Annotated in this window: 55 protein-coding genes (2 of these 55 running past the window's edge); 51 read left to right on the top strand and 4 right to left on the bottom strand. The window is 41.8% G+C overall.

Annotation, left to right across the window (positions count from 1 at the left end; all coding sequences use genetic code 11):
• From serC to lapB, 7 genes are all read left to right on the top strand, one after another.
• A protein-coding gene (gene serC, locus ACFSJY_RS09625) for a 3-phosphoserine/phosphohydroxythreonine transaminase (RefSeq protein ID WP_386033669.1) crosses the window boundary here: on the top strand, positions 1 to 435 show its end. It extends 654 nt beyond the left edge of the window; the window shows 435 of its 1089 coding nt (coding positions 655–1089); its start codon lies off the left edge, out of view; it ends in the stop codon at positions 433 to 435.
• A gap of 61 nt (positions 436 to 496) precedes the next feature.
• Positions 497 to 1777, top strand: coding sequence for a 3-phosphoshikimate 1-carboxyvinyltransferase (gene aroA, locus ACFSJY_RS09630; protein WP_386033671.1), 1281 nt, complete (start codon positions 497 to 499; stop codon positions 1775 to 1777).
• Positions 1778 to 2007: 230 nt separating this feature from the next.
• Complete coding sequence (gene cmk / locus ACFSJY_RS09635) at positions 2008 to 2703, top strand: (d)CMP kinase (RefSeq protein ID WP_386033673.1); 696 nt, start codon at positions 2008 to 2010, stop codon at positions 2701 to 2703.
• Between the two features lie 87 nt (positions 2704 to 2790).
• On the top strand, positions 2791 to 4455 hold the full coding sequence (gene rpsA, locus ACFSJY_RS09640; RefSeq protein WP_386033675.1) for a 30S ribosomal protein S1: 1665 nt from the start codon (positions 2791 to 2793) through the stop codon (positions 4453 to 4455).
• Positions 4456 to 4540: 85 nt separating this feature from the next.
• Positions 4541 to 4828: an integration host factor subunit beta gene (gene ihfB / locus ACFSJY_RS09645; RefSeq protein WP_386033677.1), complete on the top strand. Its 288-nt coding sequence runs from the start codon at positions 4541 to 4543 to the stop codon at positions 4826 to 4828.
• 72 nt (positions 4829 to 4900) lie between these two features.
• The gene (locus ACFSJY_RS09650; protein ID WP_386033679.1) at positions 4901 to 5131 is read left to right on the top strand and encodes a lipopolysaccharide assembly protein LapA domain-containing protein; all 231 of its coding nucleotides are present in this window, start codon (positions 4901 to 4903) and stop codon (positions 5129 to 5131) included.
• Between the two features lie 8 nt (positions 5132 to 5139).
• Entirely contained in the window at positions 5140 to 6309 is a 1170-nt protein-coding gene (gene lapB, locus ACFSJY_RS09655) for a lipopolysaccharide assembly protein LapB (protein ID WP_386033681.1), read from the top strand.
• Positions 6310 to 6331: 22 nt separating this feature from the next.
• On the opposite strand, the gene ACFSJY_RS09660 is transcribed toward lapB, so the two are convergent.
• Both ACFSJY_RS09660 and ACFSJY_RS09665 read right to left on the bottom strand, forming a co-directional pair.
• Entirely contained in the window at positions 6332 to 7435 is a 1104-nt protein-coding gene (locus ACFSJY_RS09660) for a serine hydrolase domain-containing protein (RefSeq protein WP_386033683.1), read from the bottom strand.
• Between the two features lie 271 nt (positions 7436 to 7706).
• Positions 7707 to 8753 carry an AraC family transcriptional regulator gene (locus ACFSJY_RS09665; protein WP_386033685.1) on the bottom strand — a complete coding sequence of 349 codons (1047 nt, stop codon included), beginning with the start codon at positions 8751 to 8753 and terminating at the stop codon, positions 7707 to 7709.
• 162 nt (positions 8754 to 8915) lie between these two features.
• On the opposite strand from ACFSJY_RS09665, the gene pyrF reads away from it, so the two are divergent.
• Positions 8916 to 9611 carry an orotidine-5'-phosphate decarboxylase gene (pyrF, locus tag ACFSJY_RS09670; RefSeq protein ID WP_386033687.1) on the top strand — a complete coding sequence of 232 codons (696 nt, stop codon included), beginning with the start codon at positions 8916 to 8918 and terminating at the stop codon, positions 9609 to 9611.
• An 89-nt stretch (positions 9612 to 9700) separates the two neighbouring features.
• Entirely contained in the window at positions 9701 to 10000 is a 300-nt protein-coding gene (locus tag ACFSJY_RS09675; protein WP_386033689.1) for a ComEA family DNA-binding protein, read from the top strand.
• Between the two features lie 101 nt (positions 10001 to 10101).
• Here the strand turns inward: ACFSJY_RS09675 and rne are convergent, their stop codons facing one another.
• Complete coding sequence (gene rne, locus ACFSJY_RS09680) at positions 10102 to 13065, bottom strand: ribonuclease E (protein ID WP_386033691.1); 2964 nt, start codon at positions 13063 to 13065, stop codon at positions 10102 to 10104.
• Between the two features lie 560 nt (positions 13066 to 13625).
• Between rne and rluC the strand changes: the two genes are divergently transcribed.
• Together rluC and ACFSJY_RS09690 are read left to right on the top strand one after the other, a co-directional pair.
• Positions 13626 to 14588 carry a 23S rRNA pseudouridine(955/2504/2580) synthase RluC gene (gene rluC / locus ACFSJY_RS09685; RefSeq protein WP_386033693.1) on the top strand — a complete coding sequence of 321 codons (963 nt, stop codon included), beginning with the start codon at positions 13626 to 13628 and terminating at the stop codon, positions 14586 to 14588.
• Positions 14581 to 15258: an HAD family hydrolase gene (locus ACFSJY_RS09690; protein ID WP_386033695.1), complete on the top strand. Its 678-nt coding sequence runs from the start codon at positions 14581 to 14583 to the stop codon at positions 15256 to 15258. The genes rluC and ACFSJY_RS09690 overlap by 8 nt, the downstream gene beginning before the upstream one ends.
• Here ACFSJY_RS09690 and ACFSJY_RS09695 read toward each other — a convergent pair.
• Positions 15209 to 15808, bottom strand: coding sequence for a Maf family protein (locus ACFSJY_RS09695; RefSeq protein ID WP_386033697.1), 600 nt, complete (start codon positions 15806 to 15808; stop codon positions 15209 to 15211). The two genes, ACFSJY_RS09690 and ACFSJY_RS09695, sit on opposite strands and share 50 nt — an antisense overlap.
• Positions 15809 to 15935: 127 nt before the next feature.
• Here ACFSJY_RS09695 and yceD point away from each other — a divergent pair, with 127 nt between their 5' ends.
• From yceD to ACFSJY_RS09895, 40 genes are all read left to right on the top strand, one after another.
• A complete protein-coding gene (yceD, locus tag ACFSJY_RS09700) occupies positions 15936 to 16448 on the top strand; it encodes a 23S rRNA accumulation protein YceD (protein WP_386033699.1) in 513 nt (170 codons plus the stop codon).
• Positions 16449 to 16486: 38 nt separating this feature from the next.
• The gene (gene rpmF / locus ACFSJY_RS09705; RefSeq protein ID WP_386033701.1) at positions 16487 to 16657 is read left to right on the top strand and encodes a 50S ribosomal protein L32; all 171 of its coding nucleotides are present in this window, start codon (positions 16487 to 16489) and stop codon (positions 16655 to 16657) included.
• An 11-nt stretch (positions 16658 to 16668) separates the two neighbouring features.
• On the top strand, positions 16669 to 17697 hold the full coding sequence (plsX, locus tag ACFSJY_RS09710; protein ID WP_386033703.1) for a phosphate acyltransferase PlsX: 1029 nt from the start codon (positions 16669 to 16671) through the stop codon (positions 17695 to 17697).
• A gap of 7 nt (positions 17698 to 17704) precedes the next feature.
• Positions 17705 to 18664 carry a beta-ketoacyl-ACP synthase III gene (locus ACFSJY_RS09715; RefSeq protein ID WP_386033705.1) on the top strand — a complete coding sequence of 320 codons (960 nt, stop codon included), beginning with the start codon at positions 17705 to 17707 and terminating at the stop codon, positions 18662 to 18664.
• Positions 18665 to 18698: 34 nt separating this feature from the next.
• The gene (fabD, locus tag ACFSJY_RS09720; RefSeq protein ID WP_386033707.1) at positions 18699 to 19640 is read left to right on the top strand and encodes an ACP S-malonyltransferase; all 942 of its coding nucleotides are present in this window, start codon (positions 18699 to 18701) and stop codon (positions 19638 to 19640) included.
• A 29-nt stretch (positions 19641 to 19669) separates the two neighbouring features.
• Positions 19670 to 20404, top strand: coding sequence for a 3-oxoacyl-ACP reductase FabG (gene fabG, locus ACFSJY_RS09725; RefSeq protein ID WP_386033709.1), 735 nt, complete (start codon positions 19670 to 19672; stop codon positions 20402 to 20404).
• Positions 20405 to 20570: 166 nt separating this feature from the next.
• Entirely contained in the window at positions 20571 to 20804 is a 234-nt protein-coding gene (gene acpP / locus ACFSJY_RS09730; protein ID WP_386033711.1) for an acyl carrier protein, read from the top strand.
• Between the two features lie 122 nt (positions 20805 to 20926).
• Positions 20927 to 22165, top strand: coding sequence for a beta-ketoacyl-ACP synthase II (gene fabF, locus ACFSJY_RS09735; RefSeq protein ID WP_386033713.1), 1239 nt, complete (start codon positions 20927 to 20929; stop codon positions 22163 to 22165).
• A gap of 96 nt (positions 22166 to 22261) precedes the next feature.
• Entirely contained in the window at positions 22262 to 23065 is an 804-nt protein-coding gene (pabC, locus tag ACFSJY_RS09740; protein WP_386033715.1) for an aminodeoxychorismate lyase, read from the top strand.
• Positions 23062 to 24054 (top strand): endolytic transglycosylase MltG, encoded by a 993-nt coding sequence (gene mltG, locus ACFSJY_RS09745; protein WP_386033717.1) that lies wholly within the window; start codon positions 23062 to 23064, stop codon positions 24052 to 24054. Before pabC ends, mltG begins: the two co-directional genes overlap by 4 nt.
• Positions 24054 to 24683 carry a dTMP kinase gene (gene tmk / locus ACFSJY_RS09750; RefSeq protein WP_386033719.1) on the top strand — a complete coding sequence of 210 codons (630 nt, stop codon included), beginning with the start codon at positions 24054 to 24056 and terminating at the stop codon, positions 24681 to 24683. Before mltG ends, tmk begins: the two co-directional genes overlap by 1 nt.
• Positions 24684 to 24687: 4 nt before the next feature.
• Complete coding sequence (locus ACFSJY_RS09755) at positions 24688 to 25617, top strand: AAA family ATPase (RefSeq protein WP_386033721.1); 930 nt, start codon at positions 24688 to 24690, stop codon at positions 25615 to 25617.
• 13 nt (positions 25618 to 25630) lie between these two features.
• On the top strand, positions 25631 to 25957 hold the full coding sequence (locus ACFSJY_RS09760; protein WP_386033723.1) for a PilZ domain-containing protein: 327 nt from the start codon (positions 25631 to 25633) through the stop codon (positions 25955 to 25957).
• A 14-nt stretch (positions 25958 to 25971) separates the two neighbouring features.
• Positions 25972 to 26736: a TatD family hydrolase gene (locus tag ACFSJY_RS09765; RefSeq protein ID WP_386033725.1), complete on the top strand. Its 765-nt coding sequence runs from the start codon at positions 25972 to 25974 to the stop codon at positions 26734 to 26736.
• Between the two features lie 369 nt (positions 26737 to 27105).
• The gene (locus tag ACFSJY_RS09770) at positions 27106 to 28335 is read left to right on the top strand and encodes a nucleoside recognition domain-containing protein (RefSeq protein ID WP_386033727.1); all 1230 of its coding nucleotides are present in this window, start codon (positions 27106 to 27108) and stop codon (positions 28333 to 28335) included.
• Positions 28336 to 28466: 131 nt separating this feature from the next.
• The gene (locus ACFSJY_RS09775) at positions 28467 to 29177 is read left to right on the top strand and encodes a GntR family transcriptional regulator (protein WP_386033729.1); all 711 of its coding nucleotides are present in this window, start codon (positions 28467 to 28469) and stop codon (positions 29175 to 29177) included.
• A gap of 13 nt (positions 29178 to 29190) precedes the next feature.
• Positions 29191 to 30081, top strand: coding sequence for a methylisocitrate lyase (gene prpB / locus ACFSJY_RS09780; protein ID WP_386033731.1), 891 nt, complete (start codon positions 29191 to 29193; stop codon positions 30079 to 30081).
• Between the two features lie 76 nt (positions 30082 to 30157).
• Positions 30158 to 31288, top strand: a complete 1131-nt coding sequence (prpC, locus tag ACFSJY_RS09785) for a bifunctional 2-methylcitrate synthase/citrate synthase (RefSeq protein WP_386033733.1) — start codon at positions 30158 to 30160, stop codon at positions 31286 to 31288.
• A 215-nt stretch (positions 31289 to 31503) separates the two neighbouring features.
• On the top strand, positions 31504 to 34107 hold the full coding sequence (gene acnD, locus ACFSJY_RS09790; protein ID WP_386033735.1) for a Fe/S-dependent 2-methylisocitrate dehydratase AcnD: 2604 nt from the start codon (positions 31504 to 31506) through the stop codon (positions 34105 to 34107).
• A gap of 281 nt (positions 34108 to 34388) precedes the next feature.
• Positions 34389 to 35567, top strand: a complete 1179-nt coding sequence (prpF, locus tag ACFSJY_RS09795) for a 2-methylaconitate cis-trans isomerase PrpF (RefSeq protein ID WP_386033737.1) — start codon at positions 34389 to 34391, stop codon at positions 35565 to 35567.
• A gap of 366 nt (positions 35568 to 35933) precedes the next feature.
• Positions 35934 to 37019, top strand: coding sequence for a porin (locus tag ACFSJY_RS09800; RefSeq protein WP_386033739.1), 1086 nt, complete (start codon positions 35934 to 35936; stop codon positions 37017 to 37019).
• 8 nt (positions 37020 to 37027) lie between these two features.
• The gene (locus tag ACFSJY_RS09805) at positions 37028 to 37447 is read left to right on the top strand and encodes a substrate-binding domain-containing protein (RefSeq protein ID WP_386033741.1); all 420 of its coding nucleotides are present in this window, start codon (positions 37028 to 37030) and stop codon (positions 37445 to 37447) included.
• Between the two features lie 372 nt (positions 37448 to 37819).
• Positions 37820 to 38905: a porin gene (locus tag ACFSJY_RS09810; RefSeq protein ID WP_386033743.1), complete on the top strand. Its 1086-nt coding sequence runs from the start codon at positions 37820 to 37822 to the stop codon at positions 38903 to 38905.
• Between the two features lie 9 nt (positions 38906 to 38914).
• Positions 38915 to 39334, top strand: a complete 420-nt coding sequence (locus tag ACFSJY_RS09815) for a type 2 periplasmic-binding domain-containing protein (RefSeq protein ID WP_386033745.1) — start codon at positions 38915 to 38917, stop codon at positions 39332 to 39334.
• 259 nt (positions 39335 to 39593) lie between these two features.
• Complete coding sequence (locus ACFSJY_RS09820; protein WP_386033747.1) at positions 39594 to 40772, top strand: hypothetical protein; 1179 nt, start codon at positions 39594 to 39596, stop codon at positions 40770 to 40772.
• 137 nt (positions 40773 to 40909) lie between these two features.
• Positions 40910 to 41326: a type 2 periplasmic-binding domain-containing protein gene (locus tag ACFSJY_RS09825; protein WP_386035003.1), complete on the top strand. Its 417-nt coding sequence runs from the start codon at positions 40910 to 40912 to the stop codon at positions 41324 to 41326.
• Positions 41327 to 41466: 140 nt separating this feature from the next.
• On the top strand, positions 41467 to 43083 hold the full coding sequence (locus tag ACFSJY_RS09830; protein WP_386033749.1) for a methyl-accepting chemotaxis protein: 1617 nt from the start codon (positions 41467 to 41469) through the stop codon (positions 43081 to 43083).
• A 77-nt stretch (positions 43084 to 43160) separates the two neighbouring features.
• Positions 43161 to 43808 carry a YccT family protein gene (locus tag ACFSJY_RS09835; protein WP_386033751.1) on the top strand — a complete coding sequence of 216 codons (648 nt, stop codon included), beginning with the start codon at positions 43161 to 43163 and terminating at the stop codon, positions 43806 to 43808.
• A 3-nt stretch (positions 43809 to 43811) separates the two neighbouring features.
• The gene (locus tag ACFSJY_RS09840) at positions 43812 to 44582 is read left to right on the top strand and encodes an SIMPL domain-containing protein (protein ID WP_386033753.1); all 771 of its coding nucleotides are present in this window, start codon (positions 43812 to 43814) and stop codon (positions 44580 to 44582) included.
• A gap of 88 nt (positions 44583 to 44670) precedes the next feature.
• Complete coding sequence (locus ACFSJY_RS09845) at positions 44671 to 45132, top strand: GAF domain-containing protein (protein ID WP_386033755.1); 462 nt, start codon at positions 44671 to 44673, stop codon at positions 45130 to 45132.
• On the top strand, positions 45132 to 45413 hold the full coding sequence (locus ACFSJY_RS09850) for a hypothetical protein (RefSeq protein WP_386033757.1): 282 nt from the start codon (positions 45132 to 45134) through the stop codon (positions 45411 to 45413). The genes ACFSJY_RS09845 and ACFSJY_RS09850 overlap by 1 nt, the downstream gene beginning before the upstream one ends.
• 18 nt (positions 45414 to 45431) lie before the next feature.
• Positions 45432 to 46073, top strand: a complete 642-nt coding sequence (gene proQ, locus ACFSJY_RS09855; RefSeq protein ID WP_386033759.1) for an RNA chaperone ProQ — start codon at positions 45432 to 45434, stop codon at positions 46071 to 46073.
• Between the two features lie 15 nt (positions 46074 to 46088).
• Complete coding sequence (gene prc, locus ACFSJY_RS09860; RefSeq protein WP_386033761.1) at positions 46089 to 48116, top strand: carboxy terminal-processing peptidase; 2028 nt, start codon at positions 46089 to 46091, stop codon at positions 48114 to 48116.
• Positions 48117 to 48345: 229 nt separating this feature from the next.
• On the top strand, positions 48346 to 49806 hold the full coding sequence (gene nhaC / locus ACFSJY_RS09865) for a Na+/H+ antiporter NhaC (protein WP_386033763.1): 1461 nt from the start codon (positions 48346 to 48348) through the stop codon (positions 49804 to 49806).
• An 86-nt stretch (positions 49807 to 49892) separates the two neighbouring features.
• Positions 49893 to 52460: an aminopeptidase N gene (gene pepN / locus ACFSJY_RS09870; protein WP_386033765.1), complete on the top strand. Its 2568-nt coding sequence runs from the start codon at positions 49893 to 49895 to the stop codon at positions 52458 to 52460.
• A gap of 2 nt (positions 52461 to 52462) precedes the next feature.
• Positions 52463 to 52678, top strand: a complete 216-nt coding sequence (locus ACFSJY_RS09875) for a DUF2835 domain-containing protein (RefSeq protein WP_386033767.1) — start codon at positions 52463 to 52465, stop codon at positions 52676 to 52678.
• A gap of 316 nt (positions 52679 to 52994) precedes the next feature.
• Positions 52995 to 55046 carry a DUF1302 domain-containing protein gene (locus ACFSJY_RS09880; RefSeq protein WP_386033769.1) on the top strand — a complete coding sequence of 684 codons (2052 nt, stop codon included), beginning with the start codon at positions 52995 to 52997 and terminating at the stop codon, positions 55044 to 55046.
• A 10-nt stretch (positions 55047 to 55056) separates the two neighbouring features.
• On the top strand, positions 55057 to 56424 hold the full coding sequence (locus ACFSJY_RS09885) for a DUF1329 domain-containing protein (protein WP_386035005.1): 1368 nt from the start codon (positions 55057 to 55059) through the stop codon (positions 56422 to 56424).
• Positions 56425 to 56502: 78 nt separating this feature from the next.
• Entirely contained in the window at positions 56503 to 57513 is a 1011-nt protein-coding gene (locus ACFSJY_RS09890) for a WD40/YVTN/BNR-like repeat-containing protein (protein WP_386033771.1), read from the top strand.
• A 4-nt stretch (positions 57514 to 57517) separates the two neighbouring features.
• On the top strand, positions 57518 to 57671 hold the 5' end (the start) of the coding sequence (locus tag ACFSJY_RS09895; protein WP_386033773.1) for an efflux RND transporter permease subunit. It continues 2180 nt past the right edge of the window; the window shows 154 of its 2334 coding nt (coding positions 1–154); the start codon lies at positions 57518 to 57520; the stop codon falls past the right edge of the window.

Genomic DNA, 57671 nt, shown 5'->3' on the forward strand with positions numbered 1-57671 from the left:
AAAGAGACACCTTCTGTCTTTAACTATGAATATGCTGCCGTTAATGGCTCAATGTATAATACGCCTCCTACATTTGCTTGGTATTTAGCGGGCCTAGTTTTTGATTGGTTAAGCGAATTGGGTGGGGTCGCTACTATTAGTGAAATTAATCAAACTAAGGCGCAACTGCTCTATAACTGTATCGATAATAACAGTTTTTATAAGAATAATATTTCGTCAGCAAATCGCTCATTGATGAATGTACCCTTTTGGTTAGCTGACGAATCACTCAATGATGCCTTTTTAACAGAGGCCGAAAACGCTGGTCTTGTCGCATTGAAAGGTCACCGCAGTGTCGGTGGCATGCGAGCTAGCATATACAACGCAATGCCATTAGCTGGTGTTCAAGCGTTGGTTAACTTTATGAACGCGTTCGCTGAGCGTCATAAAGGATAGAAGTAGAAAAAGAAGGAAGAGTTTATGTCAATCAAAAAGCAAGTAGAAGAGGTTGGTTAAAGTGGAACAGTTAACTTTACAACCGATCAATAGAATTAATGGTGAGGTTTTTTTACCTGGCTCGAAAAGTTTATCGAATCGCGCGTTACTCATAGCAGCGCTAGCGAATGGTACGACAAAAATTACCAACTTATTAGTGAGTGACGATATCAAGCACATGCTAAATGCGTTGACTAGCCTTGGTATTCAATACCAATTAAGTGATTGTGGTACTGAATGTGTGGTCACAGGTAATAATGGTTTTTTCACCACAACAGAACCATTAGAGCTTTATCTTGGTAATGCAGGTACTGCAATGCGTCCTCTTTGTGCAGCGCTTGCTGCCAGTGAAGGTGAGTTTGTGTTAACTGGCGAGCCAAGAATGAAAGAGCGTCCAATAGGACACCTAGTTGATGCGCTCAATCAATTGAATGCCAATATTGAGTACCTTGAAAATACTGATTACCCACCAGTGAAAATCATCGGTAGCCCTCTTAGTGGAGACAAGGTGTCAATAGACGGTTCTATCTCTAGTCAGTTCTTAACGGCTATTTTGATGGTTGCACCTTTGCTAAGGTCAGATACTGAAATAGTGATTGAAGGTGAATTAGTTTCTAAACCTTATATCGATATTACCTTGGATATTATGGCCCGATTTGGCGTAAATGTTGAAAACAATAACTATCAATCTTTTTACGTAAAAGCTAATCAGTCTTACATGGCTGTTGAACGTTACATGGTAGAAGGTGACGCGTCATCAGCATCTTATTTTCTAGCGGCAGGCGCGATAAAAGGCGGCGATATTACCGTACATGGTGTTGGTAAACTTAGTGTTCAAGGTGATAAACACTTCGCTGATGTACTCGAAAAAATGGGGGCTGAAGTGATATGGCATGATGAGTCTATTACCGTTAAGGGCAAGCCTTTAACTGCGGTTGATATGGATATGAATCATATTCCTGATGCCGCAATGACTATTGCGACCACGGCTCTTTTTGCGAAAGGCACAACCAGTATTAGGAATATATATAATTGGCGTGTAAAAGAAACTGATCGCTTAGCGGCGATGGCAACAGAACTCCGCAAAGTTGGGGCAGAAGTTGAAGAGGGCGAAGATTACATTTCTGTCACGCCTCCGGACACATTAATGCATGCTGAAATTGATACATACAATGATCACCGAGTTGCGATGTGCTTTTCTTTGGTTGCGTTAAGCGATACGCCTGTGACAATTAATGACCCGAAATGCACGGCAAAAACATTCCCAGACTATTTCGATAAACTAAAACAAGTCTCGAGCTAAGTAACAAGAAGAAAATCATTTTTACTTCTATAGTGTAATAGTTAATAGGCAAGCGCCCCTGGTAAACAAAGAAAATACCAGAGTCGCTTGCCTTTTCTATTGCAAAATAAACTTTGTTGAGCGGCAACAAACTTTGTGTTTAAAAATTGTTAAAAAATAATTTTTTAAACGATTTTAAAGATCTTTTCCCGTATAATGCCGCCGATTTGCGACATTAGGAGAATAAATGTATGCAAGAAAGCATTCCAGTAATCACCATTGATGGCCCTAGTGGGGCGGGTAAAGGAACAGTTTCGCGCCTTGTTGCAGACCAACTAGGTTGGCAACTTCTTGATAGCGGCGCAATTTATCGTGTACTGGCAGTTGCTCTTATTCACCACAATATTGAAGTTGAAGAGGAAGAGCCACTCATACCAATTGCAGCACACTTGGATGTGCAATTTGAGATTACTGATGACGGCAACAGCAAAGTCATCCTTGAAGGTGAAGATGTATCTGACAGTATTCGTACCGAAGAAGTTGGTGCATTAGCGTCAAAAGTTGCAGCTTTCCCTAGAATTCGTGAAGCCCTGCTTAGGCGTCAACGAGCGTTTAGAGTTTCACCAGGCTTAGTCGCCGATGGTCGTGATATGGGGACAGTCGTGTTTACCGACGCCCCGGTAAAAGTTTTTCTAACAGCAAGTGCTGAAGAACGTGCCGAACGCAGATATAAACAGTTGAAAGAAAAAGGCTTCGATGTTAAAATCGGGCGCCTTTTGGAAGACATACGTCTACGTGATGAGCGTGATCAAAACCGTAAGGTTGCTCCGCTTGTACCGGCAGAAGGAGCGTTAAGTATTGATTCTACTGATCTTTCTATACAAGAAGTGGTCAATAAAATCCTATCGTTCACGAACGAAAAGCTTACGCAAACTGAAAATATTTAACCTGAAGTAAGGATACAACAGGTCGTTTTAACAACCCCATGACACATTGACGTTGATTGGATTATTTAAAAGAGTTTATACACAGGTATGACTGAAAATTTTGCACAACTTTTTGAAGAAAGTTTAAAAGAGATCGAAACGCGCCCTGGTTCAATTATCAAGGGTACTGTTGTAAAAATTGAAAAAGACAACGTAATCGTTGATGCAGGCCTAAAATCAGAGTCTGTAATTTCAATTGACCAATTCAAGAACTCTGCTGGTGAAGTAGAAATCGAAGTTGGTTCAGAAGTAGATGTAGCATTAGACGCAACAGATGACGGTTTCGGTGAAACTGTACTTTCTCGCGAAAAAGCAAAACGCCACGAAGCATGGCAAGTGCTTGAAAAAGCTTACGAAGAAAAAGAAACTGTTATCGGTGTTATCAACGGTAAAGTTAAAGGTGGTTTCACTGTTGAAGTAAGCAACATTCGTGCATTCTTACCAGGTTCTCTAGTTGACGTTCGTCCAGTACGTGACACTGCTCACCTAGAAGGCAAAGATTTAGAATTCAAAGTTATTAAGCTTGACCAGAAGCGTAATAACGTTGTTGTTTCTCGCCGTGCTGTTATCGAATCAGAAAGCAGCGTAGAACGTGACGAGTTACTTGAGTCTCTACAAGAAGGTCAAGAAGTTAAAGGTATCGTTAAGAACCTTACTGACTACGGTGCATTCGTAGACCTTGGCGGTATTGACGGCCTATTACACATCACTGATATGGCTTGGAAGCGTGTTAAGCACCCAAGTGAAATCGTTAACGTTGGTGATGAAATCCAAGTTAAAGTTCTTAAGTTCGACCGTGAGCGTACACGTGTATCTCTAGGTATGAAGCAGTTAGGCGAAGATCCATGGGTAGCAATTGCTAACCGTTACCCAGAAGGTTCTAAGCTTTCTGGCCGCGTAACAAACTTAACTGACTACGGTTGTTTCGTTGAAATCCAAGAAGGCGTTGAAGGTCTAGTTCACGTTTCTGAAATGGATTGGACTAACAAGAACATCCACCCATCTAAAGTTGTTAACTTAGGTGACACAGTTGAAGTACTTGTATTAGAAATTGACGAAGAACGTCGTCGTATTTCTCTAGGTCTTAAGCAGTGTGTTCCTAATCCTTGGGAAGAGTTCGCTAAGAACTTCAACAAAGGTGACAAAGTATCAGGTAAGATCAAGTCAATTACTGACTTCGGTATCTTCATTGGTCTTGACGGTGGCATCGATGGTCTTGTTCACTTATCTGACATTTCTTGGAACGGCGGTGAAGAAGCTGTTCGTGAATACAAGAAAGGTGATGAGATTTCAGCTGTTGTTCTTCAAGTTGACCCAGAGCGTGAGCGTATCTCTCTAGGCGTTAAGCAAGCAGAAGACGATCCGTTCAATATGTATCTGACAGATAACAAAAAAGGTGCTATTGTTACTGGTAAAGTAGTTGAAGTAGACGCTAAAGGTGCTAAAGTTGAATTAGCAGAAGGTGTTGAAGGCTACTTACGTGCTTCTGATATCTCTCGTGAGCGTATCGAAGATGCGACTACTGAACTATCTGTAGGCGACGAAGTTGAAACTAAGTTCATGGGTGTTGATCGTAAGAACCGCACTATCAGCTTATCTATTAAAGCGAAAGATCAAGCAGAAGAGCGTCAAGCGATGGACAACTTGAACCAGCAAGAAGATGCAGGTTTCACTAACGCAATGGCAGAAGCGTTCAAGAACGCTAAAGGTTAATTTCCTTTAGGGCTTAAGGAGAGGAGGCTATGAGCCTCCTCATAATACTCAACAGCGTGATGCTGAATGAACACTGGGAGGTCTAATGACCAAGTCAGAACTCATTGAAAAGTTAGCAGAGAAACTAACACATATCCCTGCTAAAGATGTTGAGACTGCAATTAAAGAAATTCTCGAAATGATGGCTCAATCTCTCTCAAGAGGAGAGCGCATTGAAATTAGAGGTTTTGGTAGCTTCTCGCTTCATTATCGTGCGCCTCGTACGGGTCGTAACCCAAAAACGGGTGAAGCGGTTGAGTTAACCGGTAAATATGTACCGCACTTTAAGCCTGGTAAAGAGTTAAGAGAACGCGTAAACGCGTCCTTAGCTTAAGTTGCGAAATTAAATCAAAAACGGCATGCTTTGGCATGCCGTTTTTTTTCATCACAATATTTTGGATTTAGTTTGAAACTTTACCTCACAATTATTGCTATGTTCTTCTTGCTGATTCTCGCTTTTGTATTTGGTAGTCAGAATGAGCAAGTTATTACGTTGAACTATTTAATTGCAAAAACCTCTATGCCTATTGCAATGGCTGTAAGCCTATTCATGACTTTAGGTTTCTTCTTGGGTTTACTATTCGTGTTGATGTTGAAGCTGTTGAAGCCATTTAAACGTCAATCGAATAAGAGTTAATTTCTTTTATGTTAGAGCTGTTATTTTTGTTATTGCCGGTTGCCATGGGTTATGGCTGGTTTATGGGCCGTAATAGCATTAAGCAAAAGGATCAAACAGCCAAACAAGACCTTTCAATAAAATACTCTACGGGTTTAAATTACTTGCTGTCTAATCAGCAAGATAAGGCTATTGATTACTTAATCGAAGCGTTAAAAGTTGAAGATGATACAGTTGAAGCACATTTCGCGTTAGCAAACTTATTCCGTAAACGTGGCGAACTTGATAGAGCGCTTAAAGTACACGAGCATTTAGTAAGACACGGAAATTTGCCATCAAAACCGCAGCAACAGGCAGTATTTGAATTAGCGAAAGACTTTCTAACAGCTGGCCTTTATGACCGTGCTGAGCATATGTTCCATAAGTTGCTCAAGTCAAAAATATACAAAGAAAAATCCTTGACGTACTTGATGCAAATATACCAATCGACTAAGGATTGGGAGCAAGGGGTTTTACTTCGAAAAGCAATTTTTAAATTAAACAACAAGCAATTGCTTCATAACCTTGGTAACTTTTATTGTGAACTTTCAGTAGAGGCGCAGCAACAAGACAAGTTTATCGATGTAATTGAGCTGCTAGAGCAAGCACTTATTTGTGACCCTAAATCTTGTCGGGCCAACTGGCACCTTGCTGGTGTGTATGAAGAGCATGAGCAATATGAGCAAGCTGCAAAGTGTTATGAAGCGATATATAGACAAGATAAAGACTTTTTCCCGGAAGTCATAGAAAAGATGCACGCCTGTTATAAACACTTAGGGAGAGAAGACGAGTTTTTCTCATTTATCCGACAGGTGTATGACGAAACTGGCGGCACGAGCGCTCTTATAAAATATCTTGAGCACTTAACAGAAAAGCACAATATTGATAAAGCGGTTGAGTTCCTGTTAACTGCACTGAAAAGAAGGCCGACAATTCGCGGGTTCAAGCACTTCGTCAAAATCCAATTGGGCCGTAAAGCGAGTGATGCAGAAAAAGAGAGTCTGACAGTTATTAGAGAGATGATTACGGAATATATTAATATGCGCCCTCGTTACAGTTGTAGGTCATGCGGATTCAATAGCAGCACACACTATTGGTCATGTCCGTCGTGCCATGACTGGGAAACATTAAAACCTGTAAGAGGGCTCGAGGGGGAGTAAAGCTGTACTCCCTTCCAACATTCTATTTCAACGTATTAGCCAGTGAAGCTTCAATAAATAGCTTTGTGAGTGGCTTCACAATTGCGCTGAATTCGCTAAAAGTTTTTGTTTTAGTATTAATGTTCACAGCTAATGAGAAGCCATATTCAGGAATGATCATCAAAAAGCTTTGGGCGCCTCTAGAAACACCACCGTGATGTGCATACTTCACTTGCCCAATCTTTTCACCTAAATCAACATCGTGTACACGCCAACCTATCGCATACTGTTGATGGTTTATTTCTCCGTTGTTTAAGGCTTGTGGTGTCCAAAAATCGGATCTTGTTGACTCACTAATAAAGTCATAGGAAAGAAAACCTTGGCCAAACATTGCCAAGTCAGCAGAAGTCGAAAGCCAACCGCCTCCTGCAAGTCTATGACTCAAATTAACCGGACGCCATGGTTTTACTCTAAGAGTATCTGATTCTTGAATGTAAAATGTTGCTTGTTTAGGGTTTGGTGCCTTGACGTTTTCTTCTATGGTATTAATTAAACCTAGTGGCTTGAATACTTGGTCTTTCATCCATTGCTGATAGGGCATGTCAGCACGTTTTTGAAGCGCTAAACTCAGTAAAACAGTTCCTAGACTCGAGTATTCAAACTTATCGCCCGCCTCAAATAAAAGGTCACTTTTATCAAATAGTTTTACAGCATCCGTAACGTTATTGTATTGCGTATTTAAACTCACTGTTTTAACAAGGCCCATCAACTCTGTATTGTCACCATAGTGCGGAATACCCGCCGTATGGGAAGCAAGGTTACGTATTTTAATGGAAGACCAATTGGGGTTGGGTAAGGGGGTTAATATTTCTCCAAGCGTGTCGTCTAGCGAGATAGTGCCCTGGTCTACGAGTCTCGCTAAACCTGCTGAGGTAAGTGCTTTTGACGTGCTCCCTATCCGCAGTATGGTATCGACGCTCATTGGTTCTCTTTGTTCTATATTTCGCCACCCTGAAGCCGCTTGCCAAATGATTTTATCCTGTATAGCGACAGCGACTGAAATGCCGGGGCTATTTATTTTCTCTCGGTGTGCTTCAAGCATACTAATAGCTTTTGCTTCAATATTTGAATACTTCGAAGATTTCACTACCGAATGACTTGGTGGGTTCTTTGGTATATCAGTAAAACCCCATGGAAAAAGTGGGGCCTGATAACGGTGCGCGTAAAATTGATAAATAGGGAGCAGTGAGTAACTAACAAAAGTTAACAAGGCAAGTATGACAAAAACGTATATGTTTTTTTTTCTAATTGTTTTCATGAAAGTAATGTTCACGTAAAAGTAGTTGACTAAACGAGAACATAATTTCATCGAAAGCGTTTAATAAAGTCTTATCAAAACTAAAAAAAGCTGCGCAATTTTAAAATTGCGCACGAAATTCTGTAGGTGTCACACCTATTTGCTGTTTAAAAGCGCGATTAAATGAGGCTATTGAGCCGAAACCTGCATCCAATGCTAACGTGAGGATAGGTATGTGTTCCTTTGACTTATCTTTTAGTTGTTCACATACATCGGGAATTCTGTAACTGTTTAGGTAATGTGAGAAATTACTAAAACCTAGTTCTTTATTTATTAATTGGCGAAGCTGATGCTCGGGAACGTTCATATGTTTCGCTAATGCGGATATTGTCAATCCTGGCTGCTTATACGCACCATCATTCATTTTTTGTATTAGCGCATCTTTATGACGGCTATAAACCTCCTGCTTGATGGTGTCGGTTTTCTTCCTTGAAGAGAGGGGGGGAATATTCAAGTCGCTATTGATAGGGAGTTTAGTCGCCTTTAGCGCAATAATGAAGCATGACAGAAATATAGTCATTGCATTAATAACACTAAAAATTGGTGTATCCTTCACATCAACAAAAACGAGTTCAAAGAGCGTCAACAACGCCATGTAAATGCCACATACAGCAACGATAATTAGCCTCATGTTTCGGCGTTTATCGACTAAGTCATCGAAATAGCCCTCGGCTGCTTTGTAAACAACAATAATGAGCACTGTAAATCCGACGAGATGGCTCAAATCGTGAAGAGGGCCTTTGCCGTCGGTGAACAAAAAGAAATAACTTAGCCAAGTACACCAGAGACCTATGGGATAAAGTGTCCATTTGGAAACTCGTCTGATGTCAGTCTCGGGCTGAAGTACAGTGTGTGAAAACCATAGAATCGCGAAAGCCGTAAGGTCGGTAAATAAAAGCAAAGGCTGTCTTAAATAACCGTAGTCATCATTTGGTACCGGTGTTGTTAAAAGAATATAAGAGATGACGCAAACGATAAGTGCTACTGCTGAATGTCGATGATTTTGATGACTGAAAGCGATAAACCAACCTATTAACAGAAACAAAATACCTGTCGCAGAAAAACGCAAAAATAAGTCAAAAACATCGAGAGGCGATAGCGCGATCATGGAAAACCTTAGGTCTTATTAATTGTCGCCCATCCTACTAAAAAGTAACTACAAAATATCTGTTTTTTTCGAATCACTCTGATCATGTCGTTCATATTTGTACTTCGATATTTAGCGCTAGTCAGTTAAAATAAGGGAAATATATTTTAATAGGAAGCGTTCATGAGCGATGCGAAAGTAGTCGTTGCATTAGACTTTGATAATCAAGCTGATGCACTGGCATTTGTAGATAAAGTAAACCCACAAGATTGCCGCTTAAAAGTAGGTAAAGAGATGTTTACTTATTTTGGTCCAGATTTCGTTAAAGCGCTTGTTGAGCGTGGCTTTGATGTTTTCCTTGACCTCAAGTTTCATGACATTCCAAACACAGTGGCTAAAGCCGTTACTGCAGCCGCAGAGTTAGGCGTATGGATGGTAAATGTTCATGCTACAGGTGGCTTTAAAATGATGGAAAAGGCTAAAGAAGCACTCGCTCCTTATGGTGATAAAGCGCCATTGTTAATTGCCGTCACAGTTTTAACCAGTATGGGTGAAGAAGACCTAGAAGGCATCGGTATTGAAAAATCTCCGGCTGAACATGTTGCTAGCTTGGCGACTCTTGCACAAAATGCTGGGTTGGACGGTGTAGTATGCTCTGCTTGGGAAGCTGAAGCACTTAAAGACGCATTTGGTGAAACGTTTAAGTTGGTAACGCCGGGTATAAGGCCGTCAGGTGCAAGCACAGATGATCAAAAACGAATTATGACGCCAGAGCAAGCAATTGGCGTTGGTGTTGATTACTTGGTTATCGGCCGCCCAATAACTAAAGCAGATAACCCACAGCAAGTTCTAGAAGCTATCAATAAATCAATTACTTAGTTTTTGACAAATCTTTGATTGTGAACTAAATATTAAAACAGTCATATTTATATGACTGTTTTAATATGGACTTACATACAAGGATTTTTATGAATATTCTAAAAATAGCCGTTTTAGCGGCAACCACTTTATTACCTCTTTCTTTAGTACATGCAAACGACATTCAGGAAGAAAGTCGAATCCAATCTGTGATAACAACACCCATAAGTATCAATAAAGCATCGGTCGAACAGTTGACGATGTTGAAAGGTATTGGCAACAAAAAAGCACAAGCAATTGTTGCTTACCGTGAATCAAATGGTGAGTTCTCTTCGATTGAACAGTTAACCGAAGTAAAAGGTATTGGCGATAAAATTGTTGCCGACAATAGGACGCTTATCAGCTTATAGACGCAACAACGCTAATAAGAGCCTATAAATGAGGTAATAAAAAAGCCAGCAATCTGCTGGCTTTTTTAATTTGACCTTTTCATCTTATTGATGAAAAAAGGTTAGCACTTCACAGGGCCTGAACTACTTGCATCTGAAGCAAAAGACCTTGCTGCTTGTTTAGAAGAACGTGCAGGTGCTGAACGTTCACTTTGCGCCAGAAAATCTCTTGGAATAGCTAAATCAGAGACAATGGTTTCAGGCTTCGCCATTGGTGAGCTCGCTTTACCATTAAGCTTTTTAGCTTTGGCAGTTTTCGTCTGCTCAGCAGGCTGACTTTTTTCTACAGTCACTGTTTCCTTTTGAGGCGCCACTACAGCTGTTTCAGTTGTTTTCACAACAGCCACTTCTGTACTAGCTTGCGCTTCAGTAACATCTGCCTGTGCTTCTTCTTGTGCCACAGTTACTTCAGCTGGCGCAGCATGAGCGTCAGTGACACCTTCGGTTGTTTTCGTCTCTTCAGCCGCTTGTTCAGTTGTATTTTCTTCACCAGAGTTAGAGGTTACTGTGTCGCCTGACTCCTCCGTCGAAGGGGGCGTTTCAACCTGCACGCTGGCTGCTGCAGCATCAGCTTCAAGACCAGGAAGGTCCTGTTGAACTTCCTCACGAGTTGAGCTTTCAGTTGTTACAGAAACTTCAGATTCGGCTGCACTTGGATAACGGGCTTTAACCGGATCTTCTGTGATTTCTGTAGATACCGTAGCTTCGTCTTTATCGCCTTCATGCTCAGCCGAACGACGACGGCGCTGGCCATGCGAACGTAGGTGACGAGGAGAACGTCTGCTACGAGAACGCTCTTGCTTTTTACCATCTGCGTTTTCATCTGTATCAGCAACATCTTGGTTGTCAGTTGGCGTTAATTGAGCGTCGTCTTCTTTTGCCTGCTTACTGGTCGGCTTTGGTGACTTGTCAGCTTTCTCTGAACGTTCAGCTTTTCTGCGCGGCTGTTTAGTTTTTGCTGGTTTCTCTTGCTTCTCAGTAGTTGCAACCGAATCAACAACTGCATCTTCCGCTGCAACCGCTGAGTTCTCTTCATTAATACGCACTTTTTTGCGGTTGTTACGACGTTGTCTGCGCTCTGCTACTTTTTCCTCTCTCGGCTGTTTAGCAACTTTATCTTGCTCTTGTCGGCGAGGTTTTTTCGCTTTGTTTTGTTTTTGCGTATCCTTGTTATCTCTCAACTCATCTTTTTCTTTCGCCGCATTTCTGTTGTTGCGACGTTGATTATTGTTGCGAGGCTTACGGTTACGGTTTTGGTTGTCGCGACGACCACCACGTTGGCGCTGTTTAGGTTTCTCTTCTTGTTTAGGTTCTTCAGAAGAAAATAAACCGCCTAACCAAGAGAAGAATGAAGCTACTATGCCTTTTTCTTCTTTTTGTTTCTCTGGCGTGTTTTTACTTTTCACTGGTTGGCTTGCTGTACGCTTAGGTGCCGTCATACCCTGAATAACAGGTTCATCACGTTTAGCCGCTTCTTTGTTGAACTTAGGCATTACTGCTTCTTCAACTTCAGCTTGCTTCAACTCTGTGTCGTAGCTTGCCTCATCAACCGTTTCGTCTTGACGAACACGCAATACTTCATATTGCGGCGTATGCATATTCGGGTTCGGGATGATAAGCACTTTTACACCATGATGCTTTTCAATATGCATGACAGAACGGCGTTTCTCGTTCAATAAATATGTGGCAACAGGAACAGGAACTTGTGCTTGTACATGCGCCGTATTTTCTTTAATGGCCTCTTCTTCCATTAAACGAAGGATTGATAGTGCTAAAGATTCAATACCTCGAACATGGCCAGTACCATTACAGCGAGGACAAACATTTTGGCTTGTTTCACCAATTGAAGGTCGTAAACGTTGACGAGACATTTCCATCAAGCCGAAACGTGAGATGCGGCCCAACTGGATACGCGCACGGTCTTGCTGAGTTGCTTCTCGCAAACGGTTTTCGACTTCACGTTGGTGACGAACTGGCGTCATATCAATAAAGTCGATAACAACAAGACCACCAGCATCACGTAAGCGAAGCTGACGTGCAATTTCTTCAGCGGCTTCAAGGTTTGTATTGAAGGCCGTTTCTTCGATATCTCCGCCCTTAGTTGCTCGAGCTGAGTTTATATCGATAGAGATCATCGCTTCTGTTGGATCGATAACGATTGAGCCGCCAGACGGAAGTCTTACTTCGCGTTGGAATGCTGACTCAATTTGTGTCTCAATTTGGTAATGCGTGAATAATGGTACATCGTTTGTGTATAACTTCACTTTACTAGCAAAATCAGGACGAACCAGCTCGATATGCTGTTTAACACTCTCAAATACTTTAGGGCGGTCAACAATAACTTCACCGATATCACGACGTAAATAATCGCGAATCGCTCGCAAGATTAAATTACTTTCTTGGTGAATAAGGAATGGAGCTGGGCGGCTCGCTGCTGCGTCTTCAATCGCTTTCCAGTGGTGCAATAAAACGTTTAAGTCCCAGGCTAGCTCTTCGTAATCTTTACCGACACCAGCCGTGCGAACAATTAGCCCCATACCTTTAGGTAAGTCTAATTTGCTTAAAGATGCTTTAAGTTCTGTGCGTTCATCACCTTCGATACGGCGAGAAATACCACCAGCACGTGGGTTATTTGGCATTAATACTAGGTAACTACCTGCTAAGCTGATAAATGTTGTTAGTGCGGCACCTTTCTGACCACGTTCTTCTTTATCAACTTGAACAATTACTTCCTGGCCTTCAGTTAACACATCTTTGATGTTAGGACGGCCTTGGAATTTGTAGCCTTCAGGGAAGTATTCGCGAGCAATCTCTTTCATTGGTAAGAAACCGTGGCGCTCAGCACCATAGTCAACGAAAGCTGCTTCTAAAGAGGGTTCAATGCGAGTGATTTTCGCTTTATAGATATTTGCCTTTTTCTGTTCATGGCCTGGGCTTTCGATATCTAAATCGTAAAGGCGTTGCCCATCGACCAAGGCTACACGTAACTCTTCTGACTGTGTAGCGTTGATTAACATACGTTTCATAGTAACTGTGACTCTATATTTTTGCCACAGCACACCATTTGCTTAGAACACAAAGCAATCTATCGCAATGGTAACAGCAGTTTGTCAGCCTCACGGATGTCATTCTTACTAAGCCAGCAATACTTAGTAAGCTGTTAATTTATTTGATTGTATTTAGACGAGACGTGTCTCGTATTTAAAATTCTTTATGTGCTCAGCGAGTGTGCTGCGCCACATGCATAGTCAGGCATTAGATATTCATTCGCCAAGGGCTTTTTCTACCTGCTATTACATGACTAACTGTAATATTTGCATCTTTTACGCTGGACAAAATGTTGATGCCAGTTCTTGGCAAGTTACTCGCGCCAAGCTGTGCAATGGGCTGGTCAGTTAACACGTCTATCGCGCATTAAAGTAGCCGCATTTCGCCTCTTACATTTCGCAAAATTGCGTCCTTTTGTTACGTAGCTGACCTTCTGTCAGCGTAACCCTTTTATTATCCCACTAAGTTTGCTAATAACGCAAACAATTCAAGGGTTAAATTAAAGAAAAATTGCACATTTTTATGCTAGACTGCGCGCATGAAAGAAGACAGCAAACCAAAAGTACGTTTTTTCACCATTGATGCAGATGAAAGCGGGCAAAGAATAGACAATTATTTGCTTAAAACCCTAAAAGGGGTGCCGAAGAGTATGATTTATCGGTTACTCAGGAAAGGGGAAATTCGTGTTAACAAAAAACGCACTAAACCTGAATATAAAATTGCAGCCGATGATATTGTTCGTGTGGCGCCAATTCGTGTATCTGAAAAATCTAATCCGGTCTCTACGCAGCTTAATGTTGTGTCTAATTTAGAGTCACAAATACTCTATGAAGACGAAGCGTTATTAGTCATAAATAAACCCTCTGGAATGGCGGTACACGGTGGTAGCGGCGTTAATTTCGGTGTGATAGAAGCGTTACGTGCATTGCGTCCAAATACTAAAATGTTGGAATTGGTGCACCGACTAGACCGTGACACATCTGGTTGCCTCGTTGTGGCCAAAAAGCGCTCTGCCTTGCGTAATTTACATCAGCAATTGCGCGATAAAAAAGTGCAGAAGTTTTATCAAGCGCTTGTTAAAGGACGCTGGTCACCAAAATTAACAAAAGTGACCGAAGGTCTGAAAAAGAATGATCTGAAGTCAGGTGAACGAGTTGTTGTAGTCGACAACATAAACGGTAAAGAATCCGAAACTCGTTATAAAGTGATTCAACATTATGAGGGCGCAACGTTAGTGCGCGCTTTTCCTGTTACAGGTAGAACACATCAAATTCGCGTTCATTGTCAAACGAAAGGGCATCCAATAGCGTGTGACCCCAAGTATGGTTATGAACCATTTGATGATGATATGCGAGATAAAGGGCTAAAAAGGCTCTTTTTACATGCAGCAAGTATTGAGTTCACGCATCCACGTACTGAAAAGCGTTTAAAAGTAGAAGCGCCACTCGATGGTAATTTAGCTAATGCATTAAAACAGCTTACGGTGGCTAAAAATGGATAATTATAAGCTCTATATTTTTGATTGGGATGGCACATTAATGGACTCTATTGGTCGAATAGTGTCATCGCTTCAAGCTGCTGCGCGCGCTCTTTCATTGGAGCCTCCAACAGACGAGGCCGCTAAAAGTATCATCGGATTAAGTTTAGTACCGGCAATAGAGAGGCTATTTCCCTTAGTGACGGAATCTCAAACTGAACAATTAATCGCTGAATATAGACAACAATACTTGCATGAAAATACCGTACCGTCGCCGATGTTTGAACATGTCGATGTGATGTTGGGAGCCTTGCGTTCTCAGGGTAAGCTAGTGGCTGTGGCAACAGGAAAAAATAGACCAGGTCTAAACAAAATGTTGTCTGACACGAATACTGGAGAGTATTTTCACCAAACGATATGTGCGTGTGAGGCAGAGTCTAAACCGAACCCGCGAATGTTAGAAATATTGTTGCAGGATTTGGGGGTCGAAACACATGAAGCGTTGATGATAGGCGATTCTATTCATGATTTAACGATGGCTAATAATGCAGGGATAGACAGTGTAGGTATTACACTGGGTGCTGACACCAAAAAGTCATTAGAAAAGTGCCAGCCCAATGTCATTGTTGACTCAATTTCAGAGCTTATTCAGTTATTGACTGGTGCTCCAGTACATTCACACCAAAACGTTTAAACAATTCACACAACTTTATCAATGGTAGGCCGATCAACGTGTTGGGGTCGTCGCCTACCAACTTTTCAAACAAACAAATACCTAAACCTTCACTTTTAAAGCTACCTGCGCAGTTTAACGGCTGTTCGGCTTTAACATAGGCTCTAATTTCTAGTTCTGTCAGTTGTCTAAAATAAACACTGAATTGTTCTACCAATGTTTTTGCTTCTTTTGTTGCCGTATCAAACACAGATAAACCTGTTAAGAAAGTAACGTGCTGGCCGCTAAATGACATTAGTTGCTTGATAGCGTTTTCTTCGGTGTGGGGCTTCCCTAAGATTTTGTCGCCAAATACAGCAACCTGATCTGAGCCTATGATCAGCGCATTTTCAAAATCAGCTTGAACCGCCATTGCTTTTTGCTCGGCAAGTCTTGCGACAAGTTGCTCTGGTGTTTCATTTGCTTGCGGTTTTTCGTCGATATTGGGCTTAGCTGTTTCAAAGTGAATGTTCAATTTCGCTAAAATTTCTTTGCGATAAGGAGAGGTTGAACCAAGTACAATCTTTTTCATGTTTCGTTCACAAAATATGCGTATTAAAAGTTATCTTCGTCTAATATTGTATCTGTTAATCATTTTTAAAGAAAAACCTTAAATTTCTTTTGACACATGCCTGTATGGGCTTTATTATGCGCGCCTTATGCAGAACCTTAAGCTTCCAATAACGATAGACCCGTACAAAAGTGCGCAACGACGACTTGAGTGCGAAGGTGTATTTCAGTTATCGGAAATGAAGAGATTGCTCGATGCGTGTGTTAGCACACAAGAGCAAGTTGAAGTTAGTTTTCAGTTTGATGTGGATGAACTTGGTCTGGTAGTAATATCAGGTAAGGGGTCGGCATCAGTAGGACTGACATGCCAACGTTGTAATGACGAATTTGTGCATGAACTGGAAATCGACTTCCAGTTCAGTCCGGTTAAGAACGCTGAAGGTGCTGATGATTTGCCGTCGTATTACGACGCAATCGAATTAGATGAAAATGGTGAAGTTAACTTGCGAGAGTTAGTGGAAGACGAGTTAATCCTTGCGATTCCATTGATTCCAAGGCATGAACCTGAAGATTGTAACGCTGAGTCGGATACAACCTGGGGGGAGTTGCCCGAGGAGCTTGATAAGCCGAATCCATTTGACGTATTGAAACAACTCAAGTAGTTATATTTTAGTTAGCAACCGATTTTAGGAGTTAGGCTATGGCAGTTCAAAAGAGCAAAAAGTCTCGTGCAAGACGTGGTATGCGTCGTTCACACGATGCTTTAACAGCAGAAAATTTATCAGTAGATCCAGTATCAGGTGAGACTCACCGTCGTCACCACGTTACTGCTGATGGTTACTACAAAGGTGTTAAAGTAATCGCTAAGTAAGCGATTGACCTTTGAATAATCTAACCATAGCGTTAGATGTTATGGGGGGCGACAAAGGCCCCCTAGTAACAATTCCTGCTGCCATCATGGCGGTAGAGCGGTTACCCACACTTTCTCTTATCCTCTGTGGTAACCAAGATATTATCCAAGAGCAACTCGCTCGTCATAAAGCATTAAATCACCCCCAATTGACAATTTTGCACACTACGCAAAGCGTTTCTATGTGTGAAAAACCGTCTGTGGCCATTCGTTCGAAGAAAGATTCGTCGCTTCGCAAAGCCATAGATTTAGTCGATTCTGGCGAAGCGATGGCTTGTGTTAGTGCGGGAAACACTGGTGCTCTCTTTGGCACAGCGCACTTTGTGTTAAAAACACTACCGGGTGTAGAGCGGCCTGCGCTTATCTCTGCGTTGCCAACCAAAGATAATAGTCAACATGTGTTTATGTTAGATCTTGGGGCCAACGTATTTTGTGATGCGAATATCCTCTATCAATTTGGTTTGATGGGGGCGGTAATGGCAGAGCAAGTTGATGGTATACCAAAACCACGTATTGCACTGCTCAATATGGGCGAAGAAGACATTAAAGGTAGTGATCATATTAAGCTTGCTGCCGCACAATTGTCACAAAACCCGGATATAAATTATGTTGGCTTTGTAGAAGGAAATGATATTTTTAACAACAAAGCCGACGTTATAGTTTGTGATGGTTTCGTAGGTAATGTAGCGCTGAAAACGTGCGAAGGTGTAGCGCGATTAGTCTATGAAAAAGTTAGAGAAGTTTTTGAAAAGAACGTAATAGCCAAAATATTAGGGCGTTTTTTGGCTCCAACCTTAAAAAAACTGTTTAAATCGCTGAACCCCGACCAGTACAACGGTGCAAGTCTGATAGGATTGCGTGGAATTGTGGTTAAAAGCCACGGTAACGCAAATTCCAAAGCATTTTTTACAGCGATTATGGAAGCTGTAAAAGAAGTAGAAAGACAAGTTCCGCAAAAAATTAGCGATAAGTTGGAACAAGGATTAATACAAAGGCCCTAAATAAAATATGTATTCGAAAATTATTGGTACCGGTAGCTACTTTCCCGCTCAAGTAAGATCTAACGCTGACCTTGAGAAACTAGTCGATACGACTGATCAATGGATTACCGAACGCACAGGTATCAAAGAACGCCGAATTTCTAATCCTGAAGAAACAGTGGCTTATATGGGGGCTCAAGCCGCCAAAAAAGCACTGGAAGCGGCTAACCTTAAGCCTACAGACATCGACATGATTGTCATGGGAACAACCAGTTCCGCAATTTCTCTTCCTAGCTCTGCTTGTATGGTGCAGCAGTACCTGGAAATACCGAATATTCCAGCATTTGATGTTGCAGCGGCATGTTCAGGTTATATCTACAGTTTGAGTGTTGCTGATCAGTATATTAAATCAGGCATGGCAAAGCGTGTGCTTGTAATAGGTGCGGATAACTTGTCACACATGTGTGATCCAAGTGATCGCACTACCTTGATTTTGTTTGGTGATGGTGCTGGCGCAACCATTATAGAAGCAAGTGAAGAACAAGGTATATTGTCAACGCATTTGCACGCAGATGGAAAATTCCAACCTTTACTGGGGTGTGATTTGCCACAACGTGGTGATGCAATGTCTGTTGATAAGTCATACATCTACATGACAGGTAATGAAGTATTTAAAGTTGCGGTGACCAAACTTAGTGAAATTGTTAACACAACACTTGAGCACAACAACATGGAAAAAACCGACATTGATTGGTTAGTTCCTCATCAAGCCAATCTCCGAATTATTTCTGCTACCGCTAAAAAACTATCATTGCCGATGGAGCAAGTTGTTGTCACACTTGATAAACACGGTAATACATCGGCGGCAACAATTCCTACTGCACTAGACATTGCCATTCGTGATGGACGAATTAAACGCGGTCAAACACTATTATTAGAAGCCTTCGGTAGCGGGTTTACCTGGGGTTCGGCGTTAGTTAAGTACTAATCGCTATTTCGATAAAAATAAATTAGGTAATACAATGCAAGAAAATTTAGCTTTTGTCTTTCCTGGACAAGGTTCTCAAGCAGTTGGCATGCTGGCTGACTTTGCAGACAATGAAATTGTTCAACGTACCTTTAAGCAAGCCTCTGACGCGCTAGGGTATGACGTGTGGCAACTTGTGTCTGAAGGCCCAGATACGAAACTTAATGCAACTAATTTCACGCAGCCAGCTTTATTGACGGCGAGCGTTGCGATGTTTCGCGTATTAGAAGCAACTTCACAAGCAAAGCCATCGCATTTGGCAGGTCACAGCCTTGGTGAATATTCGGCACTTGTTTGCGCCGGTGTTTTATCATTAGAAGACGCAGTCGTGTTAGTTGAAAAGCGCGGTGAATATATGCAAGCGGCTGTACCTGAGGGAATTGGTGCAATGGCTGCGGTTATTGGTTTAGGTGATGCTGATATTATTGCTGCATGTGAAAAAGCCGCAGGTGATGACGTTGTCTCGGCAGTGAATTTTAATTCACCAGGGCAGGTTGTTATTGCTGGTCATGCTGCTGCAGTAGAAAGAGCAGGCGAATTGTGTAAAGAAGCTGGCGCCAAACGTGTGTTACCGCTTCCAGTTAGTGTACCTTCTCATTGTGCATTAATGAAAGATGCGGCTGATAAACTGGCTGAGTCTTTGAACGCATTGACATTTAACCAACCGGTAATCCCAGTAGTGAATAATGTTGATGTTGCGATAGTGTCTGATGCTGAAAGCATTAAAACGGCACTAATACGTCAGTTATACAGCCCCGTACGTTGGACTGAAACGGTTCAGTATTTAGCGGCTCAAGGTGTTGATACCTTGGTAGAAGTTGGTCCAGGTAAAGTATTACAAGGGCTTGTAAAAAGAATAGATAAAACAATTGCTGGTGTTTCAGTCAACGACAATGCGTCGTTAACCAAAGCACAAGAAATGCTAGCAAACGGTTAATTAATAAAAGAATTACAGCAGGAAAAACTATGTTTTCATTGGAAGGTAAAGTTGCACTTGTTACAGGTGCAAGCCGTGGTATTGGTAAAGCAATTGCGAGCCAATTAAAAGAGCTTGGTGCAACCGTTATCGGTACAGCCACTTCAGAAGGTGGTGCAGAGAAAATCAGCGATTATTTAGGTGCTGGTAATGGCATGGTATTAAACGTAACAAGTGATGACTCAATTAATGCGTTATTTGAAGCAATAAAAACGAATCACGGCGGCGTTGATATCTTAGTCAACAATGCCGGTATAACGCGTGATAATTTGATGATGCGTATGAAGGACGATGAGTGGAATGACATAATTGATACGAATCTTTCGTCTGTTTATAAAATCAGCAAGGCAGTGCTGCGCCCGATGATGAAAAAGCGCGAAGGCCGTATCATCAATATTGGTTCTGTCGTAGGTACTATGGGTAATGCGGGCCAAGTGAACTATGCAACTGCGAAAGCTGGTCTGCTAGGGTTTACTAAGTCTTTAGCACGTGAAGTTGCATCTCGCGGCATTACGGTAAATACTATTGCTCCGGGTTTTATCGACACCGATATGACTCAAACCTTAACGGACGAGCAAAAAGAAGGTATTTTCTCTCAAGTACCGGCTAACCGCCTAGGTAAGCCTGAGGAAATTGCGAGTGCAGTAGCGTTTCTAGCGTCTAACGCAGCGGGTTACATTACCGGTGAAACGTTACATGTGAATGGTGGCATGTACATGGTTTAACAGTGTTGTTACGAACCTTGTTAAAAACCAAAAACTTGATATAAATATAAAGTTGCCAAGAGGTTAGACCAGAAGAAAAACTAAAATTAGTTGCTTGCATGGTTAACCTTTGGCGAATACACTACACGCAATTTGCAAAATTGCATATTTTAGTAAAGGAAAAAAAATGAGTACTATCGAAGAACGCGTAAAGAAAATTACAGTTGAACAACTAGGTGTGAGCGAAGACGAAGTAACAAATGAAGCTTCATTCGTAGACGACCTAGGCGCTGACTCGCTTGATACTGTTGAATTAGTTATGGCGTTAGAAGAAGAGTTTGATACAGAGATTCCTGATGAAGAAGCAGAGAAAATCACTACTGTTCAAGCTGCAATCGATTACGTAAAAGCTAACCAGTAATATCTCGAATCAGGCGGTTTGTCAGTAAACCGCCTGATTACTTTCTACGTATTGCATTTTCGTTTTAGTAACGAACATTTATTACCTTTCTCAATTCTATTCTATCGGAGGCAACTCATCCTATGCGACGTGTTGTAGTTACCGGTCTTGGTATGTTAAGCCCACTGGGCAACACACCTGAATCTACATTTGAAGCATTGCTAGCAGGCAAAAGCGGTATTGGCATGATCGAACATTTCGATACGTCAGACTACCCAACAAAATTTGCAGGTTTAGTGAAAGACTTCAATGCAGAAGACTATATGCCTAAAAAAGACGCCAAAAAAATGGATTTATTTATCCAGTATGGTGTTGCTGCAGGTGTTCAAGCGATTAAAGACGCTGGATTAGAAGTTACAGAAACTAATGCTAGCCGCATTGGTGTTGCTGTAGGCTCAGGCATTGGTGGTTTAGGCCTGATTGAAGAAAACCACGAAAAAATGCTGAAGAGTGGTCCGCGCAAGCTTTCACCGTTTTTTGTACCTTCAACCATAATCAATATGATTGCGGGTCACTTATCTATAATGTACGGCCTAAAAGGACCTAACATCTCTATTGTTACCGCTTGTACGAGTGGCGTACATAATATTGGTCATGCCGCACGAATGATCGCTTATGGCGATGCAGACGCTATGGTTGCTGGTGGTGCTGAAAAAGCTTCTACTCATCTTGGTATGGGTGGATTTGGGGCAGCACGTGCATTGTCAACGCGTAACGATGAACCAACGAAAGCCTCTCGCCCTTGGGACAAAGACCGCGACGGCTTCGTGTTAGGTGATGGTGCAGGTGTTATTGTATTAGAAGAGTATGAACACGCTAAAGCGCGTGGCGCTAACATTTACGCAGAGCTAGTTGGCTTTGGTATGAGTGGTGACGCATTCCATATGACATCCCCACCGCCAAATGGTGAAGGTGCTGCGGCGTCAATGCAAAATGCAATTAATGACGCTGGTGTAGATAAGTCGAAAATTGGCTATATCAACGCCCATGGTACCTCGACACCAGCAGGTGATATTGCAGAGACAAATGCTGTGAAATCAGTATTTGGCGAACATGCAAATAGTTTGATGGTTGGTTCTACCAAGTCAATGACGGGCCATTTGTTAGGTGCTGCTGGCTCTGTAGAAGCCATTTTTACTATCCAAGCGATTGCTAATGGTAAAGTGCCTCCAACAATTAACTTAGAAAATCCAGATGAGGGGTGTGATTTAGATTACATCACTGATGGTGCAAGAGACGTAGACCTAGAATACGCATTGTGTAATTCATTTGGTTTTGGCGGTACTAACGGTTCGTTATTATTTAAGAAAATCACTGATTAATTAGTGGTCAAGTAAGCATGCATTCATAGAATTCGCTTGCGCTTAAATCTCGAAGCCTGAATACTTAATGGTATTCAGGCTTTTTTTATGTAATTTATGACGTTACTGCATCAAGAGATTTTTCAAGGACCCGAAACATTCTTGCCAATAACCAGCAGAGGAGTGGCATATGGTGATGGCATTTTTACGACTGCAAAAATTGAAGCGGGTGAAGTAAAGGCCTTAAACTTACACATTACGCGACTAACTGAAGGCTCCGAGTGGCTTGGCTTAACCTTTGATTCGACTTTATTGACCGCTCATCTACAACAGCTAGCGAAACAGTTTCCCCTAGCAGTATTGAAGGTTTTACTAACCGCTGGAGAGGGGGGGCGCGGTTACTCAAGAGCCAATGCGAGTGCAGAAAAAATACTGATTACCGTTCACGAATTTCCTAAACATTATTTTAATTGGCAAAAAAAGGGGATTTGGCTTGGGTTAGCAGAGACTAAACTTGGCATCAATCCTTTGCTTGCGAGCAAAAAGCATTTAAATCGTTTGGAGCAGGTTTTTGTCAGAAGAGAGCTGGACGCTCGTAAAGAGGATGACATCGTTGTTCTGGATATCAACAATAATGTCGTGGAGACATCAGCGGGAAATATTTTTTGGCTGCCCAGGGGAAGTAAGCAATGGCAGACACCTTCTGTTGTTAACGCTGGCGTTGATGGTTTAGTTCGCCAACAGCTCTTATCTCAAATTCCGACGACCATTGTTGAACAATGCCCAATTGATTTGCTAGATAATGCCGAGGCTGCGTTTATTTGTAACTCTGTGATGGAGCTTGTACCTGTCTCAATGTGGCGAGATAAGCCACTAACAATAAACGCCGTGCAAGACGTACAAGAGATGGTTAAGTTATGAAGAAATTTTTAATCCTAGCTGTTGTTGGACTGACGGTGCTATGGGGCCTTTATTTTAAAATGTCGCAATCAATGCATGCACCGTTGAACCTTGAACAGACACAACTCATTGTTGTAAAGCCTGGCGCAAACATGCACAAGTTTTCCAAGCAATTGGTTGAATCTCAGCTTATAGACTCGCGTTTTTGGCTCCGCAATTACGCGCGACTGAATCCTGATAAGGTGGCCATTAAGTCAGGGACTTATCAAATAACGCCCAGCGATACAGTGCTTTCACTACTCGACAAAATTGTTTCAGGTAAAGAACATCAGTTCTCAATGACTTTCGTTGAGGGAAGCACCTACAAAGAGTGGCTTGCAGCGCTTAGCCAACATCCTCAAATTAAACAGTCGACACCATCTTTAGATAGCGATAGTTTGCGCGCTTTACTTGGTGTTGATGAGTTAAATGTTGAAGGGCTGCTGTTTCCCGATACCTATGCATTTACTGCCGGTACGCTTGATAAGACACTGATCAAGCGAGCATATGTGAAAATGCAGCAAGAACTTGATAGCGCGTGGGAGAACCGCCAGCAGGGTTTACCTTATAAATCTTCCTATGAAGCCTTGATCATGGCCTCTATTATTGAAAAGGAAACAGGACTTATTTCTGAGCAATCTCGTATCGCGTCTGTTTTTGTTAATCGTCTACGTAAAAAAATGCGCCTTCAAACAGACCCAACCATTATTTATGGTTTAGGCGAACGCTATAAAGGCGATATAACGCGTGCTCACATGCGAGAAAAAACAGCATATAATACCTACCGAATTGATGGTTTACCGCCAACGCCAATTGCCATGCCAGGACTTTCAGCTATTCAAGCAGCCTTGCATCCAGAAGCAAGTGATTATTTTTACTTTGTCAGCAAAGGTGACGGTAGCCATTATTTTTCAAAAGACTTGGCAGAGCATAATAAGGCTGTCAGAAAATACATATTAGGCAAATCTTAATGACCCGCGGAAAATTTATTGTTATTGAAGGAATGGAAGGAGCAGGAAAATCTTCAGCCATTGATGTCATCAAAGCAGTATTGAGTGAACACAATATTTCATTTATTCAAACCAGGGAGCCTGGTGGTACACCATTGGCGGAAGAGTTACGCACCATTGTTAAGTCGGCAGAGCACGATGAAAAGGTTACCCAAGAAACAGAATTATTTTTGATGTATGCCAGTAGAAGCCAATTGGTGAACAATGTTATCAAACCCGCTCTTGAGCGCGGAGACTGGGTGATTGGCGATCGACATGATCTATCGTCACGCGCGTATCAAGGCGGTGGACGCAATATTGATGATAGTGTGATGAATACAATTGCAGATATAACACTGAAAGGCTTTAAACCAGATATCACGATTTATATGGATATTGAACCAGCCATTGGTTTGGCGAGAGCCAGAGAGAGGGGCGCATTAGATCGTATTGAGCAAGAAGATATGGCCTTTTTCGAGCGCACCCACCAAAAGTATCGTGAGTTTGCCAGTCAGGATGACACTGTAGTGACGATTGATGCAAGCCAAACCATGCCGAAAGTGCACGAAGATATTCGCCAGCAATTAACGCTTTTTGTGCAAGGTAACTAGGTTTATGCAATTTCCTTGGGTTGAGCAGTTAAAAGGTCAACTTTCTAGCCAGTTATCACAAGGTCGACTGCCGCATGCGTTACTGCTTTCTGGTAGCAAAGGTGTTGGTAAAAAACACCTTGCTGAATGGTTAGCTCGGCTAATCTTATGTCAAACGCCTATTAGAAATGGCAATGTTGATTCTCAAGCGTGTGGTCATTGTAAGCACTGCCTACTGATAAATAGTGGAACGTTTCCGGATTTAAAATCGTTGGAGTCAAATGACAACATAGGTGTTGATGATATCCGCTCTGTAACACGCTTTTTAGAAACCACTGCGCAGATTGGTCAATCAAAAGTCGTTGTTATCTCTCAGATAGAACATATGACCGTAGCGGCAGCCAATGCTCTTCTAAAAACGCTGGAAGAGCCTAATGTAGGTAACGTTCTCATCCTATCAACTGATAACATCGACTTGATATTACCGACTATTGTGAGTCGCTGTCAGCGGGTTGATATCAGACCTAATAACCAGCAATTGACTGCCGAGCAGCATGAAAATCATCCATTTGCTAACGCGAGTTATTTACCCGAGCTATCTGACTTTGAAAGCAAAAAAAATCATGACCAACTTGTTGCGCATTTTTTAACTTGGGTAACGGGACATGCAGCCTTTGTCGAATTTGAACATCTATTTTTGAGTGAAGCAAAAGGGCTGATATGGCTAGAACGCCTCGTCAGCAATATCATCAGAGAGCAACATGATTGGCTTAAAGATGAAGCTATCGGTGGTGATTTGACGGAAATTATCAGACAAAAGCTAGATATTGATTCGCTCCATCGTATTTTTCAGTTAATATTAGCGACAAACAAGCAACTAGCGACTTACGCACAGGTAAACGAAACGATGGCAAAGCAACAGTTTTTAGTAAAACTGCAACGCTTAGTCTCGTAAACCAAGAGGGAACATGGATAACTTACACATCGAATTTATTACAGAGCGAGATCTATATCAGTCATATATGCCTTTTCTTAAGCAGGGAGGTTTATTTATTCGCACCCCTGAATATTTTGAACTGGGCACTGAGATTTCACTAGATGTTTTGTTACCAGACTCTCTTGAAAAGTCGAATGTAAAAGGTGTTGTTTGTTGGTTAACACCGGTTGGCGCTCAAAATGGTACGCCCCCTGGCATAGGTGTTAGCTTTACTGAAGATTCAGAAAATGTACGCGCGCAAATTGAGAAAATGATCGCTCGCCATCTAAATTCTGCTGAACCCACATTAACCATGTAGTTAAAGGTTATTCCGTGTTTATAGACTCTCATTGTCATTTAGATCGACTTGATCTCAATGACTTTCAATCTATTGATAATGTTGTTGCTGCTGCTGTGGATGCAAACGTTAGTGAAATGCTCTGTGTGAGCGTAACGCTTGATGAGTTTCCATCAATGGTTGAAAAAACGGCTGCCTATAGCAATGTGCATTTATCATGTGGCGTGCATCCGCTTAATCAGTCAGATGTAGTCGTTCAAGAGAGATTGCAATCACTTGCCACTCACCCGCGTGTTATCGCTGTTGGCGAAACGGGTTTAGATTATTTTTATGCACCCGAAACAAAAGAGGTGCAATTAGACGCTTTTCGTAAACACATTCGTGTTGCTCGCGCCTTAAATAAACCTCTTATTATTCACACGCGTGATGCAAGGCAAGATACATTAGATATCCTCAAAGAGGAGAAGGCGGACGAGGTTGGCGGTGTATTGCATTGTTTTACCGAGAGCCTAGAAATGGCAGAAGCAGCAATGAAAATGGGCTTTTACATTTCATTTTCTGGTATTGTTACTTTTAAAAATGCGTCAGAGTTGCGCGAAGTTGCTAAAGTTATACCTGATGATCGTTTCCTTATTGAAACAGATGCGCCATATCTAGCGCCTGTTCCTTATCGCGGCAAACAGAACCAGCCTGCATATGTGGTCGAAGTCGCTAAACATTTAGCGAGCATTAGAGGTCAATCGGTAGAGCAAATTGCGGAACTCTCAACCCAGAATTTTAAGACACTTTTCAAGCTTTAGATAAAAAAGGACCCGAAACGAATCCTGTTTCGGGTTCCAGGGGAATGGCTCATGTGATTGAGCCGTGCGCTAATTAATTAATCTGTTGTTTCCTTTTATTTGTCTTTATCTACCTTTTATCTATGTGCGAGCATTGGTTAAAAAATAAGCTAAAGTAATTTAATTGTAGTGCATTCTTTCACTAATGCTATTAAAAAATGAATATTTTTTAACCTATTGTTTTTTATGTAATTATATAGCCTTTCACTCGTTTTAGTTCACAACTCATCCATAATTTGTTCACTGTTTGTGCACACCTTGTCTACAGCTAGGTTTACAGGCTAATTTATGTCATGATGGCGTAATAACAACTTAAATAAATAAACTATTGTGCTTAACAAAATCTGGATAAGCTTTTTCTTCCTCGCTTTTTTTTCTTGTTGTTATCAATACCTCTTTAACGGCAACGCCACTATTTTTTCTGATGTGATTAATAGCATTTTTAACATGTCAAAAGTCACCGTTGATATTGCGATTGGCCTTATTGGTATTTTGAGCTTCTGGTTAGGGATGATGAAAATAGCCGAGCATGCTGGGCTTATTGCAAAAATTGCAGATTGGATTTCACCTCTTTTTCAACGGCTCATGCCAGAAGTGCCTAAAGGCCACCCTGCTATGGGATCGATGACAATGAACCTATCGGCCAACTTTCTTGGGTTAGACAATGCTGCTACACCACTTGGCTTAAAAGCTATGAAAGACTTGCAGACGCTTAATAAAAAAGAAGACACGGCGACAGATGCGCAGATTTTATTTTTAGTATTAAACACCAGCTCTGTCACCTTATTTCCTATCGCTGTTTTTGTGTATAGGGCGCAGCAAGGTGCAGCTAATCCAACTGATGTTTTTATTCCTATATTGTTAGCGACCTTTGCGTCTAGTTTCGCTGGCTTATTAGCAGTGTCCTATAAGCAAAATATTCAGTTATTGAATAAAGTAGTGTTGATGTATTTTGCTGCAGGCTTTGCTGTACTGATGTCACTCATATTGTATTTTGCTCAACTCACTAGTGAAGCGCTCTCTGAACAGTCATCCTTGCTTGGCAATTCTCTCATTTTGGTCACTATCATCACTTTTATTTTGGTAGCCGTTCGGAAAAAAGTGAATGTATATGACGCGTTCATAGAGGGAGCAAAAGAGGGCTTTGATACCAGTATCAAACTTATACCCTACTTGTTAGCAATGTTAGTCGCCATTGGGGTGCTCAGAGCAAGTGGCGCATTAGAGCTAATTGTCGACATATTTCGTTATGCCGTTGCTTTTGTTGGTTTTAATACGCAGTTTGTCGATGCGTTACCTACGGCCATTATGAAGCCGCTCAGTGGTTCTGGGTCTCGAGCAATGATGATTGAGACCATGAATAATTTTGGTGCAGATTCTTTCGCAGGCCGCTTAGCCTCTATCATGCAAGGTTCGACTGAAACAACGTTCTACGTACTTGCCGTGTATTTTGGTTCTGTCGGTATTAAGCATACGCGACATGCTGTTAGCTGTGGCCTGTTTGCTGATTTTGCAGGAATATTTGCTGCGATATTAGTCTGTTACTGGTTCTTTGGTTAAATTGCCTAGCTAAGTGTCATAAATACATCACAAAATATTCATTAATTGTCGACAATATAGACTTTGGTTTACTTGTATTTCCGAGATAAACCTCTATACTTGCCTTGAAATTTACTAATTGTCGACAATTTGTGAGCAATAATCCAACACAATTAACCCCAATCACGACGGCCGATAAGGTATTTACCCAGATCCAACAAGCTATTGTGGAAGGGGAGATGCCAGCTGGTACCAAAATCAGTGAACCGGAGTTATCTCGAAAATACGAAGTTTCTCGCTCAACGCTACGCGAGGCATTAAACCGTTTAGAGAAGTGCCATTTAATTGAACGTAAGCCTAATGTAGGCTCACGCGTCGTAGAGTGCACAGTGGATGGGTTGTTAGATCTTTATATTGCCCGTGAAGCGCTGGAAGGTATGGCTTGTCGACAAGCGGCGATGAAAATGTCTGATGAAGAAATCTCAGACATGAAGCAAATGCTGGCGCATCACGCTAAAGCAAAAGACCTGCAAGACGGCATTGCCTATTATCAAGAAGAAGGTGATCTCGACTTTCATTACAAGGTGATTTTAGGCAGTCACAATCAACAGTTGATCAACATTCTTTGTGGTCAACTTTATCATTTATTGCGCATGTATCGTTGTCAATTTGGCATGAACAGTCCGCGTGCAAGCAAAGCGTTTGATGAACATTCAAGAATTATTGACGCGATTGCAGATAGGGACGGTGAACTGGCTGAAATGCTAATGAGGCGACATATTGCGGCATCACGTAAAAACATTGAAAACAAGATTGCTTTATTGCAATCAGACAATACGAATAAACAAGCAAATAACGATTAAAGAGGACAATGACATGTCTGCAAGATTATCACCGGGCGCTAAGTTTCGAAAGGCGCTAGAAAACAATAAACCGCTTGCCATTGTAGGCACAATTAACGCGTATTGTGCAATGATGGCAGAACAAATTGGCCATCAAGCTATTTACCTTTCAGGTGGTGGTGTAGCAAATGCATCTTATGGTTTACCTGACTTAGGTATGACGTCACTCAATGACGTAATTGCCGATGTGCAACGTATAACTTCAGCATCTAGCCTACCTTTAATGGTAGATATCGACACTGGATGGGGCGGAGCATTTAACATCGCTAAAACCATTCGTGATATGGAAAAAGCAGGTGCTGCGGCAGTACATATTGAAGATCAAGTGGCGCAAAAGCGTTGTGGTCATCGCCCAAACAAAGAAATCGTTTCTACAGAAGAAATGGTTGATCGTATCAAAGCTGCTGTGGATGCAAGAACAGATGAAGACTTTTTCATCATGGCTCGAACAGATTCATTCGCACAAGAAGGGTTGGACGCTGCAATAGCACGTGCTAAAGCTTATGTTGCAGCCGGTGCTGACGGCATTTTTGCTGAAGCTGTGCAAACAGAAGAGCACTACCGCGCATTTTCTGAAGCGTTAGATGTACCAATTCTAGCGAATATTACCGAGTTTGGTAAAACCGAACTTTGGAGCCAAGAGCAGTTAGGAGAGTGGGGCGCTGATATGGTGCTTTACCCATTGTCTGCATTCCGTGCGATGAACAAAGCGGCAGAATCTGTTTATAAAACGTTACTGACTGATGGTCATCAGAAAGCCGAAATTGAGAATATGCAAACGCGTATGGATCTTTATGACTACCTTGGCTATCACGACTATGAGCAAAAGCTAGATTCACTATTTGCCGAAGGCAAAAATAAATAATTAATAGAACAATGCAAAAGAGCTGACGATAAAGCAGTTAGCTCTAACAACAAGTTAAGTATGAAGGAATAGAGTAATGGTTGATAAAAAATTGGGTGGAGCAGGCCTTCGTGGTCAGAGCGCAGGTGAAACTGCATTATGTACTGTAGGTAAAACGGGTTCTGGTTTAACGTATCGTGGTTACGATATCAAAGACTTAGCAGCAAATGCACAGTTTGAAGAAGTCGCGTACTTATTACTATACGGCAACTTACCAACGCAAGCTGAATTAGACGCGTATAAAGCGCGATTAAAAGGCATGCGTGCGTTGCCAGATGCACTGAAAGTTGTACTCGAGAACATTCCAAAGGATGCACATCCTATGGACGTGATGCGTACAGGTACATCCATGCTTGGCAACTTAGAAACGGAAGCAACAGATTTTTCAGATCAACTTGACCACATTGACCGGATGTTAGCCATTTTCCCTGGCATGTTGAACTACTGGTACAACTTTAGCCATAACGGCGTTCGCATCGAAACAGAAACAGAAGCTGACTCAATTGCGGAACAGTTCCTTTGGACACTTCACAATAAAAAGCCTGAACCGCTTCACGTAGACGTTATGCATGCATCATTAGTGCTTTATGCTGAGCATGAGTTCAACGCGTCGACGTTCACTGGCCGTGTTTGTGCATCAACGCTTTCTGACATTCATTCTATTGTTACCGGCGCTATTGGTTCTTTACGTGGCCCATTACATGGTGGTGCCAACGAAGCAGCAATGGACATGATTGAACAGTGGGAAACTGCTGATGAAGCTGAAGAAGCAATGATGGGTATGTTAGCTCGTAAAGAAAAGATTATGGGCTTTGGTCATGCTGTTTACCGTGAGTCAGATCCGCGTAACGCTATCATCAAAGAGTGGTCGAAGAAGCTTTCTGAGCAAGTAGGCGATACTAAATTGTACGCTGTATCTGAGCGCTGTGAAGCTGTTATGTGGCGCGAGAAGAAATTGTTCTGTAATGCAGATTTCTTCCATGCATCAGCATACAATTTTATGGGTATTCCTACTAAGTTGTTTACGCCAATTTTTGTTTGTTCACGTGTATCGGGTTGGACTGCTCATGCGATGGAGCAACGTGCTAATAACCGAATTATTCGACCGTCAGCAGATTATACAGGTCCAGACGCTCGTGATTTTGTCTCTATTGAAAATAGAAACTAGCTCGGAAGTCTAGTTAGACTTTTCACTACGTTATAAAGAAAAGTTAACTGCTCACATACTTCTTGTATGCTGCGCGTTAACTTTTCTTAAAGCCTTGTGAAAAACCAAACTATCTCTTCCTTTATTTATGTGTTGAGAGCGAAGCAGTACTCAATACCCAGCTCTTTGCCGAAAAGGGCTTCAATTTCTAATCAAATTCAAATTGTAGGTAAATTATGAACTACGATTATCGTAAGCCGCTACCGGGCGCTAATATTGACTTTTTCGATACCCGTGAAGCGTGTGAAGCCATCAAACCTGGCGCTTACGCCAAACTCCCTTATACATCTCGTGTGCTAGCAGAGCAGTTAGTACGAAAATGTGACCCTGCAAGCTTAAACGCTTCTTTAGAGCAGATCCTTAACACCAAACGTGATTTAGATTTTCCTTGGTATCCAGCACGCGTTGTTTGTCACGATATCTTAGGTCAAACAGCCTTGGTTGATTTAGCTGGCCTGCGTGATGCTATCGCAGAGCAAGGTGGTGATCCTGCGAAGGTAAACCCTGTAGTACCAACACAACTAATAGTTGATCACTCTCTTGCTGTTGAAGCTCCGGGTTTTGACCCTGATGCATTTGAGAAGAACCGCGCTATTGAAGATCGTCGTAATGAAGATCGCTTCCATTTTATTGAATGGACAAAAACGGCATTTAAAAATGTTGATGTAATTCCAGCTGGTAACGGCATCATGCATCAAATTAACCTAGAGAAAATGTCGCCAGTTATTCAAAATCGTGACGGCGTTGCATTCCCTGATACTTGTGTAGGTACTGATTCTCATACACCACATGTCGATGCATTAGGTGTTATTGCTATCGGTGTTGGTGGTTTAGAAGCTGAAACGGTAATGTTAGGTCGCCCGTCAATGATGCGTTTGCCTGATATTGTCGGTGTTAAACTTGTTGGCAAACGTCAACCAGGTATCACGGCAACGGATATCGTTTTAGCCATTACTGAATTTTTACGTAATGAAAAAGTTGTTGGCGCATACCTAGAATTCTTTGGTGAAGGCGCAAGCTCACTATCTATTGGTGATAGAGCCACTATCTCAAATATGACACCAGAATATGGTGCATCAGCAGGTATGTTCTATATCGATCAACAAACGATTGATTACTTAAAAATTACAGGACGCGAACCTGAGCAAGTAGAGCTCGTCGAAACTTATGCTAAACACACAGGTTTATGGGCTGACGATTTAGTTAACGCTGAATACGAACGCGTATTGGAATTTGATTTATCAACGGTTGGCCGCAACATGGCAGGCCCTTCAAACCCACACCGTCGTTTAGCAACCGCTGATTTAGCGTCGAAAGAAATTGCAAAAGATTTAGATAAAGCAAAAGCAGAAGAAGCAAAAGGTTTAATGCCAGATGGCGCTTGTATCATCGCTGCTATTACTTCTTGTACCAACACCTCTAACCCACGCAACGTTGTTGCCGCAGGTTTGGTGGCAAAACGTGCTAATGAACTAGGTTTGATTCGTAAGCCTTGGGTAAAAACTTCGTTTGCTCCTGGCTCTAAAGTCGCCAAACTTTATCTAGAAGAAGCAGGGCTGTTAACAGAATTAGAAAAGCTTGGTTTTGGTATTGTTGCATACGCTTGTACAACGTGTAACGGTATGTCTGGTGCATTAGACCCGAAAATTCAGCAAGAGATTATTGACCGTGACTTGTACGCTACGGCAGTACTTTCGGGTAACCGGAACTTTGATGGCCGTATTCACCCGTATGCCAAACAAGCATTCTTAGCATCGCCACCATTGGTTGTTGCTTATGCGATTGCAGGAACAATGCGTTTTGATATTGAGCAAGATGTATTAGGGCAAGATCAAAACGGCAATGATATTCGTTTGAAAGATATTTGGCCTTCTGATGAAGAAATTGATGCAATTGTTGAATCATCAGTTAAACCAGAGCAGTTCAGAAAAATCTACACGCCAATGTTTGATTTAGGTGCTTTTGAACCTGCTGAGAGCCCATTATATGACTGGCGAGAAATGTCGACGTATATTCGTCGTCCACCATACTGGGAAGGTGCATTAGCTGGAGAGCGCACCATGAAAGGTATGCGTCCATTAGCGGTGTTAGGCGATAACATCACAACGGATCATTTATCACCATCAAATGCAATTTTGTTAGACAGTGCTGCTGGCGCCTATTTACATAAAATGGGTCTACCAGAAGAAGACTTCAACTCATACGCAACTCATCGTGGTGATCACTTAACAGCCCAGCGTGCAACATTCGCAAACCCTAAGTTATTTAACGAAATGGTGCGTGACGAAGCAGGTAATGTTAAACAAGGTTCACTTGCTCGTATCGAGCCAGAAGGTGTTGAGTCTCGTATGTGGGAAGCAATCGAAACCTACATGGAACGCAAACAACCGCTTTGTATTATTGCGGGTGCCGATTATGGTCAAGGCTCTAGCCGAGATTGGGCCGCTAAAGGTGTTCGTTTAGCAGGCGTTGAAGTAATTGTCGCTGAAGGCTTTGAACGTATTCACCGTACAAATCTAATTGGTATGGGTGTATTGCCTTTACAGTTCATAAATGGTGAAACTCGCGAGACCTACAACATTGATGGTACAGAAACATTTGATGTTAAAGGCGAAACGTCACCAGGTGGTGAGATGACGGTTATCGTTAACCGCAAAAATGGCGAGTCGGTAGAAATCCCAGTGAAATGTCGTTTGGATACAGCGGAAGAAGTTGTTGTTCATGCTGCAGGTGGGGTGCTACAAAAATTTGCAGCCGATTTCTTGGAGTCTAATGTTTAAACGGATATTTTAGCTTTCTGCGTTGTTGGTGATGCTCATGTACACTTGTACATTCCGCGTCACCGCCTAGCAGAAAACAAAAATATCTCGCTAAAACATCAAACTCTATTCAAGTTAATTGTATTCAAAGGCGACTAGAGTCGCCTTTATGTTTTAAAAAATAGATTTTTCACTGAGTTATTTGGAAGGAGTACAAGGCGGTTAAAAGGAGCATAGTAGTCTATGTGACGTTAACTAACGCAGTAATCGTTGCAAATAACAAGTGAACACATGGAGAAAATATGAAACATACTCCACAAGTAAAAATTCCAGCTACCTATATCCGTGGTGGCACGTCAAAAGGTGTTTTCTTTAATTTAACGGATTTACCAGAACGTTGTCAGATCCCAGGTGAAGCCCGTGACAATATGTTGCTTCGTGTGATTGGCTCTCCCGATCCATACGGTAAACAAACTGATGGCATGGGTGGTGCTACCTCGAGTACGTCTAAAACGGTTATTTTAGCGAAGTCAGAAATTCCTGATCATGATGTCGATTACTTATTTGGCCAAGTAGCCATTGACAAGGCATTTGTTGATTGGTCGGGTAATTGTGGCAATTTAACCGCTGCGGTTGGTTCTTTTGCGATTTATTCTGGTTTAGTTGACCCAAGTAGAATTCCAGAAAATGGGGTTTGTACTGTTCGCATTTGGCAGAAAAACATCGAAAAGACCATTATTGCGCAGGTTCCAATTACCAATGGTGAAGTGCAAGAAACAGGTGATTTTGAATTAGACGGAGTTACATTTCCTGCTGCTGAAGTCCCTGTAGAGTTTGTTGCTCCTGTCGATCCATCTGAAGCTATGTTTCCAACAGGGAATATTGTTGATGACTTAGAAATTCCATCAGTAGGGACATTTAAAGCAACAATGATAAACGCCGGTATTCCAACCATTTTCTTAAATGCCGATGAAATAGGCTATCAAGGTACTGAACTTCAAGACGACATTAATAACAGTGATGAAAAACTCGCTTGGTTTGAAAATGTTAGGGCGCACGGTGCGCTTAAAATGGGGTTGATTACTGATTTAGAAGAAGCAAAAGCACGTCAGCATACCCCTAAAATTGCATTTGTTTCACCTGCAAGTTCTTATACCGCGTCGAGTGGCAAACTGATTGAGCAAGAAGCCATTGATTTAAATGTACGTGCTTTATCTATGGGTAAATTGCATCATGCCATGATGGGAACGGCTGCCGTTGCCATTGGTACGGCTGCTGCGATTCCGGGAACGTTGGTAAACCTAGCTGCTGGCGGTGGTGATAAGTCTGCTGTAACTTTCGGTCATCCTTCGGGAACATTGAAAGTAGGCGCGCAGGCAAGTTGCGAAGCGGGTAATTGGGTGGTTGAAAAAGCCATTATGAGTAGAAGTGCAAGGATCTTAATGGAAGGTTTTGTTCGAATTCCTGCAGATAGTTTTTAATGCGTTAGCCCCTTAACTAGCTAAAACATTGTCATAGCAAATGCCGTACTCTTTAGTGCGGCATTTTTGTATTTATCTACAGGAAATATTTCTAAATACCGATTATTTCTGGCATTTCTTACTTTTTGTTCTTTACTTACATGTAAATGAGTCCATGTGGAAGTGGCTTATGCAGTTGCAGGTTTCCGCATCCAAGTTTTGTATTTTTGTTAACGACGGATGAAGTCTACGAGGTTAAGGATACTAAGGCTGCTTTCTATGCTGTATGGCAGCCTTTAGTTTAATAATAAAAATAATGGAGTAAGGAAGTTTTACGCTATTGAAATAGCGCATTGGTTTTATTGAACATACTAAGAGAGTATCAACATGAAGACTAAAACAGCATTACTGGTTGCCGCACTATCAACGTCGGTAATTTCATTATCCTCCCATTCAGAAATCAATCTTTCGGGGTTTGCTAGTATAAACGCTGGTAAAGTGCTCAGTGGTGATGGTGTTCCGCAGTTCGGGTTACCACCAACGTTTCTTGCTGATTACCCGATTGTGTCGGTTTATGAAGAGGAATGGGACTTTGATCCTGAAAGTTTATTTGGGCTTCAGGTAAGCGCAGATTTAATGGAAGGACTTACCGCTACAGCACAAATTGTTGCTAGAGGTGCAGATGAGTGGGATCCTGACTTCGAGTGGGCTTACCTATCCTATGAAATAAATGATAATTGGACGGTGCAGGCGGGTAAGAAGCGTCTGCCGCTATTTTATTATTCAGACTTCTATGATGTAGGTTATGCCTATGTCTGGATGCGAGCGCCAGCTGACAACTACACATGGCAAATATTTAATTATACAGGCGCTAACGTTTTGTATACGACTGACATAGGCGACTGGTCTCTACAAGCAAACCTATACACCGGTAAGGAAGACGATAAAGACAACAAACTGCTAGGCGATTTCTTTTTCGGTGGTGCTGAAACACGCGAAATTTGGAAGGATATTTTTGGCGGTGTTGTAAATGTTAGCAAAGATTGGTTTGAGGCTCGATTATCGGTAATGGAATACACCAATGAGCGTTATATCGACGGTGAGCGACAGTTCTTTGGTGATAAAGATTATCGTGATGGCACATTTTACGGAGTAGCATTCAATTTTGATTTTGAAAGTTGGTTTGTGTTGACCGAAATGAGCCGTCTGGAACTCGATTCTGACTTCGATACGCGGATGTTAACACTGGGTTATCGTTGGAACGAATTTACACCTTTCGTTGGTTATTCGGAATATGAACAAGACGATCCAGATGGAGAAGAGCACAATACAACAATGGTTGGTTTACGATGGGACTTCCACCCCTCAGCAGCGTTTAAAGTGCAATATGACAAAGTAGAAGACAACTCTTTTGCACTCGCGGTAGCCGGTGATAGTGAAGCTATTACCCTTGGCGTTGATGTTGTATTTTAGGGAGATAGATGATGAGAATATTTCTTAAAACCACCTCGCTGCTTGCACTGTTATTAAGCTTTTCTAGCGTTGCAGAAGTGGCTGTAATTGTAAATAGTAATAATGCAGACAACCTTGATGCGAAAACGATTAAGCGGATTTATTTAGGTAAGTCCAAATCTTTTCCCAGTGGCACAAAAGTGCAAATGTTGTCACTACCGGATTCTTCGTCAACGACGTCAGACTTTCGAGAAAAAGCACTCGGAAAGTCCAACAGCCAATACAAGTCTTACTGGTCAAAATTGGCGTTTACGGGAAAAGGAACACCGCCAAAAGAAATGGCAAACGATAATGCGATGGTAGACGCGGTAAAAGCGGATCCTGGTGCCATTGGTTTTGTCGATAGTGGCAGTGTAACCGGTGACGTAAAAGTTGTAGCTACCTTCTAAATTGACACCTTTGTACACTAACAAAAATACCGAATCGTAGATTCGGTATTTTTTTGCTTAATGGCCTTCAACATTTTATTCAGAGCATGATTTCTTTTTATATTCCTGCCGTTTCCTGTCTTTATAATGGACTTAGGTATCTATTGTTACACCTCTGTACTAAAGGCTATCTAATTTTGTAACAGCTAACCGTGTTTTTAGTTACAAACTAGGTGTTTTAACACTAAAGAAATACATAAGTGTTACGTTTGAGATAGTATTGTAACTCTATGTATTTAAACGTTAAAAATCTCTCTATAATGCGCGCCGTTTTGTAATCAAGTATTAAAACTAGCGCATGGTTTTGATAAAACATACCGAGAGAGAATCAAAATGAAACTTAAGTCTGCAATAGCACTTTCCGCTGCCACAGCGTTAACTGCTTCACTACCAGTTATGGCAGAAGTAAATTTATCAGGTTTTGCCAGCATTAACGCTGGTAAGGTTTTGAGTGGTGACGGTGTTCCCCAATATGGAGTAGAACCAACATTCCTTGCTGATTATCCAATTGTGTCTGCTTACAACGATGAGTGGAGCTTTGACCCAGAGAGCTTATTTGGTTTACAAGTTAGTGCGGAATTGACCGATGGCTTATCGGCTACTGCACAAATTGTAGCGCGTGGTGCCAACGAATGGGATCCAGAGTTCGAGTGGGCATATATTTCTTACGAAATTAACGACGAATGGACCGTTCAAGCTGGTAAAAAGCGCCTACCGTTATTCTACTACTCAGATTTCTATGATGTTGGCTACGCTTACGTTTGGATGCGTGCGCCTGCAGACAACTACACATGGCAGATTTTTAACTACAACGGTGTAAATGCGCTTTATTCAACTGATATCGGTGAATGGTCGATACAAGCTAATGTTTACGCAGGCCGTGAGGACGACAAAGACAATAAGCTATTAGGTGATTTCTTCTTTGGTGGTGCGGAAACACGAGAAATCTGGAAAGATATTTTAGGTGGTGTCGTTAACGTAAGTAAAGATTGGTTTGAAGCCCGCTTAACGGTAATGGAATATACAAATGAGCGTTACATTGAGGGTGAGCGTCAGTATTTTGGAGACAAAGACTATCGTGATGGCACATTTTATGGCGCAGCGTTTAATTTCGATTTTGAAAACTGGTTTGTGTTAACCGAAATGAGTCGTTTAGAACTTGATACTGAGTTTGATACTCGTATGGTCACATTTGGCTACCGTTGGAATGAGTTTACACCATTTGTCGGCTATTCAGAGTACGAACAAGACGACCAAGACGGTGAAAACCATAACACAACAATGGTTGGTTTACGTTGGGATTTCCACCCATCAGCAGCCTTTAAAGTGCAATACGACAAAGTTGAAGACAATTCATTCTCTCTCGCTGTAGCGGGTGATAGCGAAGCGTTAACGCTTGGTGTCGACGTAGTTTTTTAGGGGAACAACATGACATTCTTAAACAAAATAATCATTGTATTGTTATTCTTGGTGACACACGCAGTTTCAGCCGCTGAAATTTCAGTTATCGTTAATTCGACTAACAGTGACGCTATTGATGCAAAACTTATTAAACGCATCTATTTAGGTAAGACAAAATCGTTTGCCAATGGAACAAAAGCGAATGTTTTATCATTATCCGATTCTATTTCTGCTACCGAAGAGTTTCGTCAAAAGGCGTTGAGTAAGTCTACCAGTCAGTTTAAATCTTACTGGTCAAAGTTGGCGTTCACGGGCAAAGGCACACCACCAAAAGAGATTGCGAGTGAAGCAGCAATGATAGACGCTGTGAAAAATGATGCGTCTGCGATTGGTTTTGTTACCAGTGCAAACGTTACAGGTGACGTTAAAGTGATTGCAACCTTCTAACCTGTAATTGAAGTGTAAATTAAAAAGGCCGTGTAAGAGATTACACGGCCTTTTTTGTTCAGAGAAAAAACACGTAAATTATGAAAATTACTGGAATTTTTGATTTTATTTACTTTACTTACAGTGAGCGACATATAAAAACAATGTAAAACAAAAGGTTGTAAAACAAAGCTGTAACAATAAATAAAAGTAACTAATTGTTATTAAAGATAAAATAACGTTAATAACTCTGAATTACAGAAACTCTATTGGAGCAATCATGAAAAAATCTCTTTTAGCGACGTTAGTTGCTAGCACCTGTTTGAGTGCCGCCGCGTCAGCGGTAGAAATCAACTTTAATGGCTACGGTTCAATCCGTGGTGGTATGACGCTAGATGACGATCACTTTCCAGTAAGCTTTCCATATGACGATGATATCGATTTTAAGAGCGAATCATTGTTTGCATTACAAACCACAGCGGTATTGAACCAAGAATGGAGCGCAGTCTTGGTCATGCAAGCCAGAGGCGAGGAAGATTTTGATCTTGAAGCGCGTTGGGCATATTTAAATTATCAGTTTTCACCAGAAACGACACTGTCGTTTGGTCGTTTTGCGTTACCTTATTTCAGACATTCAGATACGCAAGATATTGGTTATAGCCACAATTACACGCGAATGCCTACTGCAATATACCGTGGACAGGACTTCGATGTGATTGAAGGTGTTCGTGTGATGCACTCTACCTTTGTTGGTGATGGTGACTTGACGATTAAAGCGTCTTTCGGTGCTTTTGACGGAAATGGTGATACAGCGCTAGGTGTCGTTGACACTGAGCTCAATAACATCATTCAGTTTTCAGCTGATTATACATACGAATGGTTTTCGATTTATGCGGGGGCGTTATTTTCTGAAATTAGTTTAAGTATCTCTCCACTGCTTGATGCAAACCTTGAGGGTGCACTGCCGGGCTACATGGTAGAAAACTCTATTGTATTCAATCCTGCTGGTGAAGCTGTATATGACATGAACGACACGTACATCGATGAAGACGATGTTACTTATTTCACGGTAGGTTCAACAATCGATTATAACAACTGGTTGCTGAATCTGGAGTTTGCTACCTCTGAAATTAAAGATTCGTTCAGTGAGTCTACTGAGCAAGTGTATGGCTCAGTTGGGTATCGGTTTGGTGATTGGGTTGTGACGGGCGTTTTCGAGAAAGTGTCTTATGATTACGAAAATGATAGTGCAAGCTCTCAAGATCCTTTCGTCAACGTATGGGCCAGAGGCGTGACAGACGCTTTCTTACTACCAAATGAATACGACGCACAAGGGATTCATTTCCGCTATGACGCTGCTGCAGGTATTGCCTATAAATTTGAATATACCAATGTTCACAGTGAAGCAGTCGATGAAGATACAGGCATTGTATCGTTTGGTTTAGATTTCGTTTTTTAATCAGCTAATTTTTGCTTTGGCAGATTAAGCCGGAGTATCGCAGATTAAATTTTTTAACGTCTGTGGTACACCAGAGCTAAGCAGTTTATCGAGTGTTAACGTGCAGGCCAAGGTAGTGTATTCGAGGAGTCGTAGTGATGAAAACCTTAAATAAGGTGTTTGCTTTAGTTGCCGTATTGATCAGTTTTTCTTCTGTAGCAGAAGTGTCCGTTATCGTGAACAGTGCGAACGCAGACGCAATAGATGCAAAAATCATTAAGCGCATTTATTTGGGGAAAGCAAAGTCTTTCCCAGGTGGTGGGAAGGCTAGCGTGCTTTCTCTTCCGGACAGTGTTGCCACAACTGAAGACTTTCGCCAAAAAGCGCTAAGTAAATCCAACAGTCAATTTAAGTCTTACTGGTCAAAATTAGCGTTTACAGGTAAAGGGACACCGCCAAAGGAAATAGCCAATGATGGCGCAATGATTGATGCTGTCAAAAGTGACCCAAATGCAATAGGTTTTGTTGACAGTAATAGTGTTACAGGCGATGTAAAAGTTGTCGCCACTTTTTAGCGAGATTACACCGCACTTTTTTGTGCGGTATTTCCTTAATTCTGAGCATAATTAGTAATTTAGGAAAATCGAATTATAGTTAAAGAGAACAACCAACAGACCGATACAATATAGACGTATGTTAGCAACCGAGGTTATCGATGCAATTTTTTAAATCGTTGAAAATATTCCATAAAATAATGGCGATACTGGCCATAGCGTTTATCGCATTTTTGCTTAATCTGGTGATTACCATTACTGCGATATCTAAAAACCAAGCCTTGCTGACTACGATGCAAGATACCGCTATTCATTTGGTAAATTTAACCAGTGAAAATGTGACAGCTTGGCAACGCATAGATGAACTCTACACGCAGAGTGTTTCTTTTGGTGATGAAGACTTGTTAGCTGACGCTGAGGCATCACTTGATATGTTGGTTGCTAACCTTAACAAGATAAAATCACTTGATAGTCAGTTTGGTAACATTGATGGCGTAAGCAGAAAAGCTAAGGAATATAACGATATTGCCAAAGAAATATCCGTCGGCTTTATCAATGAAGAAATTGATTTTGCATCGGCTCAAGGAAAAATAGAGAAAAAATCTGCTCTATTTGAAGAAGTAGGGCAAACACTTGGTAATCAAAAAGCCGACGCAGCTACGATGTTCAACGACCTTGTGCATCAAACAGTTGAGAACGGTGAAGACTCCCGTAATCTAAGTATTTTATTAGGTATTGTATCGCTCGGATTGATGACATTGCTGAGTTTCGCGATTGCCAAGTCTATCAGTAAAGCGGTTATTTCAGTCAGTGATTCACTTCAGGAATTGGCTGAGGGGGATGGTGATTTAACCAACCAACTCAGTGTCGACAGCCAAGACGAATTAGGCAGCGTTGTTAAGCACTTCAACATATTTACACAAATGTTGCGTGGTATTGTTCGCGAAGTTGTAGACGTGGTTAACCCGCTAACCTCGAGTGCTGAGCAGCTAGCTGAAAAAGTTCATCAAGTTGATACTAACGTGAAAAGTCAGTCAGAGGTTGCAGAAGTCACTAAGCAGTCAATGGTTGAAATGCAGCACAGCGTAACTGATATCGCTAAATCAGCAGCTGAAGCGGCAAATGCAGCGGGCGCTGGTGAGGTGGAAGTAAATCAAGGTATGGACAATGTTCATCGCTCGCTCAGTGTATCTGGCGATTTAACGCAGGAAATCACGAATGCAGCAAGTGTTATTAATCAACTTGCACAAGATTCTCAAAACATGAATCAGATACTTGATGTAATTAACGGTATAGCAGAACAAACTAACTTGCTTGCTTTAAACGCAGCTATTGAAGCGGCGCGAGCAGGCGAACAAGGTCGAGGCTTCGCTGTTGTTGCCGATGAGGTAAGAAGCTTGGCATCGCGTACAGCATTATCTACTACTGAAATCCGTGAGCTGCTAGATAAATTAATTTCCGCTGCTGATCAGTCTGTAAATTCAATGGAGTCTGCTAAGGAGAAAGCTGACTCAAATGAGCAAATATCACGTGAAGTAGACCAGTCGCTGACTAACATTAAAGAGCAAATTGGCCATATCAGTTCGATGAACAGCCAAATTGCAACGGCGACGGAAGAGCAGTCAAGTGTAGCTGAAACGGTTGTTGCCAATATAGAGGAAATGTACAACAGCTTTGGGTCTACGATGACAGCAGTAGAAGAAATTGGTGACGTAGCTCAACAACTTGATGGTAATGCAACGCAAATTCGTGAAGCGACGTCTAAGTTTATTGTGTAACGCATTGGCTGAGCTTGTTCATACAAGCACCACTACGCTAAACTTGCCCTTATTATATTGTTAATAAGGGCTTTTTTATGCGTAAAGCATTATCATTGATTACGTTCCTGTGTTTCTCTTTTCAAATGTCATTTGCGGCAACCATTACTTTTCCTGAAGTATACGATGTCTTAAAAGTTAATGGCCAAGATTATTCGTCTGGCTTTTTCTCAAAAAAGTCGGACATCGAATTGACCCCAGGCCGCCATGTAGTTTTGTATCGCTATAATGAGCTTTTTGAAGATCCTTCAAATGATGATCATGCAAAAATAAAGTCAGAACCTTTTGTTATGATTGTTGATATGTCTGATGCCAATTTAACGGTTCAGTCACCAGAAATACTTGATGAAATGCAGGCAAGAAAATATGCATTGAAACCAACTTTGACGATTATGAGTTCTAATAACACCCCCGCAAGCTTTAGTTTGTCTTCGTTGAGAGACTTCGAGAAGGCGCAGTATCAAAGAGCTATAGAAGTTGCCCGAGAAACCCCGCTCACAACTGCTCCTGCAAATGATAATCAAATACCAAATGACTCAAATACTGGTTCCGCGTTACCAAAGGACAGCGAATCAGGTAACGTTTCGTCACAAAGTCGTGCGTATCAAATGCTAAACTATTGGTGGCAACAAGCGTCGAAGGAAGAGCGTAAAGCGTTTCTTCATTCTATCCAACAAGGACACTAAAGTATGCGAATTAACCCGTTATTATTGACTCCATTTTTGTTTCTATTTGCTTTGACACCGATGTCTCATGCGCAAGACGGTATAACGGTTGTAGGGAAGGCTACGATCGAAAAAGAACCAGACCAGTTCAAAGTCACCTTTACCATTGAAGACAGAGGATACTCTCTATCAAAAACGAAAGCAGGTGTTGATAACCGGGTTAAAATGCTAACCCAAGCAGCACTTGGGTTAAATGTACCGAAAGAAGGTATTACAACCACCCAACTTCAGGTCTACCCTATATACCCTACGCAACCGCGCAATGCAGAGAGTGTATATGTTAGCGCACCAAGCAATGACGGAGCTATTGTAGAAGTGGCCCCTGGGCAATTGAAGAAAGATGAAGTTAGTCGCATAAAATCGTTTTCGGTGAGTCGTCGTGTTGATGTTACATTAGCCGATATTGACGATTATGAAAGGCTTATCGATAAAGCGAGTAAGATTGGTGTCACCAGAATATCACCTGTACAAACAAGTATTTCTGATACCGATAACCTTTATCAACAAGCACTGTCTTTGGCCGTCGCAAACGCCAGAAAAAAAGCTGAACGTTTGGCAGGGAACTTGGGTGTTAAGTTAGGTAAGGTGGTTGTACTTAATGAGCATTCTCATCGTGCACCAAGTCCAATGATGATGGCAGCCGACGCTATGGGAAAAGAAATGGTTGGTAGTAGTTTCGCTGGACTTGATCAAATCAGCGCGGAAGTGACTGTGACATTTTCATTAAAGCCTTAAGATAATTGCTGCTTAACGCGATTAATACTTTAACTCTGTGCTATATCAAGGTATCTTTAGCGCTTTTCTAAATGATGATTTCTAATTAATGGAAAAAGCGTCTTTTTACCGCTTATTAAATGAGCAAGCTGCTGCAATTATTTCAGGCGAAACGGATCTAATTGCCAACATGGCAAATATCAGCGCACTGTTATTCGAATCTTTGGAGCATGTAAATTGGGCTGGCTTCTACCGCATGGTTGATGGCGAGCTTGTACTAGGGCCATTTCAAGGCAAAGTTGCATGTATTCGTATTCCTGTGGGAAAAGGTGTCTGTGGTACTGCCGCTAAAACGGCGGAAACACAACGTATCGCTGATGTACATGCGTTTGATGGGCACATAGCTTGTGACGCTGCAAGTAACGCAGAAATTGTCATCCCGGTTAAACGAAACGGTGAAGTAATTGCCGTACTTGATATCGACAGTACGCAGTTTGAGCGTTTTGATGAAGCTGACCAGCAAGGGCTTGAAAGCATCGTTGCTATATTAGAAAAACAACTTATCCAATAATGAAAGAATTTATAGTAATTCACGACTACCTTGTTTCTGAAGCCGTTGTTGGTGATTGGGATGGGCAAGAAGAATTAGTCGCAGAACGCATAAATGAAATCTACCATGCGCTTTATGACATGGCTGAGGAAGACATAGAGCCAGAGGTACTGGTGAAATTGCTTGAACTTGTGTGGGAGACTTGGATTCCGCAAGAAGCACTTCCTGAACTGGATATGGACGATATTTACGACTGGTGTCGGCATGTATTAGCAAACCGAGACCAATACACTCAAGATTAATGAATTAAAGTAGTATTTATGGAAACTAAACGTACTAGCAGCAAAGAAATCATTGCTTACTTAGCGGAAAAATTCCCAGCATGTTTTTCTATTGAAGGTGCTGCAAAACCGCTAAAAGTGGGCATTTTCCAAGATTTAGCAGAGAAACTTGCAGAAGATGAAACGGTCAGTAAAACACGTTTGCGTCAAGCGCTTCGCCATTATACGAGCAGCTGGCGATACTTAAAAGCTGTGAAAGCAGGTCAATTTCGCGTAGACCTTGAAGGAAATAACGCTGAAGAAATTGATGCTGAACAAGCGGATTATGCGGCAAAAACGTTGAAAGAAAGCCAAGAAAAGTTTGCTAACAAAAAACCGCATGACTCTAAAGAGAAAAAGCCTTATAAAGGTAAGAAGAGCGATGCTAAACCTAGCGGTGACAGTAAACGTAGCAACAAGTTCAAGTCAGTTAAAACACCTGTGAAGAAGGCGAAAAAGCCAGAAGCTCCACTAAAACCTGTAGAATCATCTACAATAAAAGTTAACCAAAGTGTTAAGGTGCAACTTGGTAACGCACCAATGAATGCGACCATTACTGAAGTAGCAGGTAACGACGTTAGTGTTCAACTCGACTCTGGAATGGTGATTAAGACTCACATTCAAAATATTTTTACAAATTAATTCGAGGTAACAGGCATGCAAAAATTTTGTCGTATCGCACTTGCCATTTCTTTCGCTTTCTCTTCGACAGCTTTTGCTTTTGAAGATGTTTCCGAAAAAGCGCTTCCCGTTCTAAAACCTGAACAACAGCACGCAGCTGCAAGTAAACGAATAACGGCACAATTTACGCGAGCCCATTATAAGCAAATATCTGTTGATGACACACTGTCACAACAGATATTTGAGCGTTACCTCAAGCAACTCGATTATTCCAAGAATGTATTCCTCGCATCAGACATTGCAGGTCTGCAAAAATATCGTGAAGACTTCGACCACGTTATTGCTCGCGGAAAGCTCAATGTTGCCTACGATATCTACAACCTGAACCTAAAAAGACGCTTAGAGCGTTACGAATATGCGTTAACCTTGCTGGATAAACCCTTTGATTTCACTGTTAAAGAGTCATACAACTTTGATAGAGAAGATGCAGCATATGCCAAAGATGTTGATGAGCTAAATGAGCTTTGGCGTCAAAAAGTAAAATACGATGCGCTGAACCTTACTCTTGCGGGTAAAGAGTGGGAAAAGGTTCAAGAGGTATTGGGTAAACGATACCGTTATGCCATAAAACGCTTGAAGCAAAGTGAAAGTGAAGACGTCTTCCAGATTGTAATGAACAGCTTTGCACGTGTCGTAGAGCCTCATACGTCATACCTTTCTCCACGGAATGCAGAGCGCTTCCAAATGGAAATGAATCTTTCGCTAGAAGGTATTGGTGCAGTGCTTCGTGCAGAGGAAGATTACACCGTAATTCAAAGTATTGTGAATGGTGGTCCTGCGGACAAATCAAATCAGCTCAAGCCAAAAGATCGCATTGTCGGTGTTGCCCAAGGCGAGGATGAATTTGAAGATGTTGTTGGTTGGCGTTTAGATGACGTTGTCGAACTGATAAAGGGACCTAAGGGTAGTAATGTACGATTGCAAGTACTGCCTGGTGAGTCTGACGATGCCTCAAGTATGAAGATAGTGTCTATTGTTCGCGACAAAATCAAACTTGAAGATCGTGCGGCAAAATCAGACGTATACTACGAAAATTCGTTAGAGCAAACCGGCAAAAAGCTGGGTGTTATTACTATTCCTAGCTTCTATAACAACTTGTCTCGTGACGTTAAAGCCGAGCTTGAGAAGTTGAAAGAAGAAAAAGTAGAAGGTGTAATCGTTGATTTACGTGGCAATGGTGGTGGTTCGTTAACTGAGGCAACACTTTTAACTGGTCTATTTATTGATAAAGGGCCAGTTGTTCAAGTGCGTGACGGCGCTAATCGTGTGCAAGTAAACAGCGACCGTGATGGATACAGCTACTACGAAGGGCCATTAACGGTGATGGTTGACCGTTACAGCGCATCTGCATCGGAAATCTTTTCCGCTGCAATTCAAGATTATGGACGTGGCGTTATTGTTGGTGAAAATACGTTCGGTAAAGGTACAGTGCAACAGCATCGTGGTTTAGGCCGAGTCTATGACTTATATGAAAACCCGCTTGGCAGCATTCAATTCACTATTGCAAAATTTTACCGTATCAATGGTGGCTCAACGCAGCATAGAGGTGTTCAACCTGACATTGCATTCCCTTCAGCGATAGAGCCTGAAGAGTGGGGCGAAAGCAAAGAAGAAAACGCACTGCCTTGGGATCAAATCTCAAAGGCTCGTTATCGTAAACTAGACGATTTGAGCACTGATTTAGCTTATCTGGACTCACTTCACCAAGAGCGAATCAAAACCAATCCTGAGTTTTTATACCTAGCAGATGATATTGCTGAATATAAAGCGGAAGAAGACGATAAGAGTATTTCTCTTAACTTGGAAGAGCGTAAGACTAAACGTGAAGAGCGTAAGGCGAAACGATTAGTGAGAGCGAACGAAAGGCTTGGGCGATTGGGGTTAGCAAAAGTTGAAAATTTAGACGACTTGCCCGAAGCGCTTGATGAGTTAGATCCTTTCTTAGATGAAACTGCAAAAATTACATTCGATTTAGTCGCATTAGGTAAGGTCGCTAAAAAGTAGCGAATGCTAGAAAAAAGAAAGCCGCCATGAAAAGGCGGCTTTTTTGTATCCATTTCTGCACAAATGTTTATACAACAAGCCCGAATAGTTATACAAATACGCTCTATGATGTGCTTCGTATTTTAGTATAATTACTTTAATAAATGTCTTGCAGTAGTTACTAACTGTAGGCATGTTATTTAGCCGTCTACTCGGCTCAAAATAATTATTATTAGGATTTACACAAGCAATGACTGATCAAATTGAATCTCAACCAAGAATTCCGAGTATGGTTGACGCATTAATCCCCATTATTTCGCTGGTGATTATGCTTGCCTTCGCGGTGGTGTATTTTGGTGACAATTCATCTTACGGCCCGAACCAAATTGCGCTATTGGTTGCTATGGGAATAGCCATACTTATTGGCTTAAAAAATGGCTTTAGTTGGCCAGATATTGAGAAAGCGATAGTTAATGGTATTTCATTATCGTTAGGGGCTATTCTGATACTGCTGGCAGTAGGTGCATTGATTGGCACATGGTTACTGTCAGGTACCGTACCAACTATGATTTATTACGGACTGCAAATACTTGACCCTAGCTGGTTCTATGCAGCGTCTTGTATCATTTGTGGTATTGTCGCTATGAGTATTGGTAGCTCTTGGACGACCGCCGCTACAATTGGTGTAGCGCTACTAGGGATTTCTCAGGGATTAGAGCTTTCCTCTGCAATAACAGCTGGTGCCGTTATTTCTGGTGCATATTTTGGTGATAAAGTATCACCGCTTTCTGAAACAACTAACCTAGCGCCAGCTGTTGCTGGTAGTGAACTTTTTGAACATATTCGCTATATGCTATGGACGACAGTACCTTCAATTTGTACTGCTATCATTATTTTCATCATTTTAGGTTTAACAGAAACGAGCTCTGCAAACAGTGTGGCAATCGATACCCTTAACCAGCAATTAGCAGATCAGTTTAACCTTTCGCCACTCAACCTTATTCCGCTTGTTGTATTACTCGCGCTAGCATTGAAAAAAGTACCGGCTTTTCCAGCTGTTTCAATTGGTGCAATCTTAGGTGCTATTTGGGCCGTAATATTCCAACAAGAGCTAATCGCAAGGCTTGCCGCAGAAGGGATTGAAAGTGTTCGAGCAACATTAACTGTTGTGTGGACGGCGTTCTTTGATGGTGTTTCTGTTGAGACTGGTAACTCTGAGCTCAATGACTTACTGAGCGGTGGTGGTATGGCGTCGATGCTAAACACTATCTGGTTGATTATGTGTGCCTTGAGCTTTGGTGCAGTACTAGAGCACTTAGGTATGCTAAGAAAGTTCGTAGATTCAATTCTAGCAGCAGCGAAATCTACAGGAAGTTTGATTACCAGTACTGTAGCTACGTGTATTGGCACTAACTTAATTACTGCTGACCAATACATGGCGATAGTCATGCCTGGTCGAATGTATAAAGAAGAGTATGAGCGTCGCGGATTGCACCCTGTAGTACTAAGTCGTACGTTAGAAGACTCTGGCACCATTACATCGCCATTGATTCCGTGGAATACATGTGGTGCTTACATGCATAGTGTCTTAATGGTAAATCCATTAGAGTACGTTTTTTATTGCTTCTTTAATTTAATTAATCCGGTATTAGCTGTTGTATATGGTTTTGTTGGCTTTAAAATTAAAAAATTAGTTAAGGCTGAAAGCTAAGTTTTATTGAATAGCTATTCACTGATAAAGCCTGCATAAGCAGGCTTTTTTATGTCCATTTTTGAAGATTTAGATTGAGAGACATCATGTCAGAATTTACGCCACGATTTTTAGCGGACTATCAACCAAGTCCATATCGCATTCACCAAACACGTTTAGTTATTGATTTAGACGACCATAAAACCAAAGTGACAAGTCAACTTTCTATGGAGAAAGTGGCGACAGACAGCCAACCGCTAGAGTTAGATGGCGAGCATTTAACATTGGTTTCGTTGTTAGTAGATGGTAAAGAAATAGCAGAGAGCAATTACAGCGTTTCAGATAGCTCACTTGTTATTGAAGGGTTGTCTGGCGAATTTACACTGGATATCGTCACTGAAATCGACCCAGCCAACAACACTGCATTAGAAGGCTTATACAAGTCTGGACAAGCCTATTGCACGCAATGTGAAGCAGAGGGCTTTAGGCGTATTACCTATTATTTAGATCGCCCCGATGTGATGTCTATTTTCACCACGAAAGTAATTGGTGATAAAGCTTCCTATCCATATTTGCTAGCTAACGGAAATCCGGTTGAGCGGGGACAACTGGAAAATGGAAAGCATTTTGTCACTTGGCACGACCCGTTCCCGAAACCATGTTACTTGTTTGCGCTAGTGGCGGGTGATTTTGATTTGTTGGCTGACACATATACGACATCTTCAGGTAAAGACGTTGCTTTGGAGATATTCGTAGATAAAGGAAACCGATCAAAAGCAGAGCATGCAATGGCATCGTTAAAGCATTCAATGCGCTGGGATGAAGAGACGTTTGGCCTAGTGTATGACTTAGACATATACATGATTGTTGCTGTCGATTTCTTCAACATGGGTGCTATGGAAAACAAAGGGCTTAATGTGTTCAATAGCAAATATGTATTGGCAGATACGGCAAGCGCTACCGATGTAGACTTCTTTAATATTGAAGCCGTCATTGCACATGAGTACTTTCATAATTGGACAGGTAACCGAATAACGTGTCGTGATTGGTTTCAACTTAGCTTGAAAGAAGGATTGACTGTATTCCGTGACCAGCAATTCAGTGCGGATATGCACTCTGCTGCAGTTACTCGCATTAAAAACGTAAAAGTATTGAGAGCCCAGCAATTTGCAGAAGATGCCGGCCCAATGTCTCACCCGATCCGACCTGAAAAAGTGATGGAGATGAATAACTTCTACACACTGACTGTTTATGAAAAGGGTGCCGAAGTCATTCGCATGCTTCATACCTTACTGGGTAAACAAGGCTTTAGAGCTGGTATGGATCGTTATTTTGAAAAGTTTGATGGGATGGCCGTCACTTGCGATGATTTTGTTAACGCGATGGCTGAAGCGAATAACCGAGACCTGTCGATATTCAAACGCTGGTATGGTCAATCAGGTACACCTGAAGTCACGATAGAAAAGCGATATTTTGATGAGCGACTTCATTTAACATTCAGCCAGGTAACCCCAGCGTCACCATCACAACCTGAAAAGCAAGCGCTACATATCCCTATCAAAGTAGAGTTTATCAAGCCAGCATCGAACGAAGTCATAGAAGAGCTATTGGAGCTTAAATCTGAAAGTGAAACCTGGTCATTTGATGTTCCTCAATCGACAGTTGTAGCACCATTTGCGGAGTTTTCTGCACCCGTTAAGGTACATTTTGAACAGTCGGATGACGAACTATTGTCCATCGTTGAACACGCTAAAGATAGCTTCAGTGTATGGGAGGCCGGGCAGTCCATATTACGTAAAGAAGTGGTTCGCCTCATGCAAAACGATAATGACGAAATTTCAGAGAGTGTAATGCGAACATTTCAGGCTGTTATCGATGCAGATATTGATCCTGCCTTTAAAGCGTTGATGCTAACGTTGCCTTCATTTGATGAAGTTACAGGATCAGAACAGAACGTTAATGCACAAGCCCTAGTTGAAGTGCTAGAGCGCTTGAAAATTTTTGTGGCAAATGTATTTGAACAACCATTGTTGAGTCTCTTTGATGAATCTAGAAAATCAATTAATTCTGATGCTCAAAGTGCACCAGGACAACGTGCGCTCTCTTCTGTTGTACTAAACTACTTAGCAGTAAAGCCAGAACATCATGAACTGGTGTCCAAGTTATTCGGCAACGCAGACAACATGACTGACCAACTAGCCGCACTGACTATTGCCGTGAGACAGCAAACATCAGGTGCAGGCACTTTATTGCAAAAGTTTGAGCAGCAGTGGATTAATGACACGTTGGTGATGGACAAATGGTTTAGCGTAAACACTAATATTCCAAGCAGTGATTTGTTTGCCCACATGGAGGCGTTAAAAACACGCCCTGATTTTGAAATGACAAACCCTAACCGAGTGCGTGCGTTAGTAGGGGCTTTTGCGATGCAAAACCCTAAACAGTTTCATTGTAAATCGGGGCAGGGGTATAACTTCCTTGCGAATATGGTCGTAGAAATGGACAAACTTAACCCGCAGGTAGCGTCGCGCCTAATAACTCCACTTATTCAACGTGAGGCATTCTCTGGCGAATATCAAAAACTTATGACTCAGGCATTGGAAACTATTATCCAATCACCGCAACTATCAAAAGATATTACAGAGAAGCTAAACGCGGCATTAGCAGAGCAGTAAGATTGAAATATTACTTTACGCTAACAATGACACCTGAAGAATTCCTGCCCTATTACAGAGGGCAGTACTCGAGCATTGTTACCACAGCATCGAATGGCCAGCGGGTTCAATTTCCCGCTATGCATATGAGAAAATTTATGACGGCAGGCGGCGTTAAGGGCACATTTTGCTTAGAAACTGCGAATAATAAATTCATTTCATTAACAAAATTACGATAATTAGAGTATATGCTTTAAACAGTGGTCTGACCAAGTGGCGTATTATAGATAGAGGTTATGTTAGGTATGTAGTCCATAATACGCTTGTTCTTCCGGCAATACCTCTTACCTTTAAAATGTTTAAAACAAGTGTTTTAAACGAGTTATCGAAAAACTGCTTTTATAGTGTACAGGTCATGAAAAATAAGTGCCTTTTGTTGGTCGTTTTGCCCTTGCCTCATAGTGAAAATGATGCAATTATTGTTTAATCCACAAAGTGGACACTAAAAAAATAAGAAGTAGAAAATACTTTGTTTCAGGACTGGGGAGAGAATGAATGAAACATAGCCCTCGTGTATCGTTTTGCAAAAAGCCTTTGGCGATAGGTGTAACAGCCGCGCTAATGGCAATGACTGCATCGTCAGCTTCGGCTGCAAACTTCCAATTAGGCGATTTTGATATTAGCTTCGACTCTACCTTCTCATTAGGTACCAGCATCCGAGTTGAAGATCGCAACTGGAATGACAACATCGGTAAAGCTAATAATGTAAACAATGGTTTCGACTTTAGCACTTACCATCCTTCATTTAATGTACAACCAACAGGCGCTGAGTTATGGGATGGTCAGGGTATATACTCAACCAACGGTGACAACGGCAATTTAAACTTCGATTCTGGCGAAGCATTTTCTACTGTATTTAAAGGTGTGCATGAACTAGATATCCGCTACGAAAACATGGGTGTTTTCGTTCGTGGAATGTACTTCTATGATTTTGAAATGTCGGATGAAGACCGTGCATGGTCAAATCCAACATCAGGCATTAACAACGATCCTTGTCGTGATAGCGAAGCTGAAGAACAGCTTTGTCAAGACGTTCGATTGTTAGATGCATTCTTCTATGGTGATTTCGATATTGGTGAAATGCCATTCTCTGTTCGCGTTGGTCAACAGGTCATTAGTTGGGGTGAAAGTACGTTGATCGCTCATGGTATTAGTGAGTTGAACCCGGTTGATATTGCGCGTTTACGTGCGCCGGGTGCTGAAGTTAAAGAAGCGTTTATTCCTTTCGGCGCTGTATGGGCGTCATTAGGTGTAACAGAGAACTTTAACATCGAAGCTTTCTACCAATACGACTGGGAAAAAACAATAATCCCAGCGCCAGGTAGCTACTTCTCTACAAACGACTTTGCTGGTGACGGTGGTCACTACAACAACGTACAGTTGAACTTCTCAAGTAACCCAGACATGGATCTTGACTTTGTTTTAGCTGGGCTAAATGGGTTGGGTGATATGTTAAGTTCAGGTGACCCTGCGCAAATAGCTGCAGCTTCTGCGGGTTACTTAGGTTACGGTACAAAACTAACGTTGCGTGCACCAGGGGACAAAGCAGTAATCGAGCCGGAAGATGGTGGCCAATATGGTTTGCGCTTATCTTGGTATCTACCTGAATTAAACGATACCGAGATTAGTTTATACCACATGAACTACCACAGCCGTCGTCCTTTGTTTTCTGGAATTACAGCTGACTTTACGACAGCTTCTGTTGCTCAGGATTTGAATTTCATCGCTGGTAACCAAATTACTGAAGACAACTATTACGACCTAGCTGGCTTCTCTAAAGTGTTATTGTCATACCCTGAAGACATCAAACTTTATGCAATGAGCTTCAACACTACGATTGGTACAACAGCATTCGCTGGTGAAGTCACTTACCGTCAAGATGAGCCTTTACAGATTGACGACGTAGAGTTGTTATTCGCGGCAATGCCACAACAACTTGCTAATGCAGGTATTCGCCCTGATTTAGACGGCGTTTCTCAAATGCCAGTATTCGGTCCTGGCGAACAGGCAGACGGTTTCATTCTGTCTGACACAGTGCAAGCGCAGTTCACGCTGACTCACTTATTTGGACCTACATTTGGTGCAAGCCAGTTAACTGGTCTACTAGAAGTGGGTGGTATCAATATTAATGATATGCCTGATGAAGATGAACTACGTTTAAATGGTCCTGGTACTGCACGTAATGGCGGTATAGCGGGTAAAGAAGGCCTAGAATTAGCGATTCAAGATGGTGTTGAAACAAACCCATTCCCAGAAGAGTTCTCTTGGGGCTACCGTGCACTAGTTAAGCTCGATTACAACAACGTATTCGCGGGTATTAATGTATCTCCTCGAATCGTTTTCTCACACGATGTAAAAGGTATTACACCTGATCCATTGTTCCTGTTTATTGAAGATCGTAAGTCGGTTTCATTCGGTCTTGATTTCGATTACCAAAGTCGTTGGCAAGCAAACTTCGGTTACAATGCATTCTTCGATGGTGTAGGTACGACCAATAAACTAGAAGACAGAGATTTCATCTCGTTTAGTATCAAGTACTCGATTTAAGGGAACAACGATAATGAAAAAACTTACCCTATTATCAATGGCGGTATCACTAGCGGTTGCTAGTGGTGCGGCACTAGCAAAAGTTTCTGAAGAAGAAGCTGCAAAATTAACGACTGAATTAACACCTATGGGCGCTGTTCGTGGCGCAAACGCTGACGGCTCAATCCCTGAGTGGACAGGTGGTATTACGTCTGTACCAGCGGGTTACTCGGTTGGTGATCATCACCCTGATCCGTACCCAGAAGACAAAACCCTTTACACAGTGACAGCGCAAAACTTGGATGAATACAAAGAGTTTTTAACGCCAGGTCAAATCAAGTTGTTTGAAACGTATCCAGATACGTTCAAAATGAACGTATACCAAACACGCCGCTCTGCGTCATACCCGCAACATGTGTATGACGAAACGATGAAGAACGCTACGCGTACTGAATTGATTGAAGAAGGTAACGGAATTACGCAAGCTGCAGTTGGTATTCCATTCCCAATTCCAAAAACAGGATTGGAAGCCATTTGGAACCATATTCTACGTTACCGTGGTGAAGCACTAACACGTCAAGGTGGTCAAGCTGCACCAACAGCAAGTGGAGACTACACGTACATTGGTTTTGATGAGCAATTAATGCTTCCATACAATGTAAAAGGTGCGAATCCAGAAGAGCTACAAGAAACTAACATCTTGTTTAAGTTCAAGCAAAAAGTGTCGGAGCCGGCACGTATTGCAGGTACTGCACTATTAGTACATGAGACAATGGATCAAATTAAGACTCCGCGCCAAGCGTGGACTTACAATACGGGTCAGCGTCGTGTTCGTCGTGCGCCAAACGTAGCATATGATGCACCAGGTACAGCGTCAGATGGCTTGCGTACAACTGATGATTTCGACATGTACAATGGCGCGCCAGATCGCTATACCTGGACACTAAAGGGTAAGCAAGAGTTGTTAATTCCATATAACGACTACCGCCTGCATAGTGACAGTGTGAGCTATGATGACATCATTCAACCAGGCCATATCAATCAAGACTTAGTGCGTTATGAAAAGCACCGTGTATGGGTTGTTGAGGCTAACTTGAAAGGTGATACTCGTCATATCTACAAGAAACGTGTCTTCTACATTGACGAAGATAGCTGGCAAGTAGCAGTTACCGATATTTACGATAACCGTGATGAGCTATACCGTGTAGGTGTTGCACATGGTATTAATTACTATGAAGTACCGACACAATGGTCTACGCTTGAAGTGTTCCATGACATTCAAGCACGTCGTTACATTGCTATCGGTTTAGATAACGAAGCGAATATGTACGACTTTGGTGCTGAGCTAAAAGATAAATCATTTACGCCAGCAGCGTTACGTAGGGAAGGTCGTCGTTAATCGACGCATTCCTCAGCAAACGGCTGGCTACAATGTCAGCCGTTTTTGTTTAAATCTAAGAATAAGTGTGGTTAGTTAATGAAGAGTTTTTTTGCCGCAATCTTGAGTAGCACCATAGCTATACAAGCTACAGCTGCTATAGATCCAATGCCTGCTATGCAAGCCCCGTTAGCAAGCAAATCGTTGCTGTTAGATATTGAAACTGTCAACGAAAGTTTTCTTATTGCGGTTGGAGAAAGAGGGCACATTTTAAAATCTACAGATGGGGTTACTTGGCAACAAGTAGATGTACCTGTCAATACTACATTAACGGCTATCACATTTGTCAATGTCAGCAAAGGCTGGGCTGTTGGGCACGATTCAACAATCTTAGCGACCAATGACGGTGGTAATTCTTGGACGATTCAACAGTATTTCCCTGAGCGAGAGAAACCATTGTTGGATATTGTTTTCAAAGACGAAAACAATGGTGTGGCGCTAGGTGCATATGGACAGTTTTTTAGAACGGCCGATGGTGGACAAACGTGGAAAGAAGAGTTCCACAGTGAGTTCTTACCAGAAGAAGACGTAGAGTATTTAAATGAATTAAAAATGGAAGATGAAGAAGCGTACTTAGATGAACGCGGCACTATTCTTCCACATTTTAATAAAATGGTCTTAGATGGTCGTACAGCATACTTAGTTGGTGAACTTGGTTTAATTGCTAAAAGTAATGACTTTGGCGTTGTGTGGGAGCAGCTAGACAGCATTTATCAAGGGTCTTTTTTTGACATTGACAGAACACAGCAAGGCAACTTGCTAGCGGTAGGCTTACGTGGCAATGTATTTAGAAGCCTTCGAAACGGTACTCCTTGGCAGCATATTGATACTGATACGACTGCGCTTATCAATGATATAGTGTTAACCGACGATGATAGAATTTTTCTACTTGGTAACAGCGGCATGTTGTTAGTGAGTAGTGATGATGGACAACGTTTTATGGCGCGTCCACAACCTGATGGCAAAGCGCTAATCGCGGGTGCTTGGTATCAAAATAAACTGATTGCCGTATCCGAGGACGGTATTAAGACAATAACAATCACAAAGTAGTTCTATGAGTATTAATTCTGCCATTCAAAAAATAGAAATCGGGATTTTCCGACATCGCGCCTTTGTGTTGGCGATGTTTATTGTTGCGACAGCCGTTTTGCTATTTCAAGCAACGCAATTAAAACTGGACGCGGCGTTTACCAAAAATATTCCGCTCA

Origin of the sequence: Thalassotalea euphylliae (genome assembly GCF_042682785.1) — a bacterium.
GTDB classification, from domain to species: domain Bacteria; phylum Pseudomonadota; class Gammaproteobacteria; order Enterobacterales; family Alteromonadaceae; genus Thalassotalea_F; species Thalassotalea_F euphylliae.

Excerpts from the sequence above, each read along its gene's own strand:
- cmk (WP_386033673.1), top strand. The coding sequence starts at position 2,008 with ATGCAAGAAAGCATTCCAGTAATCACCATTGATGGCCCTAGTGGGGCG.
- rpsA (WP_386033675.1), top strand. The coding sequence starts at position 2,791 with ATGACTGAAAATTTTGCACAACTTTTTGAAGAAAGTTTAAAAGAGATC.
- ihfB (WP_386033677.1), top strand. The coding sequence starts at position 4,541 with ATGACCAAGTCAGAACTCATTGAAAAGTTAGCAGAGAAACTAACACAT.
- lapB (WP_386033681.1), top strand. The coding sequence starts at position 5,140 with ATGTTAGAGCTGTTATTTTTGTTATTGCCGGTTGCCATGGGTTATGGC.
- ACFSJY_RS09665 (WP_386033685.1), bottom strand. The coding sequence starts at position 8,753 with ATGATCGCGCTATCGCCTCTCGATGTTTTTGACTTATTTTTGCGTTTT.
- pyrF (WP_386033687.1), top strand. The coding sequence starts at position 8,916 with ATGAGCGATGCGAAAGTAGTCGTTGCATTAGACTTTGATAATCAAGCT.
- ACFSJY_RS09675 (WP_386033689.1), top strand. The coding sequence starts at position 9,701 with ATGAATATTCTAAAAATAGCCGTTTTAGCGGCAACCACTTTATTACCT.
- rne (WP_386033691.1), bottom strand. The coding sequence starts at position 13,065 with ATGAAACGTATGTTAATCAACGCTACACAGTCAGAAGAGTTACGTGTA.
- rluC (WP_386033693.1), top strand. The coding sequence starts at position 13,626 with ATGAAAGAAGACAGCAAACCAAAAGTACGTTTTTTCACCATTGATGCA.
- ACFSJY_RS09690 (WP_386033695.1), top strand. The coding sequence starts at position 14,581 with ATGGATAATTATAAGCTCTATATTTTTGATTGGGATGGCACATTAATG.
- ACFSJY_RS09695 (WP_386033697.1), bottom strand. The coding sequence starts at position 15,808 with ATGAAAAAGATTGTACTTGGTTCAACCTCTCCTTATCGCAAAGAAATT.
- yceD (WP_386033699.1), top strand. The coding sequence starts at position 15,936 with ATGCAGAACCTTAAGCTTCCAATAACGATAGACCCGTACAAAAGTGCG.
- rpmF (WP_386033701.1), top strand. The coding sequence starts at position 16,487 with ATGGCAGTTCAAAAGAGCAAAAAGTCTCGTGCAAGACGTGGTATGCGT.
- ACFSJY_RS09715 (WP_386033705.1), top strand. The coding sequence starts at position 17,705 with ATGTATTCGAAAATTATTGGTACCGGTAGCTACTTTCCCGCTCAAGTA.
- fabD (WP_386033707.1), top strand. The coding sequence starts at position 18,699 with ATGCAAGAAAATTTAGCTTTTGTCTTTCCTGGACAAGGTTCTCAAGCA.
- fabG (WP_386033709.1), top strand. The coding sequence starts at position 19,670 with ATGTTTTCATTGGAAGGTAAAGTTGCACTTGTTACAGGTGCAAGCCGT.
- acpP (WP_386033711.1), top strand. The coding sequence starts at position 20,571 with ATGAGTACTATCGAAGAACGCGTAAAGAAAATTACAGTTGAACAACTA.
- fabF (WP_386033713.1), top strand. The coding sequence starts at position 20,927 with ATGCGACGTGTTGTAGTTACCGGTCTTGGTATGTTAAGCCCACTGGGC.
- pabC (WP_386033715.1), top strand. The coding sequence starts at position 22,262 with ATGACGTTACTGCATCAAGAGATTTTTCAAGGACCCGAAACATTCTTG.
- mltG (WP_386033717.1), top strand. The coding sequence starts at position 23,062 with ATGAAGAAATTTTTAATCCTAGCTGTTGTTGGACTGACGGTGCTATGG.
- tmk (WP_386033719.1), top strand. The coding sequence starts at position 24,054 with ATGACCCGCGGAAAATTTATTGTTATTGAAGGAATGGAAGGAGCAGGA.
- ACFSJY_RS09755 (WP_386033721.1), top strand. The coding sequence starts at position 24,688 with ATGCAATTTCCTTGGGTTGAGCAGTTAAAAGGTCAACTTTCTAGCCAG.
- ACFSJY_RS09760 (WP_386033723.1), top strand. The coding sequence starts at position 25,631 with ATGGATAACTTACACATCGAATTTATTACAGAGCGAGATCTATATCAG.
- prpB (WP_386033731.1), top strand. The coding sequence starts at position 29,191 with ATGTCTGCAAGATTATCACCGGGCGCTAAGTTTCGAAAGGCGCTAGAA.
- prpC (WP_386033733.1), top strand. The coding sequence starts at position 30,158 with ATGGTTGATAAAAAATTGGGTGGAGCAGGCCTTCGTGGTCAGAGCGCA.
- acnD (WP_386033735.1), top strand. The coding sequence starts at position 31,504 with ATGAACTACGATTATCGTAAGCCGCTACCGGGCGCTAATATTGACTTT.
- prpF (WP_386033737.1), top strand. The coding sequence starts at position 34,389 with ATGAAACATACTCCACAAGTAAAAATTCCAGCTACCTATATCCGTGGT.
- ACFSJY_RS09800 (WP_386033739.1), top strand. The coding sequence starts at position 35,934 with ATGAAGACTAAAACAGCATTACTGGTTGCCGCACTATCAACGTCGGTA.
- ACFSJY_RS09805 (WP_386033741.1), top strand. The coding sequence starts at position 37,028 with ATGATGAGAATATTTCTTAAAACCACCTCGCTGCTTGCACTGTTATTA.
- ACFSJY_RS09810 (WP_386033743.1), top strand. The coding sequence starts at position 37,820 with ATGAAACTTAAGTCTGCAATAGCACTTTCCGCTGCCACAGCGTTAACT.
- ACFSJY_RS09815 (WP_386033745.1), top strand. The coding sequence starts at position 38,915 with ATGACATTCTTAAACAAAATAATCATTGTATTGTTATTCTTGGTGACA.
- ACFSJY_RS09820 (WP_386033747.1), top strand. The coding sequence starts at position 39,594 with ATGAAAAAATCTCTTTTAGCGACGTTAGTTGCTAGCACCTGTTTGAGT.
- ACFSJY_RS09825 (WP_386035003.1), top strand. The coding sequence starts at position 40,910 with ATGAAAACCTTAAATAAGGTGTTTGCTTTAGTTGCCGTATTGATCAGT.
- ACFSJY_RS09830 (WP_386033749.1), top strand. The coding sequence starts at position 41,467 with ATGCAATTTTTTAAATCGTTGAAAATATTCCATAAAATAATGGCGATA.
- ACFSJY_RS09835 (WP_386033751.1), top strand. The coding sequence starts at position 43,161 with ATGCGTAAAGCATTATCATTGATTACGTTCCTGTGTTTCTCTTTTCAA.
- ACFSJY_RS09840 (WP_386033753.1), top strand. The coding sequence starts at position 43,812 with ATGCGAATTAACCCGTTATTATTGACTCCATTTTTGTTTCTATTTGCT.
- ACFSJY_RS09845 (WP_386033755.1), top strand. The coding sequence starts at position 44,671 with ATGGAAAAAGCGTCTTTTTACCGCTTATTAAATGAGCAAGCTGCTGCA.
- ACFSJY_RS09850 (WP_386033757.1), top strand. The coding sequence starts at position 45,132 with ATGAAAGAATTTATAGTAATTCACGACTACCTTGTTTCTGAAGCCGTT.
- proQ (WP_386033759.1), top strand. The coding sequence starts at position 45,432 with ATGGAAACTAAACGTACTAGCAGCAAAGAAATCATTGCTTACTTAGCG.
- prc (WP_386033761.1), top strand. The coding sequence starts at position 46,089 with ATGCAAAAATTTTGTCGTATCGCACTTGCCATTTCTTTCGCTTTCTCT.
- nhaC (WP_386033763.1), top strand. The coding sequence starts at position 48,346 with ATGACTGATCAAATTGAATCTCAACCAAGAATTCCGAGTATGGTTGAC.
- pepN (WP_386033765.1), top strand. The coding sequence starts at position 49,893 with ATGTCAGAATTTACGCCACGATTTTTAGCGGACTATCAACCAAGTCCA.
- ACFSJY_RS09880 (WP_386033769.1), top strand. The coding sequence starts at position 52,995 with ATGAAACATAGCCCTCGTGTATCGTTTTGCAAAAAGCCTTTGGCGATA.
- ACFSJY_RS09890 (WP_386033771.1), top strand. The coding sequence starts at position 56,503 with ATGAAGAGTTTTTTTGCCGCAATCTTGAGTAGCACCATAGCTATACAA.